The organism is Kitasatospora sp. MAA19 (genome assembly GCF_029894125.1).
Classification (GTDB): Bacteria; Actinomycetota; Actinomycetes; order Streptomycetales; family Streptomycetaceae; genus Kitasatospora.
This window is the reverse complement of sequence record NZ_JARXYZ010000027.1, coordinates 56,513-110,204: the sequence shown is the minus strand read 5'-3', so window position 1 is coordinate 110,204 and position 53,692 is coordinate 56,513. Positions and strand designations below refer to the sequence as shown.

At 71.8% G+C, this 53,692-nt stretch carries 38 protein-coding genes, 2 tRNA genes and 1 pseudogene (1 of these 41 only partly in view); 16 read left to right on the top strand and 25 right to left on the bottom strand.

Annotated elements, in window-relative coordinates; genetic code table 11:
• From P3T27_RS30915 to P3T27_RS30890, 6 genes are all read right to left on the bottom strand, one after another.
• A partial coding sequence (locus P3T27_RS30915; protein WP_280684456.1) for a non-ribosomal peptide synthetase occupies positions 1 to 13,737 on the bottom strand: 13,737 nt, incomplete at its 3' end.
• A 314-nt stretch (positions 13,738 to 14,051) separates the two neighbouring features.
• Positions 14,052 to 14,891: a dimethylargininase gene (ddaH, locus tag P3T27_RS30910; RefSeq protein WP_280684455.1), complete on the bottom strand. Its 840-nt coding sequence runs from the start codon at positions 14,889 to 14,891 to the stop codon at positions 14,052 to 14,054.
• A 36-nt stretch (positions 14,892 to 14,927) separates the two neighbouring features.
• Complete coding sequence (locus tag P3T27_RS30905) at positions 14,928 to 15,155, bottom strand: MbtH family protein (protein ID WP_280684454.1); 228 nt, start codon at positions 15,153 to 15,155, stop codon at positions 14,928 to 14,930.
• A 57-nt stretch (positions 15,156 to 15,212) separates the two neighbouring features.
• Positions 15,213 to 16,520 carry a SidA/IucD/PvdA family monooxygenase gene (locus P3T27_RS30900; RefSeq protein WP_280684453.1) on the bottom strand — a complete coding sequence of 436 codons (1,308 nt, stop codon included), beginning with the start codon at positions 16,518 to 16,520 and terminating at the stop codon, positions 15,213 to 15,215.
• Positions 16,510 to 17,199 (bottom strand): FMN-binding negative transcriptional regulator, encoded by a 690-nt coding sequence (locus P3T27_RS30895; RefSeq protein ID WP_280684452.1) that lies wholly within the window; start codon positions 17,197 to 17,199, stop codon positions 16,510 to 16,512. The genes P3T27_RS30900 and P3T27_RS30895 overlap by 11 nt, the downstream gene beginning before the upstream one ends.
• A 112-nt stretch (positions 17,200 to 17,311) precedes the next feature.
• On the bottom strand, positions 17,312 to 18,307 hold the full coding sequence (locus tag P3T27_RS30890) for a streptomycin biosynthesis protein (RefSeq protein ID WP_280684450.1): 996 nt from the start codon (positions 18,305 to 18,307) through the stop codon (positions 17,312 to 17,314).
• 432 nt (positions 18,308 to 18,739) lie between these two features.
• Between P3T27_RS30890 and P3T27_RS30885 the strand changes: the two genes are divergently transcribed.
• From P3T27_RS30885 to P3T27_RS30870, 4 genes are all read left to right on the top strand, one after another.
• Positions 18,740 to 18,922: a hypothetical protein gene (locus tag P3T27_RS30885; RefSeq protein ID WP_280684448.1), complete on the top strand. Its 183-nt coding sequence runs from the start codon at positions 18,740 to 18,742 to the stop codon at positions 18,920 to 18,922.
• 59 nt (positions 18,923 to 18,981) lie between these two features.
• Complete coding sequence (locus tag P3T27_RS30880; RefSeq protein ID WP_280684459.1) at positions 18,982 to 21,258, top strand: TOMM precursor leader peptide-binding protein; 2,277 nt, start codon at positions 18,982 to 18,984, stop codon at positions 21,256 to 21,258.
• Between the two features lie 87 nt (positions 21,259 to 21,345).
• Positions 21,346 to 22,560, top strand: a complete 1,215-nt coding sequence (locus P3T27_RS30875) for a histidine kinase (protein ID WP_280684445.1) — start codon at positions 21,346 to 21,348, stop codon at positions 22,558 to 22,560.
• Positions 22,561 to 22,649: 89 nt separating this feature from the next.
• On the top strand, positions 22,650 to 23,261 hold the full coding sequence (locus P3T27_RS30870; protein ID WP_280684443.1) for a response regulator transcription factor: 612 nt from the start codon (positions 22,650 to 22,652) through the stop codon (positions 23,259 to 23,261).
• A gap of 13 nt (positions 23,262 to 23,274) precedes the next feature.
• On the opposite strand, the gene P3T27_RS30865 is transcribed toward P3T27_RS30870, so the two are convergent.
• The 4 genes from P3T27_RS30865 to P3T27_RS30850 form a co-directional block, all read right to left on the bottom strand.
• Positions 23,275 to 23,931, bottom strand: a complete 657-nt coding sequence (locus tag P3T27_RS30865; protein WP_280684442.1) for an NADH oxidase — start codon at positions 23,929 to 23,931, stop codon at positions 23,275 to 23,277.
• A gap of 114 nt (positions 23,932 to 24,045) precedes the next feature.
• Positions 24,046 to 25,548 carry an alpha/beta hydrolase gene (locus P3T27_RS30860; protein ID WP_280684440.1) on the bottom strand — a complete coding sequence of 501 codons (1,503 nt, stop codon included), beginning with the start codon at positions 25,546 to 25,548 and terminating at the stop codon, positions 24,046 to 24,048.
• 185 nt (positions 25,549 to 25,733) lie between these two features.
• Complete coding sequence (locus P3T27_RS30855) at positions 25,734 to 26,438, bottom strand: response regulator transcription factor (protein ID WP_280684438.1); 705 nt, start codon at positions 26,436 to 26,438, stop codon at positions 25,734 to 25,736.
• The gene (locus tag P3T27_RS30850) at positions 26,435 to 27,715 is read right to left on the bottom strand and encodes a histidine kinase (RefSeq protein WP_280684436.1); all 1,281 of its coding nucleotides are present in this window, start codon (positions 27,713 to 27,715) and stop codon (positions 26,435 to 26,437) included. Before P3T27_RS30850 ends, P3T27_RS30855 begins: the two co-directional genes overlap by 4 nt.
• Before the next feature lie 250 nt (positions 27,716 to 27,965).
• On the opposite strand from P3T27_RS30850, the gene P3T27_RS30845 reads away from it, so the two are divergent.
• Positions 27,966 to 28,262 (top strand): DUF4190 domain-containing protein, encoded by a 297-nt coding sequence (locus P3T27_RS30845; protein ID WP_280684435.1) that lies wholly within the window; start codon positions 27,966 to 27,968, stop codon positions 28,260 to 28,262.
• 75 nt (positions 28,263 to 28,337) lie between these two features.
• Entirely contained in the window at positions 28,338 to 29,525 is a 1,188-nt protein-coding gene (locus P3T27_RS30840; protein WP_280684434.1) for a serine hydrolase domain-containing protein, read from the top strand.
• Between the two features lie 107 nt (positions 29,526 to 29,632).
• Here the strand turns inward: P3T27_RS30840 and P3T27_RS30835 are convergent, their stop codons facing one another.
• On the bottom strand, positions 29,633 to 30,877 hold the full coding sequence (locus P3T27_RS30835; RefSeq protein ID WP_280684432.1) for an agmatine deiminase family protein: 1,245 nt from the start codon (positions 30,875 to 30,877) through the stop codon (positions 29,633 to 29,635).
• 147 nt (positions 30,878 to 31,024) lie between these two features.
• Between P3T27_RS30835 and P3T27_RS30830 the strand changes: the two genes are divergently transcribed.
• Positions 31,025 to 31,660: a TetR family transcriptional regulator gene (locus P3T27_RS30830; protein ID WP_280684430.1), complete on the top strand. Its 636-nt coding sequence runs from the start codon at positions 31,025 to 31,027 to the stop codon at positions 31,658 to 31,660.
• Between the two features lie 46 nt (positions 31,661 to 31,706).
• Here P3T27_RS30830 and P3T27_RS30825 read toward each other — a convergent pair whose 3' ends face one another.
• The 6 genes from P3T27_RS30825 to P3T27_RS30800 all read right to left on the bottom strand — a co-directional run bounded on the left by P3T27_RS30825 (position 31,707) and on the right by P3T27_RS30800 (position 41,940).
• Complete coding sequence (locus P3T27_RS30825; RefSeq protein ID WP_280684428.1) at positions 31,707 to 33,563, bottom strand: ABC transporter ATP-binding protein; 1,857 nt, start codon at positions 33,561 to 33,563, stop codon at positions 31,707 to 31,709.
• 866 nt (positions 33,564 to 34,429) lie between these two features.
• Positions 34,430 to 35,518 carry a tryptophan 7-halogenase gene (locus P3T27_RS30820; protein WP_280684426.1) on the bottom strand — a complete coding sequence of 363 codons (1,089 nt, stop codon included), beginning with the start codon at positions 35,516 to 35,518 and terminating at the stop codon, positions 34,430 to 34,432.
• Positions 35,515 to 37,491: a LodA/GoxA family CTQ-dependent oxidase gene (locus P3T27_RS30815; RefSeq protein WP_280684424.1), complete on the bottom strand. Its 1,977-nt coding sequence runs from the start codon at positions 37,489 to 37,491 to the stop codon at positions 35,515 to 35,517. Before P3T27_RS30815 ends, P3T27_RS30820 begins: the two co-directional genes overlap by 4 nt.
• Before the next feature lie 239 nt (positions 37,492 to 37,730).
• Positions 37,731 to 39,188, bottom strand: a complete 1,458-nt coding sequence (locus P3T27_RS30810; protein ID WP_280684422.1) for an aldehyde dehydrogenase family protein — start codon at positions 39,186 to 39,188, stop codon at positions 37,731 to 37,733.
• Between the two features lie 37 nt (positions 39,189 to 39,225).
• Positions 39,226 to 40,236, bottom strand: coding sequence for an alcohol dehydrogenase catalytic domain-containing protein (locus P3T27_RS30805; RefSeq protein WP_280684420.1), 1,011 nt, complete (start codon positions 40,234 to 40,236; stop codon positions 39,226 to 39,228).
• Positions 40,237 to 40,479: 243 nt separating this feature from the next.
• The gene (locus P3T27_RS30800; RefSeq protein ID WP_280684418.1) at positions 40,480 to 41,940 is read right to left on the bottom strand and encodes a multicopper oxidase family protein; all 1,461 of its coding nucleotides are present in this window, start codon (positions 41,938 to 41,940) and stop codon (positions 40,480 to 40,482) included.
• A gap of 556 nt (positions 41,941 to 42,496) precedes the next feature.
• Between P3T27_RS30800 and P3T27_RS30795 the strand changes: the two genes are divergently transcribed.
• The 4 genes from P3T27_RS30795 to P3T27_RS30780 all read left to right on the top strand — a co-directional run bounded on the left by P3T27_RS30795 (position 42,497) and on the right by P3T27_RS30780 (position 45,815).
• Positions 42,497 to 43,387, top strand: a complete 891-nt coding sequence (locus P3T27_RS30795; protein ID WP_280684417.1) for an SDR family NAD(P)-dependent oxidoreductase — start codon at positions 42,497 to 42,499, stop codon at positions 43,385 to 43,387.
• An 82-nt stretch (positions 43,388 to 43,469) separates the two neighbouring features.
• Positions 43,470 to 44,051: a TetR/AcrR family transcriptional regulator gene (locus P3T27_RS30790; RefSeq protein WP_280684415.1), complete on the top strand. Its 582-nt coding sequence runs from the start codon at positions 43,470 to 43,472 to the stop codon at positions 44,049 to 44,051.
• A 225-nt stretch (positions 44,052 to 44,276) separates the two neighbouring features.
• Positions 44,277 to 44,480, top strand: coding sequence for a poly-gamma-glutamate hydrolase family protein (locus P3T27_RS30785; protein WP_280684413.1), 204 nt, complete (start codon positions 44,277 to 44,279; stop codon positions 44,478 to 44,480).
• A 273-nt stretch (positions 44,481 to 44,753) separates the two neighbouring features.
• On the top strand, positions 44,754 to 45,815 hold the full coding sequence (locus P3T27_RS30780) for a hypothetical protein (RefSeq protein WP_280684411.1): 1,062 nt from the start codon (positions 44,754 to 44,756) through the stop codon (positions 45,813 to 45,815).
• Between the two features lie 75 nt (positions 45,816 to 45,890).
• Here the strand turns inward: P3T27_RS30780 and P3T27_RS30775 are convergent, their stop codons facing one another.
• Positions 45,891 to 46,460, bottom strand: a complete 570-nt coding sequence (locus tag P3T27_RS30775; RefSeq protein WP_280684409.1) for a dihydrofolate reductase family protein — start codon at positions 46,458 to 46,460, stop codon at positions 45,891 to 45,893.
• Positions 46,461 to 46,591: 131 nt separating this feature from the next.
• Between P3T27_RS30775 and P3T27_RS30770 the strand changes: the two genes are divergently transcribed.
• Positions 46,592 to 47,179, top strand: coding sequence for a TetR/AcrR family transcriptional regulator (locus P3T27_RS30770; protein ID WP_280684407.1), 588 nt, complete (start codon positions 46,592 to 46,594; stop codon positions 47,177 to 47,179).
• Positions 47,180 to 47,268: 89 nt separating this feature from the next.
• On the opposite strand, the gene P3T27_RS30765 is transcribed toward P3T27_RS30770, so the two are convergent.
• Together P3T27_RS30765 and P3T27_RS30760 are read right to left on the bottom strand one after the other, a co-directional pair.
• Entirely contained in the window at positions 47,269 to 47,721 is a 453-nt protein-coding gene (locus P3T27_RS30765; RefSeq protein ID WP_280684405.1) for a hypothetical protein, read from the bottom strand.
• 174 nt (positions 47,722 to 47,895) lie between these two features.
• Positions 47,896 to 48,174 carry a hypothetical protein gene (locus P3T27_RS30760; RefSeq protein WP_280684403.1) on the bottom strand — a complete coding sequence of 93 codons (279 nt, stop codon included), beginning with the start codon at positions 48,172 to 48,174 and terminating at the stop codon, positions 47,896 to 47,898.
• 14 nt (positions 48,175 to 48,188) lie between these two features.
• On the opposite strand from P3T27_RS30760, the gene P3T27_RS30755 reads away from it, so the two are divergent.
• Genes P3T27_RS30755 through P3T27_RS30745 form a run of 3 tightly spaced genes read left to right on the top strand, consistent with a single transcriptional unit; the run spans position 48,189 to position 50,314 of the window.
• Positions 48,189 to 48,563, top strand: coding sequence for a hypothetical protein (locus tag P3T27_RS30755; protein ID WP_280684401.1), 375 nt, complete (start codon positions 48,189 to 48,191; stop codon positions 48,561 to 48,563).
• 45 nt (positions 48,564 to 48,608) lie between these two features.
• Positions 48,609 to 49,250, top strand: coding sequence for an RNA polymerase sigma factor (locus P3T27_RS30750; RefSeq protein ID WP_280684399.1), 642 nt, complete (start codon positions 48,609 to 48,611; stop codon positions 49,248 to 49,250).
• Positions 49,247 to 50,314, top strand: coding sequence for a CU044_5270 family protein (locus P3T27_RS30745; protein ID WP_280684397.1), 1,068 nt, complete (start codon positions 49,247 to 49,249; stop codon positions 50,312 to 50,314). The genes P3T27_RS30750 and P3T27_RS30745 overlap by 4 nt, the downstream gene beginning before the upstream one ends.
• Before the next feature lie 147 nt (positions 50,315 to 50,461).
• On the opposite strand, the gene P3T27_RS30740 is transcribed toward P3T27_RS30745, so the two are convergent.
• A tRNA-Met gene (locus P3T27_RS30740) sits at positions 50,462 to 50,535 on the bottom strand.
• Between the two features lie 420 nt (positions 50,536 to 50,955).
• A complete protein-coding gene (locus P3T27_RS30735) occupies positions 50,956 to 51,525 on the bottom strand; it encodes a MepB family protein (protein WP_280684396.1) in 570 nt (189 codons plus the stop codon).
• Between the two features lie 157 nt (positions 51,526 to 51,682).
• On the opposite strand from P3T27_RS30735, the pseudogene P3T27_RS30730 reads away from it, so the two are divergent.
• A pseudogene (locus tag P3T27_RS30730) lies at positions 51,683 to 52,123 on the top strand (IS982 family transposase); the annotation flags it as partial.
• A 747-nt stretch (positions 52,124 to 52,870) separates the two neighbouring features.
• Here P3T27_RS30730 and P3T27_RS30725 read toward each other — a convergent pair.
• The 3 genes from P3T27_RS30725 to P3T27_RS30715 all read right to left on the bottom strand — a co-directional run.
• Positions 52,871 to 53,074: a hypothetical protein gene (locus tag P3T27_RS30725; RefSeq protein ID WP_280684395.1), complete on the bottom strand. Its 204-nt coding sequence runs from the start codon at positions 53,072 to 53,074 to the stop codon at positions 52,871 to 52,873.
• Between the two features lie 304 nt (positions 53,075 to 53,378).
• Positions 53,379 to 53,462, bottom strand: a tRNA-Leu gene (locus P3T27_RS30720).
• A 71-nt stretch (positions 53,463 to 53,533) separates the two neighbouring features.
• Positions 53,534 to 53,692 carry the final stretch of a hypothetical protein gene (locus P3T27_RS30715; RefSeq protein ID WP_280684393.1) on the bottom strand. Its footprint extends 1,170 nt past the window's final position, so the window shows 159 of its 1,329 coding nt (coding positions 1,171–1,329); its start codon lies off the right edge, out of view — the gene reads right to left on this strand; it ends in the stop codon at positions 53,534 to 53,536.

The window sequence follows — 53,692 nt, the reverse complement described above, 5'->3', positions numbered from 1 at the left end:
CCGCCCGACCAGCCAATGCGCCAGACGATTCGCCCGAACATCCAACTCCGCGTAACTGAAGGACCGTTGACCATCCATGACGGCCACCGCACCCGGCGTACGCACCACCTGCGCCTCCACCAGACCCGAGAGCGTGCCGTCCGGCAACGGAACCGCCGTGGCGTTCCACTCCCCCAGAACCCGGCTCCGCTCCTCGGACGAGAGCACCTCCACCCGACCCACCCGACACCCCGGATCAGCCACCACCAACCGCAACACCCGCACGAACCGCTCCGCGAACCCCTCCACCGTCACCCGATCGAACAGGTGCCGCTGGTACTGGAAGCTCAGTCGCAGATGGGGGTCGGCGGCCGCGATGACGGTCAGCGGGTAGTGGGTGCCGGTGAAGGGCCGGATGCCCGTGACCGCGATGCCCGCCGAGGAGTTGGCTTCGTCGATGCCGACCCGATCCACCGGATAGGACTCGAAGACGACCAGGGTGTCGAAGAGCGTGCTCAGGCCGGTCTCGCGCTGGATGTCGGCCAGCGGGTGGTGATGGTGGTCGAGCAGGGCCGCCTGCCGCTGCTGGAGTCCGGTCAGCAGGTCGGCGAGCGAGCCCTCCGGTGCGCAACGCACCCGCACCGGAAGGGTGTTGATGAACAGCCCGACCGTTTCACCGGCTCCCTCCAAGTCGGCCGGGCGACCCGAGACGGTCGCGCCGAACAGCACGTCCTGCCGCCCGGTGAGGTGGGACAGCAGCACCGCCCAGACGCCCTGGAGCAGGGTGTTGACGGTGATGCCCAGCTCGGCGGCGCGCCGGGAGGCCGCGCGGGCATCCGCCGCGGACAGCGGGACCTCCGTCTGGCCGATGCCGTCGGCGTCGGTGGCCGTGTGGTCCGCCGCCTGCGGGGCGAGCAGGGTGGGCTCCTCGATGCCGTCCAGTTCGGCCGCCCAGGCGCGGGCGGACTCGGCGCGGTCGCGGGCGGACTGCCAGACCAGGAAGTCCCGGAACCGGCCGGCCGGCGGCAGTGCGGCGACGTCGCCCCCGGCGGCGTAGAGCCGCAGCAGGTCCTGCATCAGCACCGGCAGCGACCAGCCGTCGAAGAGCAGGTGGTGTGCGGTGAGCACGAGGTCGGCCTGCTCCGGTCCGGTCCGCACCAGCGTCATCCGCAGCAGTGGGGGCGTCTCGGGGCTGAAGTTGGTACGCAGGTCCTGGGACAGCAGTCGTTCCAGCTCCGCCGGGTCCTGGTCGCGCAGGTCGACCTCGCGCCAGGGCAGGCGGGCGCCGTCCACCACGAGCTGGACGGGGGTGCCGTCGGCGGCGTCCACGAAGGCGGTCCGCAGGTTGGCGTGCCGCTCCAACAGCCCCTGACCGGCCGCCCGCAGGCGCTCGGCGTCGACCTGGCCGGCCAGGTGCAGGGTCAGCTGCATGTTGTACGCGTCGAAGGACGGGCCGGCCATCCGGGCGTGGAAGAGCAGGCCGGACTGCAGCGGAGTCAGCGGCCAGGCATCCGCGAGGCCCGGGTAGTCGCGCTCCCACTGCTCGATCTCGCCTTGGCCGACGGCGACCAGCGGCAGGTCGGATGGCGTCAGGCCACCAGCCTCCGGACCGGAGACGTGCTCGACGATGCCGGTCAGCGCCCGGCACCACAGCTCCGCCAGTTCGGACACCTCCTCGGCGGACAGCAGGCCCGTCGGGTAGGAGAAGAGGGCACCGAGCCGCGGCGCACCGTCCGCGTCGTCGGTGACCAGGGCGTTGATCTCCAGGGCCGACATGGCGGGCATGTCGGCGTCGAAGTCCACCAGCAGCTCGCCGACGTCCCCGGCCCGGGTCCAGCCGAGGCCGCGCAGTTCCTCGGGCATGTCGGCCGTCGAGAACCGGCCCAGGTAGTTGAACCCGATCTGCCCCGACGGCTGCCCCGCCAGCACCCCACCCGTCTCCGGGTTCAGATACCGCAGCAACCCGTACCCGACACCCTTGTCCGGCACCGCCAACAACCGCTCCTTGACAGCCTTGACCACCCGGCCCGCCGCAGCACCACCGCCAAGTGCCTGCTCGACGTCGGCACCACCGAGATCGAGCCGCACCGGGAACATGCTCGTGAACCAGCCCACCGTCCGCGACAAGTCCGCCCCCGGCACCACCGCCTCCTCACGCCCGTGCCCCTCCAGACGCACCAGCACCGACGACTCGTCCACCCCACGCACCGACCGCCACCGCGCCACCGCGATAGCCAGACCAGCCAACAGACCGTCGTTCACCCCACCCCGGAACACCGCCGGCACCCGCGTCAGCAACGCCTCCGTCACCTCCGGCGCCAACTCCACCCGCACCTGCTCCACCGTCGAGACCACGTCCACCACCGGATCCAGCACACGCGACCCCAGCAACGGATCCGAACCCCCGACGACCCCCAACCACAAGGGGAGTTCAGCCACCCGCTCAGACGAACGAGCCTCCTCCACCAACGCATGCGACCACCGCCGCACCGACGTACCCACCGGAGCCAACTCCGGCACCGACCCCCCACACACCTGACGCCACGCATCCGCCAGATCCGGCAGCAGGATCCGCCACGACACCCCGTCCACGACCAAGTGATGCAACACCACCACCAACCGCCCGGCAGCCCCGGCACCCAGGTCGAACCACACGAACTGCGCCATCACCCCACCGACCGGATCCAACCGACCCGCAGCAGCCGCCAGTTCAGCCCCAGCAAGGTCACGCCACGACCCCGCCGAGCACTCCACCCGGCGCACCAGCGACGCCACCTCCACCGAACCCGACCCACCGACCAGCAGACCCGCACCCGCACCCGCACCCGTCACCAGGCACGAACGCAGCACGTCATGCCGCTCGAACACCGCACCCAGCACCGCCACCAAACCCGCCCCGTCGACGCCCACCGGCAGATCGAGGGCCATCGTCTGGGCGAACCTGCCGTAGCCGCCGCCGAGTTCGAGCAGGTAGTGGCCGATGGGTGGCAGCGGCACCCAGCCGGTGCCACCACCCTCCAACTCGGCCAGGACGACCGCGTCCGAGGCGCCTTCGGCCACCGCGACGGCGGCCAGCTCGGCCACCGTCCGGCAGTCGAACACCTGCCGGGGGGTGATCCTCACCCCGAACACCCGCGCCCGCGCCACCACCTGGATCGTCCGGATGCTGTCGCCGCCCACCGCGAAGAAGTCGTCGTCCACACCCACCCGGCCCAGGCCCAGCACCTCGGCATACACCCCGCACAACACCTCCTCCCACGCGGTCCGCGGCGCCCGATAAGCACCCGTGGTGAACTCCGGCTCCGGCAGGGCCTTACGGTCGAGCTTCCCGTTCGGCGTCAACGGCAGCGCCTCCAGCACCACGAACGCCGCCGGCACCATGAACTCGGGTATCCGGGTCGCCATGAACCGGCGCAGCTCGGCCGGGTCGAGGCCGGCGTTCACCGTGATGTCGACGTCGCCGATGCTGTCGGCGCTGCCGCCCGCGGTGTCGGTGACCGGCACGATGTAGCCGACCAGCTGTTTTCCGCCGTCGTGCGCCTCGCGGGCGACGACCGCGCCCTGGGCCACCGACGGGTGGGCGACCATGGCGGCCTCCACCTCGCCCGGTTCGATCCGGAAGCCGCGGATCTTGACCTGCTCGTCGGCCCGTCCGGCGTACTCCAGCCGCCCGTCGGACAGCCGGCGGCCGGTGTCGCCGGTGCGGTACATCCGGCCCGGGCCGAAGGGGTTGGCCACGAAGCGTCCGGCGGTGAGCCCGGGGCGGCCGAGGTAGCCGCGGGCCAGTCCGGCACCGACGACGTACAGCTCTCCGACGACACCCTCGGGCACCGGAAGGAGCCGGTCGTCGAGGACGTACACGGCCAGGTCGGGGATCGGGACGCCGATGACGGAACCGGACGCGGTGGCGGCGGTCCGCTCGTCCAGGGCGGTGTGGGTGACGTGCACCGTGGTCTCGGTGATGCCGTACATGTTCACCAGGTGGGGTGCGTCGTCGGCGTGCCGCGCGTACCAGTCGGCGAGCCGGACGAGTTCCAGCGCCTCCCCACCGAAGATCACGTGCCGCAGGGCCAGCCGGGCACCGGTGTCGGGCTGCTCCCGGTCGGCGGCCATCAGCTGGTAGAAGGCGGACGGCGTCTGGTTGAGCACCGTCACCCCCTCGTCCGCGAGCAGCCGCAGGAAGCGGTCGGGTGTGCGGCTGGTCTCGTACGGAACGACGACCAGGCGGCCGCCGTACAGCAGCGGGCCCCACAGCTCCCAGACGGAGAAGTCGAAGGCGTACGAGTGGAAGAGCGTCCACACGTCGTCGGGCCCGAAGCCGAACCAGTGCTCGGTGGAGTCCATCAGCCGCACGGCGTTGTGGTGCGGGATGAGAACGCCCTTGGGCCGTCCGGTGGATCCGGAGGTGTAGATGACGTACGCGATGTCGGCCGGCCGGACCGGGACGCCCGGGTTCTCCGGTGCGTACCGTGCGGACTCGGCGATCACCTCGGGGGTGACCGTCAGGACCGGCCGGGCGTCCTCGATCATGTGGGCGATGCGGTCGGCCGGGTAGGCCGGGTCGACCGGCAGGTAGCCCGCGCCAGACTTCAGGACACCGAGGACCGCGACGACGAGTTCCTCGGTGCGCGGCAGGCTCAGGGCCACCAGCCGCTCCGGGCCGGCGCCGCGCTCGACCAACAGCCGGGCGAGGCGGTTGGCCCGCACGTCCAGCTCCCGGTAGGTCAGCGAGACGTCCTCGCAGGTGACGGCCACCGCATCCGGGGTGGCCGCGACCTGGCGCTCGAAGCGGGAGACCAGCGTGTCGTACGGCTCCGGGGCCGGCGCGGGCGCCGCAGTGAGGGCGCGCTGCTCCACTTCGTCCAGGAGCCGGACGGCGCCGACGGGCTGCCGCGGGTCGGCGACGACCTGGCGCAACACGCGGACGAAGCGCTCGGCGATCGCCTCGACGGTCGCCCGGTCGAACAGCTCGGTCGCATACTCGACGACGCCCCAGGCGCCTCGTCCGTCGGGGCGTTCGCTCTCCGCCAGGTTGAAGAAGAGGTCGAACTTGGCGGTCCTGGTGCCCAGAGGCTCGGTGGCCACTCGGAGTCCGGGCAGATCGAACGCGGCCCGGCTGCCGTTCTGCCAGGCGAACATCACCTGGAACAGCGGGTGGTACGACGTCGAGCGCTCCGGGTTGAGCAGCTCCACCAACCGCTCGAACGGCACGTCCTGCCGGTCGTACGCCGCCAACGCCCGGTCCCGCACCCGCTCCACCAGCTCACCGAAGGACGGCTCACCCGACAGATCCACCCGCAAGACCCAGGTGTTCACGAAGAACCCGACCAGATCCGCCAACGCCTCATCCGTACGCCCCGCGATCGGCGAACCGATCGCGACGTCCTCCCCCGCACCCAACTGCCGCAACAGCACCGCAAGTCCCGCCTGCAGCACCATCGACACCGTCGCACCCCGCCCCCGCGCCAGCGCCTCCACACCGGCCAGCAACTCCGGCTCCAGGACGAACTCCACCGTGTCGCCACGGTGGTCGGCCCGGACCGGCCGCGGCCGGTCGGTGGGCAGGGCCAGCGGCTGCGGCACACCGGCGAGTTGCTCCCGCCAGTAGGTGGACTGGGTGGCGAGCAGGCTCTCCGGGTCGTCCTCGTCGCCGAGCAGCTCGCGCTGCCACAGCGTGTAGTCGGCGTACTGGACCGGCAGCTCCTCCCACGCGGGAGCCCGGCCCGCCCGGCGCGCCGTGTAGGCGGTGACCAGGTCCCGGGCCAGCGGGGCCAGCGACTCGCCGTCCCCGGCGATGTGGTGCAGCACCAGGACCAGCACGTGCTCGTCCGGGGCGGAGGTCAACAGCGTGGTGCGCAGCGGGAGTTCGGCGCACAGGTCGAAGCAGTGGCCGGCCGCCTCGGCGACCGCGGCCGCGACGTCCACGGCCTCCTGCCGCAGGACGGTGACCTCGGCCTCCCCGGTCGGCAGGATCCGCTGGTACGGCACCCCGTCCGCGTCCTCGGCGAGCAGGGTGCGCAGCGCCTCGTGCCGCCCCACCACGTCGCGCACGGCCTCGGCCAGCGCCTCGGTGTCCAGTTCACCGGAGAGCTGGAGCCGGCCCGCGATGTTGTAGGTGGCCGTGGGGCCCTCCAGCCGGTGCAGGAACCACATCCGGCGCTGGGCGAAGGACAGCGGCAGGCGCTCAGGGCGCCCGGCGGCACGTACCAGCGCGGTGCGGGCCCGGGCTCCCGTGCCCAGCCCGGCGGCGAGTGCGGCCGGTGTCGGGGCCTCGAACAGCGTGCGGATGGGCAGTTCGACGCCGAGGACGGCGCGGATCCGGCTGACCAGCCGGGTGGCGAGCAGCGAGTGCCCGCCGAAGTCGAAGAAGCCGTCGTCGATGCCGACCCGCTCCAGGCCGAGCACCTCCGCGAACAGCCCGCACAGCACCTCCTCCTGCGGGCTTCGCGGCGCCCGCTGCGAACCGGCGGCGAACTCCGGCTCGGGCAGCGCCCGGCGGTCCACCTTGCCGTTCGGGTTCAGCGGCAGCGCGTCCAGGAGGACGAAGGCCGCGGGCACCATGTACTCGGGCAGGCCCTGTGCCGCGTGCTCGCGCAGCGCGCCGGGGCCGATCCGGCTGCCGGGCGCGGGGACGACGTAGGCGACCAGTTGCTTGCCGGCTCCCGGGACACGCCCTTCGCGGGCGGTCACGAAGACCTGGGCGACCTCGGGGTGGGCCGCCAGGGCCGCCTGCACCTCACTGGGCTCGATCCGGAAACCGCGCAGCTTGACCTGGTCGTCGACCCGGCCCACGTACACGATGCGGCCGTCGGTGTTCCAGCGCACCAGGTCGCCGGTGCGGTACATCCGCTCGCCGGCGCCGAACGGGCAGGCCACGAAGCGCTCGCCGGTCAGGGCGGGCCGGTTCAGGTAGCCGCGGGCCAGTCCGGTGCCCGCGATGTACAGCTCGCCGTCCACGCCGACCGGGACCGGGCGCAGCGCGGCGTCCAGGACGAAGGCCCGCATGTTGTCCAGGGCTCGCCCGATGGGCACCTCGGGGTGGTCGGCGGCGACCGGTCCGACCGGGTGGCCGGTGCAGTAGGTGGTGGTCTCGGTCGGGCCGTAGACGTGCACCACGGAGGTGTCCGGCTGCCGCTCGGCGATCCGGCGCATGGCCCCGGGGTTGACCTTCTCGCCGCCGGTGAGGATCTCACGCACCCCGGCGAAGCACTCCACGTGGTCCTCGACCAGGAGATTGAACAGGGCCGTGGTGAGGAAGACGGCAGTCACCTCGCGACGCACCATGACGTCGGCGAGCCGCTCCACATCGGTGTCCCCGGGCGGGGCGACGACGACGGTGCCACCGCCCAGCAGCGGGACCCACAGCTCGTAGGTCGAGCCGTCGAAGGAGTGCGGGGAGTGCAGCAGCACCCGCTCGTGCGCACCGCCCTGCCAGGCCCGGTCCGACGCCAGCGCCACGACGTCCTTCTGCTGCGCCGCGACGCCCTTCGGCTCCCCGGTGGAACCGGAGGTGTACATCACGTACGCCAACTGGTCCGGGTGCACCGAGACCTGCGGATCACTCTCCGGACACCCCTCGGCCCCGGCCAGATCACCGTCGCTCAGCAGCACCACCGCACCCGCCTGCCGGCGGATCCACTCCAGCCGCTCCCCCGGCCACGCGGCATTCAACGGCACGTACACCCCGCCGGACTTGGCGACCGCCAGCAACGCCACCACCAACTCGACCGAACGCTCCATCAGCACCGCCACCGGCACCTCCGCCGACACACCCCGCCCGATCAGCCAGTGCGCCACCCGGTTCGACCACGCGTCCAACTCCGCGTACGTCAGCACCCCTTCCTCACCCACCACGGCCACCGCGTCCGGCGTCACGGCCGCCTGACGGCGGAACACCTCCGCGACCGCCCCCTCCGGCACATCCGTCGCGGTGTCGTTCCAGTCCACCAGGACCCGCCGCCGCTCCTGCACCGACAGCACCTCGACCTGCCCCAGGCGCAACCGCGGGTCGGCGGCGACCGCGGCCAGCAGGCGCTGGAAGCAGCCCAGGATCCGGTCGGCGTCCTCGGCGGTGAAGGCGGTGGGCTGGTAGTCCAGGCGCAGCCGCAGGCCCTCCTCGCCGGGGACGGCGGCGAGGACCAGGGGGTAGTGGGTGGCGTCGGCGATGTCGGTGAGGCGCCCGCGCAGGCCCGCGCCGGTCAGCTCGGTCGAGGTGACGACGGGCAGGCCGGGGTAGTTCTCGTACACCGTCAGCGTGTCGAACAGCCGCCCGGCGCCGGCGAGTTCCTGGATCTCGGTGAGCCCGAGCTGGTGGTGGGCCAGCAGGGCGGCCTGCTCGTCCTGGAGCCGACGCAGCAGCTCGGCGAAGGTGTCGCCGGGCTCGAAGCGGACCCGGACCGGCAACGTGTTGATGAACAGGCCGATCATGGACTCCACGTCGGGCAGTTCGGCGGGGCGGCCGGAGACCACGGTGCCGAAGGTGACGTCGGAGCGGCCGGTCAGGCTGCCGATCAGGACGCCCCACAGTGCCTGGACGAGGGTGTTGACGGTCACGCCGAGCTCGCGGGTGGCCTCGGCGAGGGCGCGGCCCTGTTCCTCGGTGAGCCGCGCGGTGATCCGGTGCGGCTCCTGGGCCCGGGCCTGCCGGTGGTCCGGGGCGACCAGGGTCGGCTCCTCGACCCCGGCCAGGGCGGTCTGCCAGGCCCGGCTGGCGGCCACCCGGTCCGTGCCGGACAGCCAGGCCAGGTAGTCGCGGTACGGACGGGCCGGCGGCAGCGCCGAGGTGTCGGCACCGGCGTGGTACAGCGCGAGCAGTTCGCCGAGCAGCAGCGGCATGGACCAGCCGTCGAGCAGGATGTGGTGGTTGGTGGCGACCAGCCGGTACCGGTCGGTACCGAGCTTCACCAGGACGAAGCGGAGCAGCGGCGGCCGGTCGAGGGCGAAGGGACGTCCGCGCTCCTCCTCGGCGAGGTCGCGCGCGGCCGCCTCGGGATCGGCGTGGTCGGACAGGTCCGCCTCGGTGAACGGTGCCTCGCAGGCGGCGCCGACCACCTGCAGGGTGGTGCCGTCGGCGCCCTGGCGGAAGCCCGCCCGGAGGTTCGGGTGCCGCTCCAGCAGGGCCCGCAGGGTGGCCCGCAGCAGGCTGGGGTCGACCGGTCCGCTCAGGTCGAGGGCGAACTGGGCGGTGTAGACGTCGCCGGTGCCCCGGTCGTAGCCGGCGTGGAAGGCGAAGCCCTCCTGCAGCGGGGACAGCGGCAACAGATCGTGCAGCCCGTCCCGGCCGAGCTCGTCCTCCAGTGCCGCGATCTCGGGCTGGGTGACGGAGACCAGCGGGAAGTCGGAGGGGCTGTGCCCGCCGACCTGTCCGGCCTCGGCGAGCCGGACCAGCTCGGTGAGGGCGGCGAACCAGGCCTCGGCCAGGGCGCGGACCCGGTCCTCGTCGAGCAGTTCGCCCGCCCAGGACCAGGCGGCGGTCAGCACCGGCCCGTCCGGGGTGTCCTCGGCCTGGGCGTTCACCTCGACGACGTGGGCCAGCGGCAGCTCCGGGTCGGCTCCGGCGCCGAAGGCGGCGGAGCGGCCGAGCACTCCGGTGCCGCGCTCGGCGCGGATCCGGCCCAGGTAGTTGAACCCGATCTGTGGTTCCGGGCCGGCCGCGGCGAGCCGGGCTCCGGCGTCGGGGTCGAGGTGGCGCAGCAGGCCGTACCCGATGCCCTTGTCGGGGACGGCGCGCAGCTGCTCCTTGACCCGTCGGACCGCGTCGACGGCGTCGCCGTCGCCGGGGTCGAGCCGGACGGGGTGGACGGCGGTGAACCAGCCGACCGTCCGGGACAGGTCGAGGCCGAAGGCGTCCTCGCGGCCGTGGCGCTCCAGGTCGACGGTCACCGGCCCACCGGTGCCGCGCCACCGCCGTACGGCGAGGGCGAGCGCGGCCGGCAGGACGTCGCCGACCTCGCCGTGGAAGGCGGCGGGCACGCTGGTCAGCAGGGGGGCGGTGACCTCGGCGGGCAGCCTCAGTTCGATCCGCCCGGCGGTGGCGACGGTGTCGCGGGCCGGGTCCAGGGCCCGGTCACCGAGCAGTGGGTCGGGCCCCGCAAGCATGCGCTGCCACAGCTCGGCCTCGGCCGCGCGCGCCCGGGCCTGCTCCGCGAGCCCGAGGGCCCAGCCGCGGAAGGACACCGGCACCGGGGGCAGGACGACCGGCCGTCCGGCGGCGGTCGCCTCCAGCGCGGCCGTCAGGTCGGGCAGCAGGATCCGCCAGGAGACGCCGTCCACCGCGAGGTGGTTGACCAGGAACAGCAGCGTGCCGTCGGCGGCCGTGCCCGCGTCGTACCACAGCGCCTGCACCATCACGCCCTCGGTGGGGGCCAGCCGGTGCTGCGCGGCGCGGACGTCCTCGGTCACCCGCTCGGCCGGGTCGCCCGCGGCCTCGATCCGGCGCAGCACCTGTTCGGCGCGGGTCGCCCCGGCCGGCGGGACGGTCAGCGTCCAGCTCCCGTCGTCGGCCGGCCCCCGGCGCATCCGCAGCACGTCGTGGTGGTCGAGCAGGGCCTGCACGGCGGCCAGGACCTGGGGCTCGGTCAGGCCTGCGGGCACCGCAGCGCCCATGGACTGGTGGAAGCCGTCGAGCGGGCCGCCGAGTTCGGCGAACCGCCGCATCAGCGGAGTCAGCGGGACCTCGCCGGTCGCCTCCGCCGTCGGCCCGGACTGCGCCACCCCGGCCGGCCCGGTCTCGGCGGCGCGCAGGGCCAGTGCCTCGGGGGTCCGGCAGCGGAACACGTCGCCGGGGGTGAGCACCAGGCCCTCGGCGCGGGCCCGGGAGACCAGCTGGATCGCCACGATCGAGTCGCCGCCGAGGTCGAACAGCGAGTCCTCGGCGGCGACCTGCTCCCGGCCGAGCAGGTCGGCGTAGATCCGGCACAGCAGTGCCTCGGCGGGGGTGCGCGGCGCGCGCGAGGAGCCGCCCGCGGGGGCCGCGGGCTCCGGCAGCGCGGCCCGGTCCACCTTGCCGTTGCGGGTCAGGGGCAGCGCCGCCAGCGCCACCACGGCACTGGGCACCATGTACTCCGGCAGCCGCTCGGCGAGCGAGCGCCGGACCGTCTCGGGGTCGGCCCCGCCGACCAGGTAGCCGACCAGGCGCTTGGTGCCGTGGCGGTCGGTACGGACCACGGCGACGGCCTGCTCGACGCCCGGCTGGGCGCGCAGGGCCGCCTCGACCTCTCCCAGCTCGATCCGGAAGCCGCGCAGCTTGACCTGGTCGTCGACCCGGCCCACGTACCGCAGGCAACCGTCGGCGTCCCAGCGCACCAGGTCACCGGTGCGGTACATCCGCTCGCCGGTCCCGAACGGGCAGGCCACGAAGCGTTCGCCGGTCAGCGCGGTGCGCCCCAGGTAGCCGCGGGCCAGTCCGGCGCCGGCCACGTACAGCTCGCCCACCGCCTCCGGCGGCACCGGGCGCAGCCAGTTGTCCAGGACGTGCGCGCGGGTGCCCGGGGCCGGACGGCCGATGGTGACCGGCGCGCCGGCGGCGAGCGGTTGGCTCATCGCGGCGCACACGGTGGTCTCGGTCGGACCGTAGCCGTTGAGGATCCGCCGGGTGGGAGCCCAGCGGTCGATCAGCTGCGGCGGCACGACCTCGGCGCCGACGAGCAGGTGGGGCAGGACGCCCTCGGGCAGTTCGGGCACGCTGGCCAGGACGGCGGGGACGATGACCGCGAGGGAGATGCGCTGCCCGGTCAGGAAGTCGGCGAGGACCTGTCCGGCCAGCGCCTCGGGGCCCGGCACGACGAGGGTGGCGCCCGTGGTGAACGCCATCAGGATCTCCCAGACGGAGATGTCGAAGCTCGGCGAGGACAGCTGGGCCACCCGGTCGCCCGGCCCCACGGGGAAGTGCTCGTGCTGCCCCGCGACCATGTCGGCCAGGCCTGCGTGGGTGACCGCCACGCCCTTGGGAAGCCCGGTGGAGCCCGAGGTGTAGATGACGTACGCGGTGTTGGCCGGGACGGTGCCGGGCTCGGGCGCGGTGCGCGGCCGATCGGCGCCGGCGGCGAGGGCGGCGGTGAGCGCCTCCTCGTCCAGGACGAGCCGGGGGGCCGTGTCGGCGAGCATGCGGGCGATCCGCTCGGCCGGGGCGCCGCGGTCGACCGGCAGGTAGGCGCCGCCCGCCTTCAGGGTGGCCAGCAGCGCGGTGACCATCCGGGCTGAGCGGGGCAGGATCAGGGCCACGACGTCCTCGGCGCCGACTCCCCGGTCACGCATCCAGTGCGCCAACTGGTTCGTCCGCTCGTCGAGTTCGCGGTAGGTCAGGCTGGTTTCGCCCTCGACCAGCGCGACCGCGTCCGGGGTGCGGGCGGCCTGCGCGGCGAACAGGGCGGGGAAGGTGGCGGGCGGGACCGGGGCGCCGGCGTCGTTCCACTGCGCCAGCCGAGTGCGCTCGCCCGGGGCGAGCACGTCCAGGCGGCTGACCGGCAGGTCGGGGTCGGCGCCGGCCAGGGCGTCGATCAGCCGCTCCATCCGGGCGGCGTGCTCGGCGAGGTCGCCCTCGTCGTAGAGGTCGGCGTTGGCCTCGACCTCCAGCCGCCAACCGCGACCGTCCTTGCGGTCCATGACCAGGAAGCCGAGGTCCTGGGTGGGGCCGGTGGACAGCACGTGGCCGACCGCCTCGGCCTCGCCGAACCGCAGCGTGTAGTCGAAGTTCATCACGTTCACGCCGGGGCCGACGAGCCGCTGGCCGGTGCCGACCACGTTCAGGTCGCGGCTCATGTCCTCGTACCGGTAGTGCTGGTGGCGCAGCGTCAGCAGCGTCTGCTCGGCGACGCGGTCGAGCAGACCGGCCACGCTGATGCCGGCGTCGAGGCGGACCCGCAGCGGGGTCACGTTGGCGGCCATGCCCGGCACCTTGCGGGTGCCGCGGGCGGAGCGGGCGGCGGCCGCCAGGCCGAGCACGATCTCGTCGGCGCCGGTGGCCTGCTGGGTGTACGCCGCGGCGGCCGCGATGACCACGGTCGCCTCCAGGACGCCCTGCTGACGGGCCAGTTCGACGACCCGGTGCACGGTGTCCCGGCCCAGTTCGCCGGAGTGCCGCAGCACCCGCCGGGGCAGGTCGGGCAGCCGGCTGGTGCGGGTGAGCCGGGGCGGTTCGGGCAGGTCGGCCAGGTAGTCCGTCCAGAACTCCCGGTCCTCGGCGTACCGTTCGGAGTTCCGGTAGGCCTCCTCGGCGTCCCGCAGCACGTGCAGCGGGGCGAAGGGGCTCGCGCCGGTCTCCTGACCGGTCGCCAACCGGGTGTAGACCTCGGCGATGCGCCGGATCACCAACCAGATGCCCCAGGCGTCGTTGGCGACGTGGTGGAAGCGGTAGAAGGCGACGAAGCGGTCCTCCGCCAGCTTCCACAGGTCGATGGTGAACGACTGCCCGCCGGTCGGGTCGATGACCTCGGCCATGGCCTCGCGCATCCGGGTGTGCGCCGCGGCCCACGGGTCGCGCTCGCCGCTGAGGTCGGCGAAGGGAACGTCCGGCGCGTCCTCGTCCAGGACGTACTGGACGACGTCCTCGCCGCGCACACCGATCCGCGAACGCATCGTCTCGGCCTCGGCGACCACCTGGGCCACCGCCCGGCGGAACAGCGCGTGGTCGACCGGTCCGCAGATGTCCACGTATTCGGCCGTCCCGAGCACCGGATTCCCCGGGTCGATCTGCTGAAGCATCCACAGACCCCGTTGCGACGCCGTCAGTGGAAATTCAGGACGCGCGTTTCCATGCATGGCAGAAACCTTCCCCAACCCCTCGTGAGCCGGCGCTCGACCATTCTTCGCAGATGAATTCGATGGGAGCAGGTGCCGGACTCGTGACCCACAATTACGGACTGGTGTGATCGCGCATTCATTCTAATCGTTGTCGGCCGACCCGGAACTGCGCAGTTGAACGATGCCGATCCGGAACAGCACGAGGAGCGCTGCAAACAGCGAGCCGAAAATCGGCATGAGCAGCGGCATAGCCGGCGAAAGGCACAGCGGCACGAAAAAACGGCAGGCACGGCGCTCCGTGGGGCACCGTGCCTGCCGTTCCCGGCGGCGGGTCAGGCGCGTATCTCGAGCGTGCAGCACTTCACGCTGCCGCCACCCTTGAGAAGTTCGGACAGGTCCATGCCGATCGGCTCGAACCCGCGCCCGCGGAGCTGCTCGGCCAGCGTCTGCGCGGCCTCCGGGATGACCACGTGGCGCCCGTCGCTGACCGCGTTCAGGCCGAACGCCCCGGCGTCCTGCTCGCCGACCAGGAGCGCGTCCGGGAAGAGCTGCTCCAGGACGGCCCGGCTTCCGGCCGAGAACGCCGCCGGGTGGTACATGACCTCGTCCCCGTCCAGCACCGCGAGCGCGGTGTCCAGGTGGTAGTAGCGGGGGTCGGTGAGCCGCAGGCCGATGACCGGCTTGCCGAAGAACTCCTGGGCCTCCAGGTGTCCTTCGGGGGTGCTGCGGAAACCCCAGCCGGCCAGGACGAAGTTCGTGGTGACGAGGAAGTCGCCCTCGCCCTCGTTGACGAACTCCGGGTCGAGCACCTCGGTGAACCCGTTGGCGCGGAACCACTCCTGGTAGGCGGGGCCCTCAGCGGCCCGCTCGACGTTGCGGAAGCGGGCGCCGAGCACCTTGCCGTCCACCACGGTGGCGCCGTTGGCGGCGTACACCATGTCGGGCAGGCCGGGCAGCGGGTCGATCAGGTCCACCTGGTGCCCGAGCGACAGGTAGAGGTCGTGCAGGCGCTCCCACTGCATCACGGCCCGGGCCGTGTCCACCGGCTTGGTCGGGTCCATCCAGGCGTTGATGGCGTAGCTGACCTCGAAGTACTCGGGGCGGCACATCAGGTAGCGGCGCGGACGGGCGGTGCGTCCCGGCACACCGCCGGGGGTCCGACGAATCGTCATGGTAACTCCGGTCCGGTCGTCTCGGGTGGGGGCGGTTCAGGCGCCGACGGCCTGCGCGGCCATCGCGTCGCGCAGGCTCTTCGGACGCATGTCGGTCCAGTTCTGCTCGATGTACGCCAGGCAGGCGGCGCGCGCGTCCTCACCGAAGACGACCCGCCAGCCGGCCGGCACCTCGGCGAAGGCCGGCCACAGGGAGTACTGCTCCTCGCCGTTCACCAGGACGTAGAACCTGCCGTCCTCGGCGTCGAACGGGTTCGTGCTCATCGTTCCTCCACTCTCGGGATGTTCTCGGGATGTGTTGCGATCGACCCCGCGGACGGGTCAGGACACCGTCTGCGGGCTGGTACGACGGCCGACGAGGGAGTCGGCGATCTCGCCGCTGCGCACGGCGATGTTGGACAGCAGGGAGGACGCGAGCCCGTGCGTGTGCTCGGTGCCGCCCTGGAGGTAGATGCCGCACCGCAGTTCGGGCGAGGTGACCAGCCGGTAGTCGCGCTCGACGCGGTGCCGGCCCTCGGCGTCACGCAGGCAGTGGACGTCCAGGTCGCCGAGCAGGCCGGCCGGGTCCATGACGTCGTAGCCGGTCGCGCAGACCAGGAGGTCGACGTCCAGGTCGGACACCTGCTCGGTGGCGAGCGAGTGGACGCTGATCCGGACCTCGTCGCCGATCCGCTTGACCTGCTCGGCCCGGGCGAGGTTGACGAAGCGCAGCCGCGCGGTGCCCGCCACCTCGTCGTCGTAGGCCCGCTGGAACAGCGCGCGGATGACCTCGTCGTCCACCACCGAGTAATTGGTGTTCCGGTGGTACCGCCAGAACGCCTCCCGGGACCGGTCGGAGCCGAAGTAGTACTCGTCGGTCGCGGCCGGGTCGAACACCTGGTTGGCGAAGGGGGTGTCGTCGGCGATCGAGTAGCCGTAGGACGGCAGGATCGCCGAGACCTCGGCGTGCGGCAGCTCGTCGTAGACGTGCCGGACGATCTCCGCCGCGCTCTGCCCGGCGCCGACGACGGCGATCCGGCGCAGTCGGCGCGGGTCCATCGCCCGGAACCGCTCCAGGAACTCGGAGCTGTGCCAGACCCGGTCGTCCCGGCCGATGCCGATGGGCATCCTCGGGACCAGGCCGGTGGAGACGACGACGTTGCGGGTCCGGACGGCGCTGGTCTCCCCCCGGGTGTCCCGCACCACGACCTCGACGCTCTCCAGCGGGCCGGGGCCCGCCCCGGCGGGGCGGCGGATCCCCGTCACCTCGACGTTGTAGGTCACCCGGTCCGCGAAGCCCGCCTCGGCCCACTCCAGGTAGTCGTGGAACTCCAGCCGGGTCGGGAAGAAGTCCTGGTTGTTGACGAACTGCGGGAGCCGACCCCGCTCGTGCAGGTACGAGATGAAGCTGTACCGCGAGGCCGGGTTACGGAAGGTCGCGAGGTCCTTCAGGAAGGAGATCTGCATCTTCGCCGACGGCAACAGCATGTTGCGGTGCCAGCCGAGTCTCGGCTGCCGCTCGAAGAATGCGAACGCGACCGGTTCGCCGCGCCGCGCGCTTTCGTGCTCCTCCAGTGCGACGGCGAGCGACAGATTCGACGGGCCGAATCCCACGCCGACGATGTCGAGTATTTCCCGTTCAGTTTCCACTGACGTCTCCCGCAGGTGATGTTTGCATCAACCGGCCCATGAGAGCGGCCGCTTCTCGGTGTCTTCCGGAATCCCGCTGCGCGAAACACTGTCGCACACGGTCGCGGATTTCATGCTCCTTTTCCTGACTGAGTTTGAACATGCCGTCGGCGCCGGTCACCTCGAACCGGAAAGCGCCCACCGCCGGCACGATGCTGCGGAAGTAGTCGAGCGATCCGGTCATGTCCCACTCGACGCCGAGCTCGGAGCCGAAGTCCCGCTCGAAGGCGCGCACGGTGGCCTTCACCACCTCCAGCGTCTCCTCGATCGTCGCGATCTTGCGGAGCACGCCGCGCACGTGCACGGCGGTGAAGTTCCAGGTCGGCGAGGCCGGCGTCACCCCGTACAGGGTCGGTGAGACATAGGCGTGCGGGCCGGTGAAGGTGAGCAGCGCCGTCGTGCCGGACTCCAGCGCCGCCCAGTGCGGGTTGGCCCGGTTCATGTGCCCGACCAGCAGGCCTCCGCTCAGGTCCGGCGGCCAGTCGCCGGTCATCGCCGGGTCGCGGATCACCGGCAGGTGGGTCACGCGGGGTCCGTCGGCGGCCGGGCCGTTGGTCACCAGTTGCGCCAACGGGTTGCGGCGCACCAGCTCGGCCATCCACGTGCCGTCCGGCTCGCGATAGCACTCGGGGACGAACATACGGGTCTCCTTGTCTGCGTTCGGTGTTCGGGAGGCGGCCGATGGCACCGCCGGCCCGGGTCGCGGCCGCCGGGTCACCGACCACCGGTGACGGCGGCCAGGTGACGCCGGGTCACGGGCGGCGCGTCTCCAACTCGGCGGCCAGGCGCAGCCAGTGGTCGGCGCAGCGGCGCGCGGCCTGCGCCAGCAGCTCCACCTGGTGGCCCGGGACCCCCTGGGCCATCCGGTGCCAGTCGTCGTCGTCGCCGATGTGGTGGTCGCTGAGCATCCGCAGCAGCCTGCGGCCCGCCTCGGTGCGCAGCGAGGGGTCCTTGCCCAGACTCGACAGCACCAGTCGGCGCGGCTGCGCGGGCCGGACCGGGTCGGCCTGGCGTGCGGGCACGGTGCACCCGCGGGGCTCGGTCCCGGCCGCGCCAAGGCGGCCGCGGGGGGCCACCGGGTCCTGCCCGGCGCGCATCCGGTCCCGGACGTCCTTGGCGGTGGCCGGGGCAATACCGGCCGACTCGGCGATCTCCCGCAGCGAGGCCTCGGGGTGGGCGGCGATCAGCTCGGCCGCCCGCCGACGCCCCTCCGCCGCGTGCAGCGGCCTGGCCCGTCCGTCCCGTCCCACCCGGACGTTCAACTGTCCGTCCTGGTCGGTCGAACGGCGCCGCAGCGCCGCGACGGTGCCGGCCGCAAGGCCGGTGCTGGCGGCGACCCGGCGGTCGGACCAGTACGGGAAGGTCGCCAGGATGCGGTCGGCCGCGGCGTTGCGGTCGGCCTGGGTCAGCGGCAGGCCGTGGGCGATGTTCAGCCGGACTGCGAGGACGAAGGCGTCGGCCTCCTCGCCGTCGAAGAACTCGACCTCGATGCCGTCGTCCCCGCGCAGCTGCGCGGCGCGCAGCCGGTGCATGCCGTCGATCACCCGCATGGTGCTGCGCTGAACCAGGATCGGCGGCAGCCCGGTGTCCAACTGGGCCAGGACCCGGGCGTGTTCGTCGCTCTCGCCGTTGACGCGGGGCGAGTGGGAGGGCTGCAGCAGGTCCAGCGGAACCCGCGCCCGCTCGCGCCCCGTGCCGCCCGCGGTGGGCAGGGCCGTCCTGAGCGGTGTGACGTCGGTGACCTTCATGAGGTGTCCGTTCCTCCCCGTACTGAGCTCCGCATCAACAGGCGAGACAAAAGGAATTCCGAGGACTGGAATGCGCAGGCAGGGCGTCTGCGGCAATGAGAACCGTAGGCTCCGGTCAAGTCGGCGGACAGTGAAGGCTTAACCGGTCTCCGCATGAATTCCACGCCCGTCGGATGTGAATTTCTCACCCCCAGGCCTTCCCCCACCCGTGCGCGAGGCCGCGCGACCACACCGCCGTCGAAGCGATTCTGACGCTTCCTTGATGCGCAGCGGTCTTGACTTCCGGGCAGCCGTACGGATCCCGGAGTGGCCCGTTCCGGAATCCGTGAGAACTTCACATCCGCGCGGTGAATCCACCACTGTCTGCGCCTGACCACGTCAGGCAGGATCGCAACCGCCCCGCAAGACCGACCGGACAGGAGTGATGACACCATGAGTACCACCACCCTTCCCCTCGCCCGCCTGGGCGAGCTCGGCGTGACCGGCGCGACCTCCCCACTCGTGATCGAGGACCTCGACGGGTCCTTCGACAACGGCACCGCCCTCTTCACCGCCTGCGTCCTGTACCCGCCGCTCGAGCGGTCCCACGGCCGACCGGTGTCGGGCGCCCGCTGAAACGGGAGACGGGGGAAGTGATGCAGGAAACGGGGGGGACAGAATTGACCACGGCGGATATGGGCGGCGCCCGTCTCGGCCTCAAAAGCCACCTTTCGGCATTCCCGGTCCCCGGCGAGGCCGTCTATCTGGTCTCGCAGCGCGGGGTCACCGCGCTGTCCGGCCGGCCCGCCGCGATCCTGGTGCCGCTCCTGGACGGCAGCCGGGACGAACCGGCCGTGGTGCGGGACGCGGCGCCCGCGATGGGCCGGGACGACGTGCTCGCCGCGCTGCGCAGCCTGGAGGCGGCGGGCCTGCTGCGCCGGCGCGCCCTCGGCTGGGCCCCGGACGCCCCGCCGCAACCGGTGGACCGGGCCGAGGAGGCGTACTGGGACCTGGCCGGCCTGGACGGCAGCCGGGTTCCGTACACGGTGGCCGCCCGCCCGGTCCACCTCACCGCGCTGACCGACGTCGACCTCGACCAGGTGCGCAACGCCTGCGCCGAGTCGGGGCTCACGGTCACGGCGTCCAGGCCGGACGCAGCGCTGGAGATCGTCCTGTGCGACGACTACCTGGACCCGCGGCTCGCGGAGATCGACGCCGCGCACCGCCTGGCGGGCCGGCCCTGGCTGCCGGTGGCGGTGGGAACCGCCACTTCCTGGGTCGGGCCGGTGTTCCGCCCCGGCGAGGGACCGTGCTGGCACTGCCTGGCCACCCGGTTGCAGGACCACCGCCACTCGGAGTCGCCGCTGCGGCGCGCGCTCGGACTGGACGGTCCGCCGCCCCGGCCCATGGCGACACTGGCGGCGGGCCGCTCAATGACCGTGCACCTGGCTGTACTGGAGGCCGCCAAGTGGCTGGCGGGTGTGCGCAACAGCGCTCAGGACGCCGTGCACACCCTGGACACCCTCACCTCCACCGCTGCGGCCCATCCGGTGGCCCGGCGCCCGCAGTGCCCCGCCTGCGGAGACCCGGGCCTGGTCGCCAGGCGGGCCGCCGCCCCGTTCGTCCCGGTCTCCCGTCCCAAGGCCGCCCGGCACCTCAACGGCCACCGGGCGCTGACCCCGGCCCAGATGCTGGAACGTTACGCCCACCTGGTCGACCCGGTCACCGGCATCATCCGGGAGATCCGCCGGGCGCCCGGCAGCCCCTCCTTCGTCCAGGCGTTCCTGTCCGGGCGCAACCTCGCCATGCGCAGCGCCTCGCTGGCGGGGCTGCGCGCGGGCCTGCGCTCGCTCAGCGGCGGCAAGGGCCTGACCGAGGAGGAGGCCCGGACCAGCGCGCTCGGCGAGGCGGTCGAGCGCTACAGCGGCACCCGGCACGGCGACGAGCCCACGCTGCGCGCCAGCTACCGCTCGCTCGGTCCGGTCGCCGTGCACCCCAACGCCTGCCAGCTGTACGCCGAGGCCCAGTTGGCGGACCGGGACGGGTGGAACGAGCGGGGTTCGCAGCTCCAGTACGTCCCCCCGCGCTTCGACGAGGACCGGCCCACCGACTGGACGCCCGTCTGGTCCCTGACCGGGCGCACCCGGCGGCTGCTGCCGACCTCGATGCTCTACTACAGCGACCGGGCCGCCCCCGACGGGCTGTGCGCGGACTCCAACGGCAACGCCGCCGGCAGCTGCGCGGAGGACGCGCTGGTCCAGGGGTTCCTGGAACTGATCGAGCGGGACGCGGTGGCGCTGTGGTGGTACAACCGCACCCGCCACCGGGCCGTCGCCCTCGACGCCTTCGACGATCCCCGGATCGACCGCCTGCGCGCCACCTACCGCGACCAGCACCGCGAAACCTGGGCGCTCGACCTCACCTCGGACTTCGGCATCCCGGTGGTGGTCGCACTGTCCCGGCGCACCGACAAGCCGGCCGAGGACGTCATCTTCGGCTTCGGCGCGCACTTCGACCCCCGGGTCGCCGTGTGCCGGGCCCTGACCGAGATGGGCCAGCTGCTGCCCCTGGTCGCCGGGGTGACGCCCTCGGGCTCGGGCTACCGGATCAACGATCCGGACGCGCTGGCCTGGTGGCAGCACGCCACCCCGGCGAACCAGCCGTACCTGTGGGCCGACCCGGAGCGGCCGCCGGCCGGTCCGGACGCGTGGAGGTACGCGCCCACCGACGACCTGCTCCAGGACGTCTCTTTCCTCACCGAGTTGGTGCGTTCCAAAGGAATGGAACTGCTGGTCCTGAACCAGACCCGGCCGGACCTTGAACTGCCCGTGGTGAAGGTGATAATTCCCGGACTGCGGCATTTCTGGCCCCGCTTCGGCCCGGGTCGACTATTCACCGCACCGGTGTCCCTGGGTCACCGCAAGGAGCCGACCCCGTACGAAGAGCTGAACCCCATTCCGCTTTTCGTATGACTCATCGGCTGACCCATGATCAGGAGTCACACCATATGATTCCTCCAGTCACAGCCGCCGGCCGGCAGGAAGACAACGGGGGAAACCATGGTGGAGACTCACGGTGAGGCGGGGTCCACTCGGGAGACGACGCCCTCCGGTCCGGACACGTCGGATCTCACGACCCGGCTCTCGGCCCGGGCCATCCTCGTCGTCGCCCTGCTGTGCTACAGCGGCGTCACCGTCAACAACCTGTTCGGGGCACACCTGTCCCGCGCGGCACTCGTCATCTGCGTCGTCTGCCAACTGGTCATGTTCTTCCTGCAATTGAGGCACTCCAGCCCGGGCGCCGCCCGGGCGCCGCTGCGGCAGAAGTGCCTGACCCTCGGCACCCAGGCGCTGCTGACCTACCTGCCCATCACGCTCTTCCACAGCGTCTGGGGCTCCATGGCGGGATTCCTGGCCGGCTCCCTGCTGCTGCTCCTGCCCGGCTGGCTCGCCTGGGCCACGTACGGTTTCGTCGGCCTGACCATGGTGATCCCGCCGGCGATCGACCATCTCTCCACCCAGGACAGCGTCTACCTGCTCCAGTCGACCCTGCTGACCGGCCTCGTCGTCTACAGCCTGTCCCGGCTGGCGGCGCTGGTGCAGGCGCTGCACGAGGCCCGCGGCCAGCTGGCCGACATGGCCGTCACCCGGGAGCGCCTGCGGTTCGCCCGCGACCTGCACGACCTGCTCGGCTACAGCCTGTCGGCGATCACCCTCAAGACGGAGCTGATCCAGCGGCTGGTGACCACCAATCCGCGGCGCGCCCTGGACGAGGTCGGCGACGTCCTGGAGATCTCCCGGGAGTCGCTCGCCGACGTCCGCGCCATCTCCAACGGCCTGCGGCACATGTCCCTGAAGCAGGAGCTGGGTTCGGCCCGGTCGCTGCTGGAAGCGGCGGGCCTGCGGGTGCAGGTCGAGGCGGACACCGAGGAGTTGGAGCTGCCGGTCGACTCCGTCCTCGCCACCGTGCTCCGTGAGGCGGTCACCAACCTGCTGCGGCACTCCCACGCGACGTTCTGCACCGTACAGGTCGCCCGGGAGGCGGGTCTGGTCCGGCTGACCGTGACCAACGACGGCGTGGACCCCGCCTACCGGGACACCTCGGCGCACAGTGGCAGCGGCCTGGGCAACCTGCGGGAGCGGCTGCTCGTGCAGTCGGGCACGCTGAACGTCGAGCGGGGCACGGACGGCACGTTCCGGCTGATCGCCGAGGCCCCGGCCCGGGGCCGGCTCAAGTCGGTCGGCCGGGACGAGCGGGGCGAATCCGCCGCCTGACCCGGCCGTCCGGCCCCGGCGCCCTCTCCCGACGATCGATCCCGGCGCCTGATCACACGTCAACCATCCGCCCCTGGAGGAACTTCGCCGTGACCATCCGCATTCTGCTGGCCGAGGACATGCACATGGTGCGTGGCGCCCTGGTCGCACTCCTCAATCTGGAGGACGACCTGGAGATCGTCGGTGAACTCGAACGCGGCGACGAGATCCTGCCCACCGCCCGGGAGCTCCGGCCGGACGTGGCCGTCATCGACGTCGACCTGCCCGGTATGGACGGACTCGCCGCCGCCGCCCTGTTGCGCAAGCACGTCCCGGAGTGCCGGACCGTGATCCTCACCAGCCTCGGCCGGCCGGGCACGCTCCGCCGCGCCCTGGAGGCGCAGGTCTCCGGTTTCCTGCTGAAGGACGCCCGGCCGCAGGAACTGGCCACCGCGATCCGCAAGGTGGCGGCGGGACAGCGGGCGATCGACTCCCAACTCGCCCTCGCCGCCTGGGGAAGCACCGGGACGCCGCTGACCGAGCGGGAGACGGAGGTGCTCCAGCTGGCCGCCGACGGGGCCGAACCCCGGGAGATCGCGAACCAGTTGAACCTGTCCCTGGGGACCGTGCGCAACTACCTGACCACCACCGTGACCAAGCTCAACGCCCGCAACCGGGTCGACGCCATCAAGCTCGCCCGCGAGGCCGGCTGGCTGCTGTGAGGCGGCGCCCGGTTCAATCCTCCGGCGACGCCGGCCGACTCGGCGACCCGGGAGCGGCGTCGCGGATGTGGGTGAGCATGCCCGCGGCCACCAGGTACTCCAGGATGCTGCGGGTGACCGACCAGGGCAGCGGAAGCTCCCGTGAGACGGCGTCCGGCGTGGTGGGCCAGGCCAGCCTGGCGACCACCCAGGCCGCCTCCGGTCGGTGCAGTTCGACCCGGTAGGCGGCGCCCTTCCGCCGGAGCACGATCCGGTTGCCGTCCACCGTGAACGATGCGCCCCGGGGCAGTTGCAGACGGCTCCGGGCAGGGAGCCGGGCCACGGCGAGGAGGGCGGTGGGCACCAGGGGGACGACGGAGAGCAGCGGGCCGCGCAGATCGTCCACGCCCAGGGTGCACACCACGAGGTGCGGGATGCGTTTGAGGACGCGGGAGAGGGCCGACTGCACTTCGTCCGGCGAGAGGCCGCTGTCCGAGCCGGCCTCGACGTTGGTGAGGAGTACGGGGCCGAGTTCCATGCGCCGGAGCGCCTCGGCGACGACCAGCGGTTCGTCTTTGATGTGTTCGGTCCCGAAGAGACCGACCAGAACAAGCTCACCGTCGAGGGCGCCCGGGTGTACGGCGACGTCCTCGGCCAGCGACCACAGATGCACGACGGGGCACTCGTCCATGATTCCCACCGGCTCCCTCGTCTCGACGGCTCTTAGCCGGAGTATGCGAGCAGGGAAGTGGCCGCGGACAGTAAGGAAATCACGAAGCCGGTGTGAAGATGTCATACCTCGGCTTCAGGCGGGAAGCCGGCCGGTGAGCAGGAAGGCGGTGAACGGGCCGCTGACCCGGGGATCGCCGAAGTCGACGCCGTGGCCCGCCGCGTCGACGGTCAGCATGGCGGCCCGGTGGCCGAAGGCGGCCAGGGTCTGCCGGGCGCCGGAGTACGGGGTGGCGGGGTCGTGCCGGTTCTGCAGCAGCAGGACGTTGCGCGGCCCGGCGGGGTTCGGGCGCACCTGCGGCTCCTTCGGACGGTAGTGCCAGAAGGCGCACGGCCAGACGTTGCCGCCCATCCCGGCGGTGAGCGGGTAACGCTCCCGGTCGGCGGCGGTGCGGGCCGCGTAGTAGGCCGGATCGCGCGGCCAGGCGGAGTCGTCGCAGATCACGGCATCCTGCGCGGCGACGAAGTTGTCCGGGATCACCCGCGGGAGCGGGCTGCCCGAGGAGCCGCCCGGCGGCGTCGTGGCGCGGGTGGCGGCCAGCTGCAGGACGACGGCCGCCAGCGGGTAGTAGCGCGGGTTGGTCAGCGAGGAGTACGTGACGGCCCGTAGCACGGTGCCGGTGAGCGTCCGGCCGTCGGTCAGGACCAGCGGCGCCTGGTCGAGTTCGGCGCCCAGCCGCAGGTACGTCGCCCGTACGGCCTCGGGGGCGGCGCCGAGGTGCAGGGTGGCGTCACGGGCGGCGAGGTACCCGGCCAGGGCCGGGAAGGTGTCCTCGGCGCCCTCGCCGAACAGGCTCACCCCCTGCTGCTCGCCGTCCGGGGCCACCGTGCTGTCCAGCACGACGCGGTCGGTGCGGGTGGGGAAGAGGCTCGCGTAGACCTGGCCGAGGTAGGTGGCGTACGAGGTGCCCAGGTAGGAGATCCTGCGCACGCCCAGCGCGGCCCGGATCCGGTCCAGGTCGCGGGCCGAGTTGGCGGTGGTGATGTCGGCGAGGTAGGAGCCGCCCGCGGCCGCGCAGGCGTCGGCCACCGTCCTGGCGTAGGCGAGGTTCGCGGTGATCGAGCCGTCGGGGGCCGGAAAGGGGTAGTTGAGCTGGGCGGCGCGGTCGGCCTCGGACAGGTCGCAGTGCACCGGGGTGCTGTTGCCCACGCCGCGCTCGTCGAAGCCGATCAGGTCGTAGGAGGCGAGCACCGCGGGCGGCAGGAACGACACCGCCTCGCCCGGGTAGTCGAGTCCGGAGCCGCCGGGCCCGCCGGGCACCACCACGAGGTCGCCCTTGCGGTGCGCCGGGTCGGCGGTGCGGATCCGGGAGACGGTGAGGGTGAGGGTGCCGGACCGCCGGTCCCGGTAGTCGCGGGGGACGCGCAGGGTCGCGCACTGCTCGCGCGGATCGCGCGGGAACGGCACGCCGTTGGCGTTCGGGGTCGGCGCCGGGCACGCGCCCCAGGCGAGCGCGGCGGGAGCGGCAGGAGCCGTGGGAGCGGCTTCGGCGGCGGAGGGGGCCAGGACGGCCGGCAGCAGCACGAGGCACACCAACAGGCCGCCGGTCGCGGCCTTCCGGCGGAGGAGTGCGGTCATGGCGCGACGGTACGGCGGCGGCCCGGCGGTCGGCCTCGGCGCCGGGGTGGACATCGCGCCGGCGGCACTCCACCCGCCCGCCGCGCCCGCCTCCACCCGGCGGTGGACACCGGCGCCAGGCCGGGTCAGGACGCCTCACGCCGCCCCACGCCGCCCCACGCCGCCCCACGCCGCCTCACGCCGCCTCAGCCGGCGAACCCCGGCACCACCAGGCCGGACTCGTACGCGATCACCACCGCGTGGGTCCGGTTCTGCGCGCCGAGCTTGGTCAGCACGTTCCCGACGTGCGTCTTCACCGTCTCCAGGGTCACCGTGAGCGACTGCGCGATCTCCGGGTTGGACAGGCCGGTGGCCATCGCCCGCAGCACCTCCTCCTCACGTCCCGTCAGCGCCGCCCGCGGCAAGGCCTCGGCGGAGTCCAGCGGGCGGGCCGCGACCATCCGGCGCAGCGCCGCCGGGAAGAGGATCGCCTCCCCGGCCGCCACCACCCGCACCGCCTCCGCGATCTGCCGCACCGGAAGCCGCTTGAGCACGAACCCGCTGGCGCCCGCGCCGAGCGCGGCGGTGACGTAGCCGTCGTTCTCGAAGGTGGTGATCACCACGACCTTCGGCGGTTCGGCCGACCCGGCCAGCAGCTGCCGGGTGGCGTCGATCCCGTTGCGGCGCGGCATCCGGACGTCCATCAGGACCACGTCCGGCCGCAGCAGCAGCGCCTGCTCGACCGCCTCGACGCCGTCGGCCGCCTCCCCGACCACCGCGATCCCCGGCTGTGCCGCGAGCAGGGTGCGCAGGCCGCTGCGGGTCACCTCGTCGTCGTCCGCGATCAGGAGCGTGACGGGGGTTCCCGCGGGGCCGGTAGCGGTGGCTTCACCCGTCGCGGAGCCGGTCACGCGGACAACCGTACCGGCAGCCGGACCGCCAACCGCCAGCGCTGCGGGCCGTCCTGGCCGGCCTCGATCTCACCGTGCAGCAGCCGCACCCGCTCGGCCAGCCCGGGCAGGCCGTGCCCGGACGTCGGGAAGGCGCCCCGGCCCGTACCGGCCCCGGTCCGGTTGACCACGCTGAGCTCCAGCCCGTCCGGCGCGGCCGCCACCCGGACCTCGATCGGACCGCCCGCCCCGTGCCGCAGCGCGTTCGTCAGCCCCTCCTGCAGGATCCGGTACGCCGCCCGGGAGAGCGTGCCCTGCACCTGCGTCAGGTCGCCCGACAGCTCCGGCTCCACCACCGCGCCCGCGTGCCGCAGCCGGTCCAGCAGCTCGGGCAGGTCGGCCAGGGTCCGGGCCGGCGCCGTCCCGGCCTCCTCCTCGCGCAGCACGCCCAGCACGTAGTCCAGGTCCTCCAGCGCGGCCCGGGTCGACTCCTCGATGCTGCGCATGGCGGCCCGCGCGGCCGCCGGATCGGCGGCGAGCACCTCGCCCGCCACCGCGGCCTGGATCGTGGCCGCCGTCAGCGTGTGCCCGATCGAGTCGTGCAGTTCGTGGGCCAGTCGGTTGCGTTCGGCCAGCAGCAGCTCCCGCTCGGCCGCCAGCGCGAGCCGCTCGGCCGACGACGGGCCCAGCAGCGGCGGCGCCAGCCGGCGCAGGGCGCCCGTCACCAGCACGCACACGGCCAGCGCCAGCAGCAGGCAACCGAGCGCCACCGGCCAGCGCCAGGCGCCCGTCACCTGCACCGACCGGCCGAACAGGCTCAACCGCGCCTCGCCGTCGAGCCAGTCCCCGGGCAGGGACAGGGCCATGACGAACAGCACGCAGCTCGCCAACCCGCCCGTCCACCCCAGGGCCACGTGCAGCAGCAGCCAGAGCGGAGTCCGCCAGCGGTCGGCGCCGGGGTTCGCGGTTCCGGAGGACGCGGCGGCGCTCGGCGCGGTGCCGGGCGGGCTCGCGGGCCGACGGCCGGCCACCGGGTCCGGCAGCGGCACCCGCAGCAGCCGACGGGCGCCCACGACCAGCACCCGCCGCGTGGTGCGGGCCAGCCCGACCGCGGCGACCAGCGCCGCCCAGACCAGCAGGCACAGCGCGGCCTGCACTCCCCAGGGAGCCGATCGCCACAGCAGCGCCGGCAGCATGGCGAACGCCAGCAGTGGAAGGCTGGCCAACGCGCCGCAAGAGGCGAACAGCACACCCGCATACGTGGAGCCGCGCAGAAACGGCCGGATTCCCCTGAACATGGTCGCCAGTATGACCGGGCAGCTCAGCAGCGGCCTCCCCCGATCGAGGGAGCACTTTCTCCTGCCTTTCCGCGATGCGCACCCGGGCCCGCGGAAACCAGGATCGTGCCCCGACCAGTTGACGAGAGGGCTGCTGTTGAACGCGCAAGGGATGCCGAGGACAGGGCTGTCCAGGACAGGGACATCGCCGCATCACACGGCACCGACGCCGGTCGGCGGGAGCAACCCGTCCGGCGGAAACGGCCCGGCCGTGGCCGCCCTGGTGCTCGGCGTCCTCGGCCTGCTCACCTCGGTCGTCCTCGTCGGCGGCCTGTTCGGCGTCCTCGGCCTGATCCCGGGCGCCGTCGCCCTGCGGACGGCCCGGCGGACCGGCGTCGGCCGGGGCAGGGCGCTCACCGGCGTGGTGACGTCGGTCCTCGCGATCGCGGTGTCCGTCCTGGCCGTGTTCCTCCTGGCCTGGTACGCGAACAAGACGCAGGCCTGCTACCGGCCCGACAGCTTCCAGCAGTACCGGGAGTGCGTCCACCGGCAGTTCACCGGTCACTGACCGGACCCGGCCGACGGGTGGCCCCCGACATCGGCGCCCACCACCGTTTCCCGACGATTCCACAGGAGTTGACTCATGCGTGCGCAGACATGGCAGCGGATTCGTTCGTCCCGGCGGCAGCAGGGCGGTCGGCGACGGGCCGTGCCGGCGGCGGCCGCGATGGCCGTCGGCGTCCTGGCGATGAGCGCCCTGGCGCCCCCGGCCTCGGCCTCGGCCGCCGCCCGGCCGAACACCGCCCGGCCGGACACCGTCCAGCAGGGCCTGGACGCGCTGGTGCGCACCGACCGGCTGCCCGCCGCGCTGGCCTCCGTCCGCGGCCCGGACGGCCGCACCCGCATCTACACCGCCGGGGTCGGCGACCTGGCCACCGGCGCGAAGGTACCGGTCGACGGCCAGGTCCGGATCGGCAGCAACACCAAGACCTTCACCGCGGTCGTCGTGCTGCAACTGGTCGGCGAGGGGAAGGTCAGCCTCGACGCCCCGGTCGACACCTACCTGCCGGGCCTCGTACGCGGGGACGGGATCGACGGACGCCACATCACCGTCCGCCAACTGCTGCAGCAGACCAGCGGACTCCCCAACTACAGCACCTACCTCGGGGACGACGTCCGGTACTTCGACCCCCGCGACCTCCTCGACCTCGCGCTCCAGCACAAGGCCGACTTCGCCCCCGGCGAGAAGTGGGCGTACAGCAACACGAACTACCTGCTGGCCGGCCTGATCGTCCAGAAGATCACCGGACGCCCCCTCGCCGAGGAGATGGACCGACGCATCATCAAGCCCATCGGGCTGCGCCACACCTACTTCCCCGCCCCCGGCGACGCGACCATCCGGGAGGCCCACCCCAAGGGCTACTACCGGGATTCGGCCGGGGCGCCGCTGCTCGACGTCACGGAGACGGACCCGTCCTGGGGCTGGGCGGCGGGGCAGCTGGTCTCCACCGACTCCGACCTCAACCGGTTCTTCACCGCGCTCCTGCACGGCGACCTCCTCCCGGAGGCCCAGCTCGCCCAGATGCGCACCACCGTCGCCACCGAGTACCCCTTCGGCGACGGCGCCCGCTACGGACTGGGGATCGTGAGCAAGCCGCTGTCCTGCGGCGGTGTGTACTGGGGCCACGGCGGCAGCTTCCCGGGCTACGAGACCCGGGGCGGCGCCACGGACCGCGGCCGCGCCGCCAATGTCGCGGTGACCATGCAGCTGGACGACGAGGCGACCAGGAAGCACGTCGACGCCGTCGTGGACACGGCCCTCTGCCGCTGAACGACGCCGCCCGCAGAGCGCCGGTCCCCTGCGAGACCACAGGGGACCGGCGCCCGTTCCGCAGGGCCATGAGCCGAGGAACTCCCGCTCCGCTCGGCCCCGACGGGTCAGGGGATCGGCTGCGGCTGGGTGACGCAGTGGATGCCGCCGCCCCCGAGGCCGATGTAGTCGATGTTCAGTTGCTCGACGACCCGGCCCGGGAAGAGGGACCGGAGCGTCGCCTTCGCCGCCGCGTCGGCCCGGGGGTCGCCGAACTGGGCGGCGATCACGGCGCCGTTGCAGACGTAGTAGTTGGCGTAGGAGCCGACGAAGGCCGGATCGCTCTGCCGGATCGTGTAGTAGTCGGGGCCGCCGAGCTTGGTGGCCTGGATGCGGACGCCACGGGCGTCGGTGGCCGAGGAGAGCACGCCGTACTGGCTGAGCTCGTCCTTGGTCCAGACGTCCGACGGGTCGTCGGTGGCGTTCGGCTGCTGGACGAGGCCCCGGCCGGGGGCGAGGAAGCGCGAGGTCGCGTCGACGTGGTCGCCGGTGATGTCCTGGCCGGCGACCCCGGTGAACCAGATGACCTTCGTCGCGCCGTACCCGGCCGTCATCGCGTTCTCGGCCTGGGCCTGCGTCATGCCCGGGTTGCGGTTGGAGACGAGGATGCTGCTCCGGGTGGCCATCAGCGTGCCCGTGCCGTCGGTCTCGATGGCGCCGCCCTCCGAGACCAGTCCGGCCGCCGTGAACGGCACGCCGACGTGGGCGGCGACGCGGGCGGCGACCTTGCCGTCGTTGGTGAAGGTCTGGTTGCCGCCCCAGCCGTTGAAGTTGAGGCCGATCGCGTCCAGGCCGCCGAGCCCGTCGGTGCGGAAGACCGGGCCGGAGTCGCGCATCCAGCAGTCGTTGACGGGGATGGTGGTGAGCACGGTGACGTCGGCCGCCGGGCAGGCCCGGCGGGCGGCCGCGGCCGCGGCCGGGTTGGCGCACAGGTAGACGGGTTCGTACGTCGCGATGGTGTTGGCGACGAGTGCGATGTTGGCCTGGATCTGCGCGACCGAGGGGGTCGTGCCGCCACCGCGGCCGCCGCGGCGGCCGGTCCAGATGGCGGGGTCGTCCGGCCAGGCCATCCAGGTCCTGGTGTGGGCCACCGTGTCGATCGGCACCGCGAAGGTGCCGGCGAGCGCGGGGCCGACGGGCGCGCGCCCGGCCGCCGCGAGGTCGGCGCCGGCGCCCCGGACGGCTGCGGCGGCGCCGTCCGCCGCCCAGGCGGTGCCCGCCACCGCCAGCCCGGTGGCGGCGAGGAAGTTCCGCCGCCCGAGTACGCCCCGCGCTCTGCCGGACGAGACGTGCGGTTCGCTGTGACCGTTCATCTCCTGACCTCCCAGTCCTCTCCGTACGTGGCCGTTTCCACGTGGTGGCCATGACCGTAAAACTGACCAAGCGCTCGGTCAATACATCGCGCCGGTACCGGTACATTGCGCAAAGGGCAGCCCCCACGGGCTCGTTAGAGTTTCCGGATGGCCACGCGCTCCGACGACCCCCGCCCCCTCGCCCCCGCCCCCCGGCGCCCGCGCGCCTCGGCCAAGGGCGAGCAGACCCGGGCCCGGCTCCTGGCCGCCGCGCGCGAACTGCTCGCCGGGGACGGCACGGTGCCCTTCACCACGCGTAACGTCGCCGCCCTCGGCGGGGTGACGCACGGTATGTGCCACTACCACTTCCAGAACCGCACCGACCTCATCGTGGCGGTGGTGCGGAGCATCCGGCCGGAGTGGATCACCCCCCTGGAGGAGGCGGTGGCCGGCCCCGGGGCGTTCGCCGAGCGGGCCGAGCGGGTCATCGGGCTGCTGGCGGAGCCGGAGGCCGGCGACCTGGCGCGGGTGCACTCCGCCCTGCACTGGTTCGCCGCGAACGACGACAGCGTGCGGGAGAGCCTGGAGGCGGAGTACCGGCGGTGGCGGGCCTGCTTCGTCGCCCTGTTCCAGGTCCTGGCGGACGAGCACGGCGGCGCCTTCGACCCCCGCCCCCTGGGCGAGGCGGCCGCCGCCGGCACGGACGGCCTCGCCGCGTTCCAGTCCCTCGGCGCGCGGATCGACCCCGCCCCGGTGATGCGGGCCCTCATCCTCGGGCTCGCATCCGGCGCCACCGGCACCTGACCCGGGCCGCCGGACCACGGATACGCGGCCGCGACCCCGTCCGGGTTCAGGAGGTGAACTCCTCGATCGTGGGGACGTCGTCCGGCGGCCCGTGCAGGAGCTGGAGGCGGGCGTAGCCGGGGCTTGTGGCGAGCAGCTGGTCGTGGGTGCCGAGTCCGGCGACCCGGCCGTGTTCGAGGAAGACGATCTGGGTGGCGTCGCGGACGCTGAGCAGGTTGTGCGAGATGAGGATCGTCGTGCGGCCGCTCATCAGCAGGCGCAGGGGCTGGAGGATGCGCTGTCCGGATTCGGCGTCGAGGCCGGTGGTGGGCTCGTCCAGGATCAGGACGGGTGCGTCGCGGATCATCGCGCGGGCGATGGCGAGGCGCTGGCGCTGTCCGCCGGAGAGGAGCCGGCCGCGTTGGCCGACGACGGTGTCGTAGCCCTCCGGGAGCCCCGTGACGAAGTCGTGGGCGTCGGCGGCGCGGGCCGCCGCGACGATCTCCTGCTCGGTGGCGCCCGGGCGGCCGAAGGCGATGTTCTCGCGGACCGTGCCGTGCAGGACGAGGGTCTCCTGGAGGAGCACCGAGACGTGGTCGCGCAGGTCGGTGAGCCCGAGGTCGCGCAGATCGTGCCCGTCCAGCCGGACGGCGCCCTGGTCGGGATCGTAGAAACGCAGCAGCAGTTTCGCGATGGTGGACTTTCCGGCACCGCTCGTCCCGACCAGTGCCACGGTCTCGCCGGGGGCCACCTTGAAGGAGACGTCCGTGAGCGCCGACCGGGTCGTCTCCGGGTAGCGGAAGTGGACACCGTCGAACTCGACGGATCCCTCGGTCCGCCGCAGCGGGCAGGGGTGGGCGACCTCGGCGACCTGGGGGCGCTGGTCGAGCAGCTCGGCGATCCGCTCGGCGGAGGCGGACGCGGCGTAGAAGGTGTTGCTGAGCTGCGACATGCCCCGGATCGGGGTGTAGAGCCTGCTCAGCAGGGTCAGGAAGACCATCAGCCCACCCAGCGTGAGCCGGCCCTGGGTGAGCTCCCAGGTGCCCAGGCCCATCACGACCAGCGCGCCGACCAGCTCGATGACGTCCACGATCGGTCCGAACAGCGCGCCGATCCGGGTCGACGCCATCGTCGCGCGGTAGCGGCCGAGGCTCTCGCGCTGGAACCGCTCCTGCTCCCACCCCTGGCGGTTGTACGCCTGCACGAGCGCGATGTTGCCCAGGGTCTCCTCGGCGGTCGCGCTGATCGAGCCGCTGCGCCGGCGCCGTTCGCGCGAGACGGCCTTGATCAGACCGGAGAAGCCTCGGGCGGTGAACCAGAACAGCGGGGCGATGACCAGGGCCAGCAGGGTCAGTTCCCAGCTCAGGTAGAACAGGACGCCGAGGAAGAGTCCCAGTTGCACCACGTGCGAGAGGGCGTTGGCGACGCCGGAGAGCAGGAAGGTCTCGACGGCCTCGACGTCGCCGGTCACCCGGGTGAGGATGTCGCCGAGCTTTCGGCGTTCGAAGAATCCGAGGGACAGGTTCTGGACGTGGCGGAACACGTCGAATCGCAGGGTGAGCAGGAACTGTTCACTGACCCACGTGGAGACGACGCCGTCGATGAAGCCGATGACGCCGGAGAACAGCGTGAGCCCGACGAAGGCGAGCGCGATCGGCAGGAAGAGCTGCAGATTGCGGGGGACGAGCATGTCGTCGATCACGATCTTGAACAGCCAGATCTCGGCGGTGTCCACCACCGGCCCGATCACGATCATCAGGAAGATCACGATGAGCCATTTCCGGCGACCGCGCGTGTACGGCCAGAACCGCCGGAACAACTCCCGCATGGGGACCGGAGGCGCGGCCTCGACGATCTCGTCGGAATCCTGGGCGACGGTCACCAGGCGCCGCAACGCCGACCGCATGGCACGAATCGTGGTCATCACCCCGCGTCGTCCATCACAGGACCAGCCATGGCCGGGCATGAAGCCCGGCCATGGCCGGATCAACAGGGTCGAGTACTAACGGCCACCACCGCCGCCGCCGCCACCCCGTCCTCCCCCGTAGCCCCCGCCGCCCCCGTAGCCTCCGCCGCCCCCGTCGCCTCCGAAGTCACCGCGTCCTCCACGGCCTCCGAAGTCACCGAAGCTCGCATAGCCTCCGTAACCAAAGTCGTCACGGCCCCCATAGCCTCCGCGGCGCCCGCCGCCTCCCCAACCGCGGCCACCACCGCAGCCGATGTTCCATCGGTCGAAGAATCCCATGATGATCTTCTCCCTTCTCATGGACTACTTCCAACGTACTTGAGAAAACCGCGAGCTTGAGCAAAGTGTTCCCCCAGGAAGTATCAATCCAGTTCGCATAAGTATTCATTAATTCCTTGGACGGATAAGGGAAATTCGCTCTCGGTCCGTCACCCGCCGTGAACGCCGAACGCGGCGGTGACGGAAGGTCACCGCCGCGAGGCACCGCCGCGAGGCACCGCCGCGAGGCACCGCGGCGGAAGTCCGCGCCGGAAGTCCGCGCCGGGAACGGCCCACGGGGCGGACCCGGGGTGATCCGGCGGAATCGTCCACGCCTGGCGCTTCTTCACTCGTTGTGCTGAGGCCGGGGCATCCGGACCACCCGGTGACGCCAACGCGCAGGAGGATCAGGGGTGTTGCCGTCCGTTCGATCAACCGGCCGACGCAGCCGTCCACTCGGGCCGCCCTGACAGCGGAGACGTGCACGACCGACACCCGGACAGGCGCCGGGGTCCGCAGCGGGAGCCCGGACTCCGCCGTCGCGCGGGCGGCCTGCTCGCCGCCCGTCAGCCGCGCCCCGGATCGGCGTGCCGGCGCTGCCAGAACGGGCGGTCGGGCCAGCGCTGTTCGAGTCCGTAGTACGCGGCGTGGTTGCGCCGGTAGGCGGCGGTGATGCCGGCGAGGTCGGCGCCGTAGCGGGTGAGGGCGTGCGGGTCGCCGTCGAGATGGGCGTGGACGGCGAGGCCCGCGGCCCGGCCGGTGTGGAGGGCGGTGAGGATGCCCTGGGAGGAGAGCGGATCGAAGGCCGCGGCGGCGTCGCCGGCGGCGGTCCAGCCGTCGCCGTGGACGCGGTCGAGCCGGGCGCTGTGCGCGGGGGCGCGCGGGGGCGCGGGAAGTCTCCCGTGCGGTGCGGCACGGGCGGCGGTGGGATCGGTGGCGGCGAGGCGGCGGCGGAAGGTCTCGCCGTCGGGCCGGGCGCCGGGGAGGTCGGCGTCGGTGAAGAACGCGAGGAGCAGCCTTCGATCGGGCAGCAGGGCGCTGTACCACCAGCCGTCGGGTGCCGCCTCGACCAGGGTGGTGCCGTCCGCGGCGTCGGCCGGGCCGAGGGTGAGGTGGAGCGCCACGAGGCGGTCGCCGACCAGGCGGCGGGCGCCGTGGGTGGTGGCGATCGCGGCGCGGCGGCCGGTGGCGTCGACCAGCCAGCGGCAGCGCACCCCGCCGGGCGGGTGCGGGCCGCGAAGGGAGACGGTCCAGGTGCCGTCCGGGTGGCGGGTGCCGGGGCGGACCGTCGCCGCGCGGACGTCGACGCCGGCCACCGCCGCGGCCTCGCGCATCCGGCGGTCGAAGAGCGCGCGGTCCAGGTGCCAGCCGGGGCCGTACGGGTCGTTGATGCTGTCGACCGATCCCAGGACGTCCGATCCCCAGGCGGAGCGATTGCCGTAGCAGGGCAGGTGGCCTGCCCCCGGCACGGTGGCGGCCACCCCGAGGTCGTGCAGCAGCATGCGGGCGGCGGCCGGCAGGGCCTCGCCGAGCGCGGGCGGGCCGCCGGGGGCGTGGGCGAGCAGGACGCTGCGGCCCCCGGCGGCCAGGGCGAGGGCGGCGGCCGTACCCGTCGGTCCGCCGCCCGCGACCACCACGTCGTAGGCCGCTGTCACGCGCCGCCCTCGGCGCGCCTGCCGGCGTCCTCGCCGAACGGGTCGAGCTTGTCGAAGTACCCGATGGTGACCTCGTCCGCGGTGAGCCCGGTCAGCGCGAGGATCTCGCCGGCGGCCTGGGCCGTCAGCGCGTCCGTGGCGGCGGTCGCCGCGGGCACGTGGATGGCGGTCAGGTTCCGGTTGTCGGAGACGCCGTCGAGCGGGAAGCCCGGCTTCGACTCGACCTGCAGCCGCTCCGGGAAGCGGCCGTCGCCGACGGTGTACGGGCGGACCTCGACGATGCCGAACTCGTGCCACTCGGCGACGGCCTGCTTGAGCTGCTGCTTGTAGTCGCCCTTGAGGCCGCGCAGCCAGGAGGCGCGCCTGGCGAACGCGGCCTCGCGGCCGTCCTCGTCGGTCTGGGTGATCTCCTTGTTGACGATGTGGTAGTCGCTCTCCTTCAGCACGTGGTTGGGCACCCGGGCGGGCCAGAAGGTGGGCAGGTAGGGGTCGTAGCGGGGGCCGAGGTTGGCGTTGGACTCGTAGCCGGAGCGGCAGCTGGCGGTGTCGGTCTGCCAGGGGACGGCCATCCAGCGGGTCAGGTCGCCCGGGCCCTGTTCGTGCAGCGGTCCGTCGGCGCCGAGCGCCCTGGCCTGGCTGAGCGTGTCGCCGTAGTCCGGTTCGACGCTGCCCGAAGGCCGGTGGCGGATGCGCAGCGGCTCGGAGTACATCGTGGTGTGCCGGACCGGCCAGGTGACCTCGCAGCCGGGGTGGAAGGCGTCCGCGAGGCAGAAGTCGAGGGCGGCGCGGTCCAGCAGGGCGGGCTGGTCGGCCACCGGCGCGTCCTCCAGGCGGCTGGGGAAACCCTTCCACGGGGTGGTCTCGAACTCGCCCTTCATCCAGGAGAGCAGCGTCGCGTCCTGGGTCGGGGACAGGGCCAGGTACTGCAGGACGGAGTCGGGGTGGCTCTTCATGCCGTCGCCGTAGATCCAGGGCCAGGGCATCGGGGAGAGGCCGTCGCGCTTGGGGTCGCGCAGCGAGGTGTAGACCTGCCGGCGCAGTTCCTCGTAGGTGGGCGACGGGCTGGCGAGCTTGGCGAGGTGGTCGGGGGCGAGGAAGTGCTGCGGTCCGCCGAAGCCGAAGTGGGTGGCGAACCCCTTGTTCACCCACTGGAGTTCGCAGAACCGGTGCAGGATCGGCTTGACGTCCCGGTCGAAGTTGACGGTCTTGGGCGGGGCCAGCGTGCCCTGGGTGACGAAGAGGTCGTACAGCAGGTCGTGGAGGGTGCGGACGGTCTTGACGTCGGGCGCGTAGTTGGGCGGGGCGACGACGACCCAGGCGGGGTCGACGCGCACGGGTGTGCCGTCGATGGTGAGGGTGGCGGTGACCGGGCCGTCGGAGGTGTCGTCGCACCAGCCGTCGTTGTTCCCGTACGAGGTGAGCTCGCCGCCCTCGGGGTTGCGGGAGGTGCCGGGCCCGCCGAGGACGACGAGGCGGCCGTGCTCGTCGCTGTGCATCCGGCCGAGCGGGACGGGCGTGCCGAGGAAGGAGCCGCCGGTGAACTCCACGGCCTGCTTGCTGCCGGCGGTGAGGGTCTTGCGGCCGGGGTCGATGATCAGGCTCGCGCGGTCGGTGACCTTCTTGTTGCGCAGCGGCTCCGGGTGGTCCTTCATGTCGGGGATGTCCAGCGGGAGGCTGAACTCGTACCAGGCGGCCTTCTTGTTGGCCACGTGCACCGACCACTCGATGTGCACCTGCGGGTCGTCGGTGGTCAGCTCGCGCACGACCCGGCCGTCCGCGCCGTAGCCGTAGATCCGGAAGCGGGCCGCCTGGCGCTTGATCGCGCCCTGGCCGTCCTTGGTGAAGCCGGGCTTCGCGGCGGGCGGGTCCGGCACTTCGGGGCCGTGGAACCAGCCGTCCTCGCGGGTGCTGTTGCCCACCCTGGCGATGCCGATGGCGGGGTGGATCCTGGCGTAGGCGATGTCGTTGCCCAACGGGCACACCTCTCTCTGGTCGTTCTCTCCGGGGCGCACCGTCGACGGCGCGGAACAGGCGATCGATCGTCGAACGCCTGATGCGGCCGCCTTCCGGGATCTTCGGTAGACGGGCGACGGCAGTTGAGGGTGCGTTGGTGTGAAACAGCGGCGATCGGCCTCATCGGGTCGGTGTCACCGGCACCGTCCCGTCACGGGTCCCGTCACGGGTCCCGTCGCGGGTCCCGTCGCAGGTCCCGTCACGGGTCCTGGATGGTGCCGCTGGTGACGGTGATGTGCTTGTACTCGAGGAAGTCGTCCATCACGGCGAGGCCGTTCATGCGGCCGAGGCCGGACTGTTTGAAGCCGCCTTCCTCGAACTCGTCGTAGACCTTGGCCCAGTCGTTGATCCAGACGGTTCCGGCGTCGACGTCGCGGGCCACCCGCAGGGGCCGGTCGATGTCGCGGGACCAGATGCTGGCGGCGAGCCCGTACTGGTTGTCGTTGGCCAGGCGGACGGCTTCGGCCTCGGTGTCGAAGGTCTGGAGGGTGAGGACCGGGCCGAAGGTCTCCTGCTGGACGATGTCCAGGGAGTTGTCGGTGACCTCCAGCAGGCTGGGGCGGTAGAACGCGCCCTTGGCGAGCGGGCCTTCGGTGATCGGTCCGCCGCGGACCAGGGGTTTGGCGCCTGCGGCGATCGCCGCCTGGACGGCCTGGTCGATGCGTTCGGCGCCGGCTTTGTCGATGACGGGGCCGAGTTCGCTGGCGGGGTCGGCGGCCGGGCCGACCCGCAGGTTCTCCAACCGCTCCGTCAGGCGCTCGCGCAGGATATCGGCGATGCCGCGCTGGGCCAGTACCCGGCTGCCGGTCATGCAGAACTGGCCGTTGAAGACGGTGAGCGCGGTGACGAGGGCGGGTACGGCGGCGTCGAGGTCGGCGTCGTCGAAGACGATCATCGGTGTCTTGCCGCCGAGTTCCAGGCCGAAGCGCTTCAGGTGCTCGGCGCCGGTGGCGGAGATCGCGCGGCCGACCTTGGTGCTCCCGGTGTAGCTGATGCACGGCACGTCGGTGGAGGCCATCAGGTGGCGGGCGCCGTTCCCGTGGAGTTCGGTGAAGGCGTTGACCACGCCGGGCGGCAGCGAGCGGGTCTCGGAGAAGATCCGGTAGATCAGGGAGTTGAGCTGGGCGGTCTGGCCGGGCATCGCGACCACGGCGGTGGTGCCGGCGGCCAGGGCCGGGGCGAGGGAGCGGATCAGCAGGACCACCGGGGAGTTCCACGGGACGACGATCCCGGCGACCCCGCGGGCCTGCTTCAGCACCATGGAGAAGGTACCGGGCCTCACCTCCATCGCCCGGCCGTAGTCGGTGCGGATCACGGAGGCGTAGTAGCGGAGCTTGGGCGGGACCATCTCGACCTCGAAACGCGCGTGCGGCTTGAGCTTGCCGTTCTCCAGGGCCAGGACTTCGACGAGCTCGTCGGTGTGGTCCTGGAAGACGTGGGCCATCTCGTTGAGGGCCCGGGCGCGCCGCAGGCGGTCGTCCTTCCAGGAGGTGCCGTGGAACGTCTCCTTCGCGGCGGCGATGGCGGCCTCGGCCTCCGTCTCGCCGCCGTCGGCGTACCGGCCGATCGTCTCGCCGGTGGCCGGGTCGATGCTGTCGGCGTGCGTGGGAGAGTCGGCCCACGCGCCGTTGATCCAGTGCAGCGCGGTCGGCTTCATGGGGTTCCTGCCCTGTGCCTGGGGTCTCCGCGACGGGTCAGGGAACGAGCACCGCGCGGTACTTGGCCTTGTTCATGGTCTGGAAGACGGTTTCGGCCTGGTCGAGCGGGTGGGTCTCCACCATGGGGCGGACGCCCTTGAGGGCGGCGAAGGCCATCGCCTCCTCGCTGTCCTTGGCGTGGCCGCTGTACCAGCCGGCCACCGCGCGGCGGCCGAACACCAGCAGTTCCGGGTTCACGGAGATCGGTTCCTGGCCGGTGGCGATCACCACCAGGCGGCCGTTGGGCGCGAGGCCCTGGACCAGGTCGGCCTGGGAGGGGCTGTGACCGACGGTGGACAGGACGGCGGCCGCTCCCCCGAGCTTGGCCAGCGCCTCGCCCGCGCTGCCCTCCTCACTGTCGATGTACTCGTCCGCGCCGAGCCTGCGCGAGAGGTCCTCCTTGGTGCGGCCCCGGTTGATCGCCACCGTACGGAAGCCCATCTTGTCGGCGAACTGCACGGCCAGGTGGCCCAGGCCACCGATGCCCTGGACGGCGACGGTGTCACCGGGCCCCGCGCCGCTGTGGCGCAGCGCGTTGAAGGTGGTGATGCCCGCGCACATCAGCGGTCCGGCCTCCTCGAAGGAGAGCGCGTCGGGGATGCGGGCGAGCGCGTCCTGCGGTGCGACGGTGTACTCGGCGTAGCCGCCGTCGAAGGTGACGGCGACGACCCTGCCTTCCACGCAGTTGGCGAAGTCGCCCCGGCGGCACGGGTCGCAGACGTGGCAGCTGCCACCGTGCCAGCCGATGCCGGCCCGGTCCCCGACCTGCCAGGTGGTCACGCCGGGGCCGACGGCGTCGACCTCCCCGGCGATCTCGTGGCCGGGCACCCGGGGCAGCCGCACGCCCAGCAGGCCGTAGCGGACGACGTTCTCGCCGCCGCACACCCCGCAGGCCCGCACCCGTACCCGCACCTGGCCGGGGCCCGGCTCGGGGACCGGCAGTTCGGCCGCCTCGAAGGGCTTGCCGGCTTCGACCGCCTGTACGGCCCTCATGGTCGACTGACTCATCACCGTTCTCCTGCGTTCTTCGGGTGAAGGCGTCTTCCGGACGGCCCGGCGCGACCACCCTGCCCAGGCCCCACCCCCCATTCACGCATACGCCCCATACGGGCGCATCTGGGTCCGCGCTACCCAGGGCGGCCGTCCGTGGTCACCGGGCGTGCTCGGACTCCGTTCCCGGGCCGGGCCCCGGCGCAGCCGCGAGGTCCCGGGCCCGGTGGGTGCGGGTACCGGGCCCTGACGGTGGCGGTGTCAGTCGACGACGTCGACGTAGCCCATCATGCCGTTGTCCTCGTGCGCCGCGATGTGGCAGTGGAACAGCCACCGGCCGGTGTAGTCGGTGAAGGCGATGCGCACCACCACGCGGCCCGGCGTGCCGTTTTCCGCGTGCGGCACCGGGACGGTGTCCTGGACGTGGGTGTAGGGCTGGGGCACCCCGTTGATCGACGTCACCTGGAAGTGGTTGGTGTGCAGGTGGAACGGGTGGTCCTCGCCGCTCTGGTTGTCGATGGTCCACTCCTCGACCGTCCCCAGCCGGGCGGGGGTGTCGAAGACGGGGTTGTCCTCCGAGAACTGCTTGCCGTTGATGGCGAAGACCGTGCCGTCGTCGTTCTCGGACAGCTCCAGGGTGCGCTGCCGGGCGATCGGTACACCCGACAGGTCCGCCGGTGCGGTCGGAACGGCGCCGGAGACGGTGGGCAGCCGGCGCGCGGGGTGGCCGGCGACGGCGACGCGGGCCAGGTCCACGTCGGGGTAGGAGTCGCCCTGCGGGCCGTTGCTGTAGGCGGTGGTCCGCAGCGTGGTGCGCTCGTGCTCGGCGCCCGCGGTGACGAGCACGTCGTAGCGCTTGCCCGGGGGCAGCAGCAGCGTGTCGGGGGTGGTCACCCGCGCTACCGGGGTGCCGTCCTCGCCGATCACGGTGAAGCGGTAACCGTCCAGGCGCAGTTGGTAGAAGATGTCGGCGCCCGCGTTGACCAGTCGCCACAGCTGGGTCTCGTTCGGCCTCATCGACAGGACTGGCCGCAACCGCCCGTTGACCAGCCGTACGGTCGGGTTGTTCGAGTCGATCGACGTGGTGTCGGTGTTCTGGACGATGTGTCCGCTCGGGTCGATCTGCGCATCCTTCAGGACGAGGGTGTGCGCGGTGATGCGACGCAACGCCGGCGGGAGCAGCTTGCGGTCGTCGCCGATGATCAGGGCCCCGGACAGGCCGGCGGAGATCTGGTTCTCCACGTCGCCCGGCATGAAGCCCGGGTCGGACGTGCCGGACGTGCCGGACGTGCCGTGCATGGAGTGCGTGGAGTGCATGGAGCGCATCGCGCCGGAGGCCGGGCAGGTCGTTCCCATCGCGTGGCTGTGGTACCAGAAGGTGCCGAGCGCGTGGTCGGCGGGAATCGCGAGGCGGTAGGTGGTCGAGCCGCCCGGAACCACGCACAGGAAGGGGTCGTCCGACTGGCCCGAGGGCGAGACGTGCAGGCCGTGGAAGTGCAGATTGGTGGCGACCGGCAGGTGGTTGACCAGGCGGATTCTCACCTCCGAGCCGGGTTCGAAGCGCAAGGTGGGAGCGACGAAGGAGCCGTTGTAGGACTCGCCCCACACCTCCCGCCCGGACAGGTCGAAGCGCGTCCTGTCCGCGTCCAGGGTGATGGTCAGGTGCGCGTGGCCGCCGGCGTCCGCGTCCACCGGGTCGCGGAACGGCCTCCCCGCGGTCATTCCCGCCTCCTGGGCGCCGGTCGACGGCGCCTGCGCGGCTCCGTCCGTCGCTGATCCGACCGGCGCCGCCCCGGCTGCCGAGCCCGTCGTCGTCACGGCGAGCGCCAGTCCGACCGCCGCGGTGATACCCCCACGGGGCCAGGCCCACCTGCTCCGTCTCATGCCGCCTCCACGTTCGATTCCGTCGTCAATGGCCGCAGGCCGTCGGGCGAACAGTTCGTGACGGCATGCAGGCGAAACGTAACCATCCGTGACGCGAGAGCCGTGCGAGCGCGGCGGGATTCGTACCAAAACACGTCATATGCACCAGAGAAGTGGACCGCCCGGACACCCCCGCGCCCGGACGGGCGCCCGCCGTCTCCGAGTTGGACCAGCCTCCCCCCGATTGCCCGGGAGGGGCCTGACCTCCCTGAGGTCGACCGACACACTCCACCGCCCCGCGACGGCACACCACCGGCGATCAGGCCGCCCCACTAAGCGGATGACTCATCCGCATGTGTGTTACGGTCACACCAAGCGGATGAACTATCCGAATATGGACGGCGGTGGAGGAGCCATGAAAAGGACTGCTGTGGTCACGGCCGGGACGGGCGGCATCGGCTTGGAGACGGCGCTGGGACTGGCGAGCGCCGGGTTCGCGGTCACCGTGGTCGGGCGCAACGCCGACCGGGGCGCCCGGGCGGTGGACCGGATCAACGCGACGCGCCCGGCGCACCCGGGCCGCTTCCGGTCCGCCGACCTCGCCTCGCTCGACGACGTGCGCCTGCTCGCCGACCGGATCGCCTCCGACCACGCCGCCGCGGGTGAACCGCTGGCGGTGCTGGTCAACAACGTCGGGGCGATGTTCGCCGACCGACAGGACCGGGACGGCGTCGAGGCGTCGTTCGTCGTCAACCACCTCTCGCCGTACCTCCTGACCGAACTCCTGCTGCCCACGCTCACCACCGGGGCGCCGAGCAGGATCGTGAACGTGACCTCGGGTGCGATCGGGGTGGCGAAGCGGGTGTTCGACGCCGTCGAACCACCCGGCGGCTACTACGGCTTCCACTGGTACGGCCGCGCCAAGCTCGCCAACCTGGCCTACACACTCGACCTGGCGTCGCGGTTGGACGGCACCGGCGCGTCGGTGTTCGCCGCCGACCCCGGAGGCGCGGCGACCGACATGACCAGCGGCACCCTGACCGACCCGAAGATCGTCTCGCCCGCCCTGCGGCTGCTGTGGCCGCTGGTGCGCCGCAAGTTCGAGCGCTCGACCTCCGGCCCGGCGTCCGTGGCGGCCAGGCCCTCGATCGTCGCGGCCACCGACCCCGCGCTCACGGGTCGCACCGGTGCCGTCATCGGCGCCCAGACGCGCCCGGTGGCACCGTTCCGCGCGGCGACCGACCCCCGCATCGCCGAGGCCGTACGCCTGCTCAGCGAGCGGCACGCACCGCTCGCGGCCACCTGACCTGGCACGCGGTGCCGGCGCGGGCGGATGGCCCATCCGGACGCGGGACCATCCGGATGGGCCATCCGATTACCATGGCCCCATGACGACGACGCCACTGCGCAAGGACGCGGCCCGCAACTGGGACCGGATCGTCGCCGTCGCTCGCACCCTGGTCGACCAGGGCACACCGCTGCAGCTCAACGACGTCGCCCGCCGCGCGCACCTCGGTGTCGGCACCGTCTACCGGCACTTCTCCACACCCGAGGCGCTGCTGGAGACCGTCGCCACCCCGCGCCTGGAAGCCCTGGTCGCCCACGGCGAGCAGGCGCTGTCCGACACCGACCCCGGGCGCGCGCTGGAGGGCTTCCTGACCCGCACCGTCGAAGCGCAGGTCACCGACGCCGCCCTGGCCCCGGTTACCGCCGCACCCGCGGACGCCCTGCCCCGCACCACGGAACTCAAGAACTCACTGTGGTCGGTCGGCACCGCGCTCCTCGACCGGGCCCGCGAGGCCGGGACCGTCCGCGTCGACCTGACCTCGGCCGACCTGGTCCCGCTCATGTGCGGCATCGCCCACGCGGTCAACGTCCATGGCGGCCCTCCCGCCCACCGGATCACCACCGCTCACCGCTACCTGGCCACACTGCTCGGGGGCCTGCGAGCCACTCCCCCGCACGGCTGAACCGCGTCCCGCGTCCCGCACCACGGAGACCGGGACCCGGTGGTCAGCGGCCGGAACCACGGCGCCGAAGTCGGCCAACCGCGCTTCACGAACCGCCTCCTGGGCGCATACGTGGGTCACACCCCCAACGACGGCGCTACGCACGAGGCGAGCAGGACCTTCCCGTCGAACTGCCGCGACAGCGCGTCGAGCTCAGACAAAGGCATCGCAATGAACTGACCAAGCGTGAACAAGGCAACAGTCAACCGCAGCATGCTCGGCATGGGCGCCCAGCTGGAGATGACCACCGACCTGCGCGCCGCGATGTTCGCCTCGGGCAAGAACACCCGGGCCGAACGGGCCACCAACACCCTGCCGCTCTTCTGGAGCTTCACGACCGCCGTTCGCACCGCGATCCAGCGCCTGGAGGCCACCCAGCCCGTCCTGTAGGCAGCTTCACGCCGGGCAGCCGCGCCCAGCTGCCGCCCGGGACCGCCCCGGAACAGTACGGCACCATCAAGGGCGACCGCGCGCTCGCCGTCAAGTTGCACGTGTCCGTCGACCGCGTGACGCTGGACATGGCCGCTCGTTCGGGTCCGCTGGACCATGAGCAGGACGCCGTTGAGGCGTCGGCCGCGCTGGGCAAGGGACGTGCACCAGCCCGGACCGTCGACCGGTTCGCCTCTGGCTCACCGTACAGATCCGGAGCGCCGAGGAACCGTCATGACTCTGTTCACGGGTCCCGTTGACGACCCGCTTGCGTTCAACAACAACCCGCCCATGCAGGACGCCCTGGACACCACACGGCAGCAGCTGTCGGATGCCGGCACCCCGACGGTCGACGATCTGGCCGTCATCGTCGTCGCGCTGACCGGGTTCGAGGGAGGGCTCAACCATCCCTGGGCGGCGATCCGGGACCAGGACGAGTGCTACTCGGCCAGCCTGCTCAAGATCGCGGCGATGTACACCGCCTTCGACCTCCGGGCGAGTGCCGATCAACTGGCGACCGACCAGGGTCTGACCACATGGTCGGCCGTCCAGGCCGCCCTGACGGCCACCTTCGATCCGGACATCACCGCGCACACACCGGCGTTGATCAGCCAATCGACGGTGCTGCGGAGCGAGGACAAGGCCAGGAAGCCGAACTATTCGGCCGTTCTCCGACTCGGCGACGGCAGTTCGCCCTTCGCCGTCGACTTCACCCCGGCGCAGACGAACGCGTTCGAGGACATGATGGTGCAACAGCACGATCCGGGTGCCACCACGACGATTCACGGGCTCGGATACCCGTACCTCGACGGCAAGATCGCCGACGACGGCCTCTTTGACAGCACCTCGTCACAAGGGTTGTGGCTGGCGGGCGACTACGCGGGGGTCTGGCCAGCCGCGCGCATTCCGTGCGTCAACGACGGTGACACCGCTCAGGGCACCACGGCGCGGCAGCTCGTGAGACTGCTGACCCTGCTCGCGGACGACAAGCTCGTCGGGCCGACGAGCAGCGAGGACATGAAGGCCCTCATGGCGCGGGCCGGGAAGTTCTTCGCATCCACCGTTCCACCGATCTGGCCCCCCGGCGGACAGTTCGTCGCCACCCACGGCAAGGTCGGCATCGGCTCGTTGCAGACCCTCCAGACCGTACTGTCGGAGGGGATCCTCGTCAGCGACACCGTGCGGGGCAGGAGCTTCGCCGTCGCGTACCAGAACGTGATCCAGGACGGCTTGACGCAGCGACAGGCACTCGTGCCGGTGGCGACACTGATCGAGGCCGCCCTGAACGCCTTCTGACACCGGTCCGCTCGCCGCGTCAGGACGAGCCGACGGGGCGGGCGGCGCGCCGGCACGCGACCGAGTGCTCGCGCGTCATTTCCTCGCGTAGGTGACGATGCTGACGCCGGACTCGAAGTCGCGGCATGCGGTCGGCAGGAAGCCGGTGGGAGCGAACGGGCCGTCGAACAGCGGAATGCCGGTGCCGATGACGACCGGATTGCGCTTGATGACCAGTTCGTCGATCTCGTCGCGGAGCGCGGCGGCGAGCTTGCCGCCGCCGGCGAGCCAGATGCCCATGCCGTCCCGTGTCTTCAGGTCGCGCACCAGTGCGGCCGGGTCGTCGGCGACGATCTCCACCGCCGGGTCGGTGGAGGTCAGGGTGCGGGAGACGATGTACTGCTCCAGGTGGGCGTAGGGGCTGGTGATGCCGATCTCCAGAGCCGGCTCATACGTGCCGCGCCCCATGATCACGGTGTCGAAGTGCCGGTGAGGGGTGGCGGTCAGACCGAACGGCCCGCGGGCGTGCGTCGGGATCGTCTCGGGATACTCGGCGAGGATCGCCTCCCGGACCTCCCCCTCGAAGGGCAGGAAGTCGCAACTGCCGTCCGGTGCGGCGATGTAGCCGTCGAGGCTGGCAGCGACGTAATAGGTGAGCTTGCGCATCCGGTCTCTCTTCCCTGTGGCGACGCGGCGGGCCCGGGCCTGCTCGACCCCACGTGATGTACTGTGGTCGAAGTGGTTTGAACGTAGTACTGCAAGCACAGTGATGTCAATGAGTTTCCGAGGAGATGCCGATGCGTCAGAATCCGGCCCGCCGCACCGCCTTGCTCGATGCCGCCATCGAGGTCCTCGCCCGCGAGGGCTCCCGGGGCCTGACGCTGCGCGCCGTCGACAAGGAGGCGGCCGTGCCCACCGGGACGGCGTCCAACTACTTCGCCAACCGCGCCGACATGCTGGCCCAGGTCATGGGACGCACCCGCGAGCGGCTGACCCCGGACCCGGCCGAGCTGGCCGACACGATGAACGCCGGGCCGTCACATGAGCTGGTCAGAGCGCTGATGCTGCAGCTCGTCGACCGCATGCGCCGCGAACGCAGCACGCATCTGGCCATGCTCGAACTGCGCCTGGAGGCCACCCGGCGGCCCGAACTCCACACGGAGCTGACGCGCTTCTTCACCGCCGAGCTCGACGCCAACATCGACTTCCACCTGGGCTTCGGCCTGCCCGGCGACCGCACCGGGGTGGTCCTGCTCTACCTGGCCATGCTGGGGCTGATCGTCGACGACCTGACCGTCCCGGAACTCCTCACGCCGCACCGGCTGGACGCCCTGATCGACGCCATGGTGACGCGCCTCCTCCCGGCGGAAGCCGCCTCGACGTAGGCGCGGTACGCCGTGCGCCCGGCCTGGCTGGAGCCGTCGCCGGCACGGGGGCGACTTGATGCTTCCAATGCCCCTTGGGATGCTGCGTGTCAGTGAGGGGTTTCTGCCGTTGTGGGGGGCATCAGGCAGGGGGTTCTGACCCTGAAGGCCAGAAGCCCTCCAGTCGTGGTCTCGACCGTGATCAGGTATCGGCTCGATGCCTGGGAGGCGTCGAGAATCGTGTCCACCTTGCCGTTGATGCCCTCCCGGTAGCCGTCGATCTTGAAGCCCTGTTGTTCGAGCATCGCGCGGACCTTGCGGACGGCCTCGGGGTGCCGTTCGAGCGGGGTGGAGCTGTAGACCGCGTACGACAGCTTGTACCGGCCGTCCTCCCGGACCTCGTCGTGTTTGCCGACACAGTCGCTGAAGATCGGCTCGGCGCTGCCGGCGTCGAGGGCGGCTCCGGCGGTCTGCGCCATGTACTCGGTCATATGTTGGGCCCAGTCCTGCGCGTCCTGGCGAGCCTTGACGGGGAGCGGATCGTTGGGACCGGGCGTGGACATGCATCCTCCGAGAATCAGTGGCAGGCAGAGCGCTATCGCGGCAGCGCCCAGACGTCGGGCTCCGACACGGCGTGTGGCGAGTCGTGGAAGGGGGAACGGCACAGTGAAATTCCTTGCGGCCGGGGCAGGGTGAGGACCGGTTCGGCCGGGCCGTGGCCGGCCCGGCACTGATGGTCACGGGGGAGGCGGCGGGCTGTCGTGCAACTTGGGAACAATGCTCGGCGGCCTCCCGACGATGATGCGGCCCTGGTTGTCGAGGCTCTTGCCGCCGTCCCAGTACCCGCTGTGCCCGGACGTGTCGACCTCGAAGTTGTTCCCTCCGAACCGGTCGATCATCGGGTCGTCGCCGAGAGTGAGTCCCGCGGCGAGTTCTGCTTTCCCCTCCCGACAACCTTCGGTCAGCAGAAAGCCTATTTCGGTGATCAGCCGATCTCTATCCGCATAGATACTCATCCAAAATCAGACGATTGGTCTCGTTCTGGCGAAACGAGACTTTGCGCCGCTTCTGCGACTGCGTCGGCATCGCACAGCACCAGGTCGGTGACCAGCGAGCAGCGGTGCGGGATGGTGTTCTCGGCCTCGGTGGTGAACGCCTCCAGGTGACCGACCCCGGCGCGGGCGAGGAGACCGGCGGTGGCAACGACGTCCAGTGCGTGCTCGGAGTACGCCGTGCCCGGACCGTCGCACTCGGGGCGCAGCGCGGCCGGCGTGACGACGAAGTCGGCGGCGGACAGCTGGTTGCGGACCTCGGTGACCTGCGAGCGGTTGATGGTGTCCGGCCGTCCGGTGCCGGAACCGGTGAACCGGCCAAGGGGTCGGGCACGGTGGGGCCGCGCCTGTGACGCAGGTCACCGGAACCGTCCCGTGGTGGCAGGACAACCAGAGGTGTGGACTTTTCGCTGCACGAACGGATCAGAGCCGGGGACCCGGGCGCCTTCCGGCAGTTGTTCCAGGAGCACTCGCAGGCGGTTCTGTCGCACGCGGTCCGGGTGAGCGGTGACCGAGCCGGTGCCGAGGACGTCATGGCGGTGGTCTTCCTGGAGGCCTGGCGTCTGCGGGACAAGCTCCGCGACGAGGGGACCACTCCTCGCCCGTGGTTGATGGGCATCACCGTCAACGTGCTGCGCAACCGGGCCAGGGCCGCCCGCAGGCATGCAGCCGCCCTCGCCCGCATGCCGCTCGCCGAACCCGCCCCGGACTTCGCCGACGAGTTGGTCGGCCGGCTCGCCGACCACGACCAACTGCTGGCCGCCAAGGCGGCGCTGGAGAAACTGCGTCGCGGGGAGCGTGAGGTGTTCTCGCTGTGCGTGTGGGCGGGCCTCAGCTACCCCGAGGCCGCCGAGGCACTTGGCATCCCGGTCGGCACCGTGCGCTCCAGGCTCTCCAGAGCCCGGACCCGGCTGCGTGCTCTGGCCGACAAGGAACTGCGGCCGGCCTCGAAAACCTGCCGGGAACCCCTGCGGGCGGTCGGACAAGTACAGGATGGCCGGATGGTTCCGGCCCGGTCGGACAAGGAGTGGAACAGATGACCAGCACCCCGGAGCGGCAGCAGCCGCTTGACGACGCGGAGCTGAAGCACCTGCTGCCCGCGGCCGGAGCGCCGGCCGCCCCGCTCGGCCGGCAGCGCCAGATCGAGGAGTTTCTGATGAACGAGATCACCCGCACCCCCGCACCCACCCCCGCAACGCCGGCCCGGCCCGGGGCCAGGAGCCGTCGGCGGCTGCTGATCGCGGTGCCCGCCACGGTGGCGGCCTTCGCCTTCGCCGCCACCGTGGCGGTCACCACGTTCGGCGGCCCGGGAGAGACCCCCGGGCGGGGCGAGCGCGTCGCAGCGCCCGTCGTCCAGGTCGTGGCCGGCTCCACCACGGGTCTGAACAGCGCGGTGGAGCGGATCTCGCTGGCCGCCGCGGCCACGCCGGACCTCGTCCTGCGCCCGGGGCAGTACGTCTACATCGAGAGCACCGTCTCCCACCTCGCGGGCTCCGTCGACGCCGGCAGCGGCACGTCGAAGGTGTGGGTCGAGAAGCCCCACCAGCGGCAGATCTGGCACTCGGCCGACGGCCGCACGGGCTGGTTCGCCGAAGAGGGCAAGTCCCCGGAAGGCGGCGAGGCACTCGAATCGGGCACCGGCGCCTACCTGAACGCCCCCTCCTACGACTACCTGCGCACCCTGCCCACCGACCCGCAGGAACTGCTGCAGAAGATCTACGCCGAGACCAAGGGAGCCGGCAGCGGGCCGGACCAGGAGGCGTTCGTCACCATCGCCGACCTGATCCGCGAGCAGGCCGTCCCCGGCAAGCTTGCCGCCGCGCTCTACCAGGCTGCGGCCCGCATCCCCGGTGTCGTCCTTCTCGACAGTGCCACCGACGCCGCCGGGCGCACCGGCATCGCCATCGCCCGTACCAACACCGCCACCGGCTCCCGCGACGAGATCATCTTCGACCGCAGCTCCTACGCCTTCCTGGGTGAGCGCAGCGTCCAGGTCACCGAGGCCTTCGGGGTCAAGCCCGGCACCGTCACCGCGAACACCGCCGTCCTCAAGCGCGCCGCCACCGACGCCCCGGGCCACCAGCCGGGCAACGCACAGGCCTGACCGCCACCCGCAGGGGGCCAGATCACGTTCTGCAAAGCAATGAGGCTGGTCAACCCGACATAGTGTCGGGTTGACCGGCCGTTTTGGTCGGATGGCCGAACAGCACTGGGGCCGACGCACGTTGTGCGCCGGCCCCAGTGCTCGAAGTAGCGGGGACAGGATTTGAACCTGCGACCTCTGGGTTATGAGCCCAGCGAGCTACCGAGCTGCTCCACCCCGCGTCGGTGGTTCCGACTGTACGGCACCAACCGGCAATCACCTATTCGGCTATCGGGCGGTCTCGGTCAACTTCGTCGAGCCCTGACCAGCACGGAACCAGGCACCGCGACACAGGCCGCCCGCAGACTCCAGCCGGGCCCGCCGACGGGGACCCACGTCGGGCGGGAGAGCACCGCACGGTCAGCAAAACGGCCGGTCGACCCGACATGCTGTCGGGTCGACCGGCCGCATTGGGTCCGAGGACCTCTGTGGGACACCGACGAAACTCCCTGATCAGGACCTTTGTGGGCACTGAGCAAGGCCTGTTCCCACGCTCGACGTGATCGTTTCCCACCAGACGAGTCATTCCGAATGATCAGTGGTCGTAGGCGATCAGGGATCGTGTGACCGGCTGGTCGGTCCTGTGTTGTGCCAGCGCCGTCCTATGGGTGGTAGAGCTCATGGGCGCGGGCGGAGTCGATGGGCCCGTCCTGGTGCAGGCGCAGGAAGTGGTCCAGCTGCCAGGCCTGCGCGCTGCTGGCCTGGCGGTTGGTGGTGGTCACCCAGGGCGGGTAGACGCGAAAGGCTCGTTTCCCACCGGCACCGTTTGTTGATACGACACCGTGCTGACGGAGCGCGTCCATGGGAAAGATGAACTGGCCGAAGTGGTGATGGTCGCGGGTGCTGATGACGATGAGGTCGATGGGGTCCGTGGTGTCGAAGGGCTGGATGGGCCCGCCCGGGGACCTCTTCCATACGGTCACGAATTGTCCGACCTTGGTGGGGGTCGTCTTGGCTGCGCGGAACCGGATGGAGAGGCCGTCGAGGGTGAATTCGTGGGCGGCGTAGGCGGCACTCTCGGCTTCGGGAACTGGCTGCGAGCAGGTGAACCCACAGGGGTCGTAGACGAGCGCTTTCACCGCAAGGAGATCGCTGTGGGCCGGGGTGCTGTCCGACCACAGTTTGAGGCCGGTGGGTTGGAGATCGGATGAGTAGTCGCGGTTCGTCGTCATTCGCTCACCCTGCCATGGGTGCTTGGACGGTCGCTGACCTCGACTTGGGGCGTAGCTCCCGTCGAGGCATTCCGAATGCCGGCGGTGTGTCCGGGTACACGGACAGGGCGTCCAAGATCGTTGTGTGACGAACAACCTGGACGCCCCGCTGGCCTCACTGTACGTACGTGAAGATCGATGACGAGATCGGAGCGGTCCGACGGCTTGGCCGTCCGCCGCAGCTGACAGATTCCGAGCTCGTCACCCTCGCTGTCACGCAGGCGCTGCTGGGCTTCACCTCGGAGTCGCGGTGGCCGAGGTTCCTGGACTCCCGTCTGGGCGCGATGTTCCCGTACGTGCCCAGGCAGCCGGGCTGGAACAAACGACTGAGGGCCGCATTGCCGCTGGTCAAGAAGGCGATACGGCTGCCGGCGGCGGACACGGACTTCTGGTTCGACCCGCACTGGATCGTCGACTCCACGCCGGTGGAGTGCGGCCGCTCACGCCCGACGGTGAAGCGCTCGGACATGGCCGGCTGGGCCGGATACGGGTACTGCGCTTCGCACCGAGGTTCTTCTGGGGCTTGCGCCTGTTCTTGGTGTGCACCCCGACCGGGATGTGCTCCGCCGCCGTTCAACGTATACGGGGTCCTGAATGCGGCAAACATTTCGCGAGTTGCCTGGAACGCCCAGAACGACAACCAGTGCGTGGAAATCAAGATGCCCCTGTTCACGGCCTACGAGTACAGTGGCGGGTACGGTAACCAACGGTCCAGAAGGGCGAACGGCATGGGAAGTTCCGCGCACGTAATGGTGCCGCCGCTCCTTGTGGCCGCGGCGGTTCTGCTCGCCGTCAGGTTGGTTCGGCAACGACGGAGCGGTCACCCTGTACAGCTGCTACCGCGGTCGATGCCGGCCCGGATGATCGCGTTGGCTGTCATCGCCCTGGCGATGATCTCAGGCGCGTTGGCTGGCGACCCCTGGGCGGCGCTCGTACCCGCCGTCACGCTCGGTGGACTGGTGGGTGCCTTCGTGGATCTTCGCTACGGTTCCCCTCGCTGACGCTGTCCAAGAGTGCGGCCCGGATGGTCTGACCATCCGGGCCGCACCTTCGGCTTTTGGGCGGGTCAGGAAGTCCGCGGTGCTCTTCTCCGCTCCGCATCCGGCTCTCCACGCGTCTTGCCCGGTGGTCAGCCCGTGAGGGTTGCCGGTTCGATCGTCCACGGGGTCGGGATACGTGCCCCGCGGTACCGGTAGCGCACGATGGCGACGCTGGATGCGCCGGTGAACGCGACCGATCCGTCTGCGAATCTCCAGCCCTGGTCACAGAACCGCCGCAGGACTGCCGCGGCCTGTCTGAGTGCGGCTCAGCGCATGTAGAACAGGTAGATCTTGTCGTTGAAGACGGTCATGTCCAGGCCAGCCTGTTGTCCATGCCCCGGAAGACGCAGTACAGCTTGGAGTTGAACGAGGCCAGCGCCGGGGTGTCGGGGCTGCGGAAGGCGCAGGGTACTCAGGGTGCCCTTGACGTAGAGGTTGGTGACTTCCAGGTCTGGCACCGTGACGGTCACGAGGGTGGTGAGCGTGCGCTCGACGGTGGTGTTGCCGGACTGACTGTCGCCCGCCTGCGAGACGGAGCAGGCCTGGCACCGAGCTCCGCCCCTCGCCCGGTTGTGACGCCTCGACTGTTCCTCACGAGGCCGCATCGCCCACCCGGGCGCGACCCCCCAACCCCCGAACCAGCCCTGAACAACGGAAACGGATCTGGCCTCCTGCGGTTTCACAGGAGGCCAGATCCGCTTCCGCCATGCAATAGGGCCGGTCGACCCGACATACTGTCGGGTCGACCGGCCCTATGTGGTCCGAGGACCTATGTGCGCGAGGGGGGAGTTGAACCCCCACGCCCTTTCGGGCACTGGAACCTGAATCCAGCGCGTCTGCCTATTCCGCCACCCGCGCATCTGGGTGATGAGGAATATCGTAGCCCATCCGCGCGGGTGCTCCGAACCAGGTCGGAGGGGGCGGGGTGGTCAGGCGAGCTGCTTGACGATCCAGTCGACCAGGACGCGGGAGACGTGGCTGTGCTCGGTGTTGGCGTCGTCGAACTTCACGGCGTCGAGGTGGCCGTTCTGCAGGGCATCCTCGGAGATCGCGGCGGCCGGGTCGACGTCCCACTTCACCGGGTCGAA

Bases quoted from the DNA above. Each gene is read 5' to 3' on its own strand.
- P3T27_RS30770 (WP_280684407.1), top strand. From the start codon at position 46,592: ATGCGTCAGAATCCGGCCCGCCGCACCGCCTTGCTCGATGCCGCCATC.
- P3T27_RS30745 (WP_280684397.1), top strand. From the start codon at position 49,247: ATGACCAGCACCCCGGAGCGGCAGCAGCCGCTTGACGACGCGGAGCTG.
- P3T27_RS30765 (WP_280684405.1), bottom strand. From the start codon at position 47,721: ATGTCCACGCCCGGTCCCAACGATCCGCTCCCCGTCAAGGCTCGCCAG.
- P3T27_RS30850 (WP_280684436.1), bottom strand. From the start codon at position 27,715: ATGTTCAGGGGAATCCGGCCGTTTCTGCGCGGCTCCACGTATGCGGGT.
- P3T27_RS30890 (WP_280684450.1), bottom strand. From the start codon at position 18,307: ATGAAGGTCACCGACGTCACACCGCTCAGGACGGCCCTGCCCACCGCG.
- P3T27_RS30860 (WP_280684440.1), bottom strand. From the start codon at position 25,548: ATGACCGCACTCCTCCGCCGGAAGGCCGCGACCGGCGGCCTGTTGGTG.
- ddaH (WP_280684455.1), bottom strand. From the start codon at position 14,891: ATGACGATTCGTCGGACCCCCGGCGGTGTGCCGGGACGCACCGCCCGT.
- P3T27_RS30875 (WP_280684445.1), top strand. From the start codon at position 21,346: ATGGTGGAGACTCACGGTGAGGCGGGGTCCACTCGGGAGACGACGCCC.
- P3T27_RS30895 (WP_280684452.1), bottom strand. From the start codon at position 17,199: ATGTTCGTCCCCGAGTGCTATCGCGAGCCGGACGGCACGTGGATGGCC.
- P3T27_RS30790 (WP_280684415.1), top strand. From the start codon at position 43,470: ATGACGACGACGCCACTGCGCAAGGACGCGGCCCGCAACTGGGACCGG.
- P3T27_RS30810 (WP_280684422.1), bottom strand. From the start codon at position 39,188: ATGAAGCCGACCGCGCTGCACTGGATCAACGGCGCGTGGGCCGACTCT.
- P3T27_RS30780 (WP_280684411.1), top strand. From the start codon at position 44,754: ATGACTCTGTTCACGGGTCCCGTTGACGACCCGCTTGCGTTCAACAAC.
- P3T27_RS30805 (WP_280684420.1), bottom strand. From the start codon at position 40,236: ATGAGTCAGTCGACCATGAGGGCCGTACAGGCGGTCGAAGCCGGCAAG.
- P3T27_RS30775 (WP_280684409.1), bottom strand. From the start codon at position 46,460: ATGCGCAAGCTCACCTATTACGTCGCTGCCAGCCTCGACGGCTACATC.
- P3T27_RS30760 (WP_280684403.1), bottom strand. From the start codon at position 48,174: ATGAGTATCTATGCGGATAGAGATCGGCTGATCACCGAAATAGGCTTT.
- P3T27_RS30825 (WP_280684428.1), bottom strand. From the start codon at position 33,563: ATGACCACGATTCGTGCCATGCGGTCGGCGTTGCGGCGCCTGGTGACC.
- P3T27_RS30905 (WP_280684454.1), bottom strand. From the start codon at position 15,155: ATGAGCACGAACCCGTTCGACGCCGAGGACGGCAGGTTCTACGTCCTG.
- P3T27_RS30865 (WP_280684442.1), bottom strand. From the start codon at position 23,931: ATGGACGAGTGCCCCGTCGTGCATCTGTGGTCGCTGGCCGAGGACGTC.
- P3T27_RS30835 (WP_280684432.1), bottom strand. From the start codon at position 30,877: ATGAACGGTCACAGCGAACCGCACGTCTCGTCCGGCAGAGCGCGGGGC.
- P3T27_RS30830 (WP_280684430.1), top strand. From the start codon at position 31,025: ATGGCCACGCGCTCCGACGACCCCCGCCCCCTCGCCCCCGCCCCCCGG.
- P3T27_RS30800 (WP_280684418.1), bottom strand. From the start codon at position 41,940: ATGACCGCGGGGAGGCCGTTCCGCGACCCGGTGGACGCGGACGCCGGC.
- P3T27_RS30840 (WP_280684434.1), top strand. From the start codon at position 28,338: ATGCGTGCGCAGACATGGCAGCGGATTCGTTCGTCCCGGCGGCAGCAG.
- P3T27_RS30735 (WP_280684396.1), bottom strand. From the start codon at position 51,525: ATGACGACGAACCGCGACTACTCATCCGATCTCCAACCCACCGGCCTC.
- P3T27_RS30795 (WP_280684417.1), top strand. From the start codon at position 42,497: ATGAAAAGGACTGCTGTGGTCACGGCCGGGACGGGCGGCATCGGCTTG.
- P3T27_RS30885 (WP_280684448.1), top strand. From the start codon at position 18,740: ATGAGTACCACCACCCTTCCCCTCGCCCGCCTGGGCGAGCTCGGCGTG.
- P3T27_RS30880 (WP_280684459.1), top strand. From the start codon at position 18,982: ATGGGCGGCGCCCGTCTCGGCCTCAAAAGCCACCTTTCGGCATTCCCG.